The organism is Henriciella litoralis, from assembly GCF_002088935.1.
Taxonomy (GTDB): Bacteria; Pseudomonadota; Alphaproteobacteria; order Caulobacterales; family Hyphomonadaceae; genus Henriciella; species Henriciella litoralis.
On the sequence record NZ_NCSS01000006.1, the window covers coordinates 622,472 to 679,686 of the forward strand.

Here is a 57,215-nt window from a genome sequence, read left to right on the forward strand (position 1 = left end):
ACAAGATCGAGTATCAGGCCCGCCTGATCGTGAACGGACCGAAACTTCTGCATCTTGCGCGCAAACTGGCCGAGTTTGCCGCCGAGAAGCCAGAAGCCTTGCCGGAAGAGCTTCGTTCGCTCATTCCAACGACGAAGAAAATCCTGCGCCACGTCTACGACATCACGGACGCCCCTCGCCAGGCGGCAGAATAAACACAGCCACTATAGGCTCTGGCGATTGAGCCGAGCCTTGGTCCTTCCTATCTTTGCGTCAGACAAGACGAAGGACAGGACATGCTGCGCACAGATACACCGGTACTGACGAAACTCGACAATTACACGCCCTACCCGTTCGAGATCGATCAGGTTCATCTCGACTTTTCGCTCGAGCCGACCGCAACCCGTGTTCGCGCAAAAATGCAGGTCCGCCGCGTCAGTGACGGGGCGTTTGTGCTCGATGGCCAAAAACTGAAGCTGAACAGCATCAAGCTGGATGGCACGCCCCTGGCTGAGAGCGACTATGTCGTCACCGACGACACGCTGACGATCACCAAGGTGCCTTCGAAATTTGTGCTGGAAACGGATGTTACGATTGATCCGTCGAGCAACACAGCACTGTCGGGGCTTTATATCTCCGGCGGGCGCTTCTGCAGCCAGTGCGAGGCCACCGGTTTTCGCAACATCACCTACTGGCCTGACCGCCCTGATGTGATGAGCCGCTTCCATGTTCGTATGGACGCCGACAAAGCCGCCTATCCGATCCTGCTGTCCAATGGCACGCCGGGCGACACCGGAGACGCAGGCAATGGCCGCCACTTCGCCGAATGGGACGACCCGCACCCGAAACCATCCTACCTGTTTGCGCTCTGCGCTGGCGACTATGATGTCTGGCGCGACGACTTCACCACCATGAATGGCGACCATGTCGACCTCGGCGTTTATGTCGACAAAGGCCAGGCCGAGCGCGCCAAATGGGCGATGGAGAGCCTGAAAGCGTCGATGAAATGGGACGAGAAGCGGTTTGGCCGCTGCTATGACCTTGGCGTGTTCAACATCGTAGCCGTGCGCGACTTCAATTTCGGCGCGATGGAAAACAAAGGCCTCAATATCTTCAACTCCGCCTATGTGCTGGCCGATCCGGACAGTGCGACGGATGCGGACTTCGAAGCCATCGAGAGCATTGTCGGCCACGAATATTTCCACAACTGGACCGGCAACCGGATTACCTGCCGTGACTGGTTCCAACTTTGCCTGAAGGAAGGCCTCACCGTCTTCCGTGATCAGGAATTCTCTTCGGATCTTCGCTCGCGCCCGGTTCAGCGGATCAAGGATGTGATGCGGCTGCGCTCACGCCAATTTGCTGAAGATGGTGGCCCACTCGCGCACCCTGTGCGTCCGGACACCTATGGCTCGATCGACAATCTCTACACCGCCACCGTCTATGAAAAGGGCTCGGAGCTAATCCGCGCACTGACCGTGCTGATTGGTGACGAGGCCTTCAACAAGGGCATGCAGATCTATTTCGACGAGTTCGACGGCACGGCCTCAACGATCGAAGATTTCTATTCCTGTTTCGAAAAGTCATCGGGCCGCGATCTCTCGCAATATCGCCGCTGGTATTCACAGGCGGGTACGCCAGAAGTCACCGTCAAGGAAGACTGGGATGAGGCCGCGAAGACCCTGACAATTTCGCTCTCGCAGAAGACCCCGCCAACCCCGCGGCAGTCCGAAAAGAAACCCGTCCCTATTCCGCTGCGCACCGCGCTGCTGGATGGCAAAGGCGGACATGCGGACGCGGAAGGCTGGACGGACGGTGAAACCGTTCTGGTTCTCGATAGCGAGCACAAGACGTTCAAGGTGAAACTTGCTGAAGGCGCAGACCGGCCATTGCTGTCGATCAATCGCCAGTTCAGCGCCCCCGTGCGTGTTCGCCGTGATCTCTCGACTGAAGCCCTGCTTGAACTGGCGGCGGCCGAGACAGACCCTTTCAACACCTGGGACAGCTTCCAGACGCTCGCTCGCACCGAAATCTTTCGGCTTCTGGACGAACCTCAATCGCCACCGGATTCCGAACTGGTCGAGGCGCTCGCAGATGCGGTTCGCCACTATCGGTCGGACGACCCTGCCTTTGCGGCCCTACTGACAGCCCTGCCCGACATTGGCGAGCTGTTCCAGCACCGCGAACCGGTTGATCCGGCCGGTCTTGATGATGCGCGCAAGCGGCTCAGAAAAGCGCTTGCCGAAAATCTGAAAAACGACGCCGAAGCCGTGCTGTCCGAGCCATCACCCACGCCGTTCAAGCCAAGCCCGGAGCAAGCTGGCACACGCGCCCTTCGTAGCGCCATGATCGGACTGACAGGTGCGCTGGCAACGTCTGACGCCGCCGACCGGCTGAAGGCCCTCTATGAGGCAGCGCCGAACATGACCGAAAGCCTCGCCTGCTTGCGGACGCTCGTTCCACTGCCGGGCGCGCAGCGTGACGCGGTGATCAACGACTTCTACGAAAAGTGGAAGGACAATGCGCTGGTCATCGACAAGTGGTTCGCCGTTCAGGCCGGTCAGGGCACGGCGGACGATGCCAAGCGCCTTTCCGAACACCCCGACTATGATCTCTCCAACCCTAACCGCGTCCGCTCGGTCGCGGCAGCGTTTGCGATGACCAATCTCGCCGCGTTCCATGCGCGCGATGGCAAAGGCCACCGTGTGGTGGGCGAAATCATCTCGAAGATCGACAATCGGAACCCTGCCCTTGCGGCCCGTCTGCTCACCAGTTTCGAGCAATGGAGCAAGCTGGAGCCGACCGCCAAGGCAAGCGCCAAAAAAGTGCTGGAGGATCTGCGCGATCAGGACCTCTCAAAGAACGCCCAGGATATCGTCGCCCGCGCGCTCGAGTAGATGAAGTCGCACAGCTAAGTTAACGCAAGCGCAAGCCTTTTTCGGTCATTGTGCCCCCGGTTGGGTGCGTGAAAGGCTGACGCGTTGGCGAAATCAGGACGAAAGTCGAAGGACAAGGGTCCGTCGAAACCGGCACCGGGCAATGGCTCCGGTATGGTGAAGACAATTCTCGCCCTCACCTTGTTCGCTGTTGCGGTCTCCTTTGGACTGATCGCGTGGAATAGCCAGCATTCCAGCGACCTTGATGAACTGAAAATCCTTCAGCGCGATGCCATGATTTCTGGCCAGCAACTCAACGCGTCTGCCGACAAGACGATCGACAGGCTGGAACAATCGCTCAAGTCCGGCCGGAGTCTGTCACGCGTGGACACCGGGTTCGCGGGTGTCGAAAGCCTAATGTCGCTTGATGCGGCGAAAGGCTCAAAAGATACACGCAATGTCGAGATTGCCGCCCAGGCCGAAGCTATGCTCCAACTGGATCAACGGCTTCACCTGATGGAAGATGGTCGTCTGATGCTGGTGCACGTCCCGGCAAATGGACCTCCTATCATCGCAACGGTTTCGCCCGAAAAATGGCTGCCACCAGCGGTGGCAAATGAACGCCTCATCCTGTACGGCGCCACGGCAACCTCGCTTGGCGACAAAAGCGTCCTTCCTCCAGATCCATCGGTGCTGACCAAGGGCCAAGGGTTTCGATATGACGGCGTACTCGACCGCTCTGCGACCGGATGCGTGGCCATTGGACGGGCAGACTTTTCGCATTGCGTTTCACGGCCCAGCCCCCTCCTCACCACTGAGAACGGCATCCAGCTTGCGCTTTACCTGCTTTTGCTAGCCGCACCCACGCTTGCGGTGATGGGCCTATACTCAACCTGGTCAGGAAAAAACACCGGTCCAACCACGCCGTTACCAACACGCCAGTCCGCAGATGACTCCACTCATCGAACGGCCGTTGAAAACAGTTATGTGGGCGTCTGGACACTGAAGCCATCACAGGACGCCGCCTGGCTGAGCGAAGAGGCTGCGGGCCTGCTCGGTCTGCAGACCGGTGGGACGATCTCTGCGACGCAGATGCTTGAGCATATCTATGCGCCGCATCGCCAGACCCTCAAGGATGCTGTTGACCGATCACGGTCCGGCCGACCCTTCTCTGTCAGCTTCGGCACAGCAGCGACGCGCGGTGAAAGCTGGATCGAGCTTCGGGGAAGTCTCGACATTGCGTCAGGCGCCCAGACGACCAGTCTGAGCGGCGTTGTGTTCGACGTCACGGAATCGGTCCGTCAACGCGAGCGTCGCCGGAATGCTGAAGCGATGCTCCGCTCGGCGATTGAGAAATTCCCCTGCCCGTTCGCGCTATGGGACGAGAAAAAGCGCCTCACATTCTGGAACCAGTCCTTTGAAATGGTCTTTGGGCTGGACGATATTCTGAGAGCCGGCGTTGCGCATGAAACAGTCATGATTGCGCGCAGCGGCAATGTCGTCAGTGAGCGCGCCTCGGAAGAGGAATCAGGCACAACCGTGCTTGGCCTGCGAACCGGCGAATGGTTCAAGATCGTGGAACGCTCAACCCCGGCTGGCGGCCTCATCACATTCGGGCTCGACGTGACCCAGGATGTGAAAAGCGAAGAGATGCTCACCCAGCAAAAGAAAAAGCTCCGCAACGCCATTCAGGAGCTCGGCCGCTCAGAGGGGCACAATGCAGAGCTCGCTCGCAAATATAACGAGGAAAAGGCCAAGGCCGAACGCTCCGCCGATTCCAAGAGCGCTTTCCTCGCCAATATGAGCCACGAGCTGCGCACGCCGCTAAATGCGATCAACGGGTTCTCCGAAATCCTCGTCAACGAGATGTACGGACCGCTCGGGGACAAGCGATATAGCGAATATGCGCGCGACATTCTTACGTCCGGCCAGCACCTTCTGGATATGATCAACGACATTCTGGACATCGCGAAGATCGAAGCCGGCAAGATGACCATCGACCCGAAACCAATTGACCTGGTCGATCCTGTCGACGCAGCCGTTCGGATGATCCGGCGCAAGGCCGAAGACAAGGGCATTCAGCTCAGCCTTCAGGCAGACGACACGCTTCCAGAGGTCGACGCCGACCACCGTGCGGTGCGCCAGATGGTGCTGAACCTGCTGTCGAACGCCATCAAATTCACAGATGCGGGCGGGCGGATCATTGTGGCCGTGCAGAGGAAGAATGACTTCCTACGTGTCGCCGTGCGGGACTCAGGCGTTGGCATTCCCAAGGAACACCTGCCGCGTCTCGCCCAGCCGTTTGAGCAGGTCCAGGAAACACGCGAGCGCAATTATGACGGAACGGGCCTTGGCCTAGCCCTCACAAAATCATTCGCGGAAATGCATGGCGGTCGCTTCTCCATTGCCAGCGAAGTCGGCAAGGGCACGATGGTCAGCTTTTTCCTGCCAATCAGCACAGACCTTTCACGCTCTGACCGGAACGTGGCCTGACGCCTGACGCCGGTCGCTAGTCCGCATCCTCTTCCACAGGGGTCAAAACCGCGTTCTCCGCGATGACCTGAGCTGCAGACTGCACACAGTCACGCCCTGCATCCGCTAGCGCCTTTGCCCGCACCAACGGCCCTGTTCCAACAGACGGCGCGCGCGCTTCGACGCTATCCTGAAAGACTGGCTCACGGTTGCGCCCATCTACCAGGGTGAGCTGCAACTTGCAGTGGCCTTCGTCTCCCACGAGCGTGAAATTCGAAACCCGCCAGAAGAGTTCGTAGGCTGCGCTGACGCCCGTCACGTCGTCGACGGCGAGACCAGACGAATCCGTCGCAAAACTTTCGAGCATTGTCGTCTGAAACATCCGGGTTGCCCGATCAGCCCAATTCACATCAGGCACGACCTTGTAACCATCGTCAGGGCTCTGTGATGTGATGACGCGACCACCGAACAAATGCGGCGCTTCGGGCTCACGGATAACGACATTTGTTTCAAGGCGCGCCAGAGTCTCAGGTGCCGATAATGAGTAGACCGCTTCAGGTTTCGGCTGCTCAGGCAGTACCGAGACGCAACCGGATACAAAGGTCATGGCCGCAAGGCCGCCAAGCAGTTTCATTGAAAGGTGATGGGTCATTCCCGACCTCCTTCATAAGGCAATGGGGCGGCCCGGATCAGGCTCTGGGGATTTTGTTCAATTTCACGACTGAGCCGATCAAGACGGGCGATCAGAACACGCAAGTCCTGCGCGATCAGGCGGAAATCCGTCACCGCATCCGTTGCGGGGCCTTCAATCACCGTCGCAGCAGAATCAATCGCCTGCTCTGCCCGCTCAATTGCTGAATTGGCGGACGTTGCGACGCCTTGAATCTCCGTCATGATGTCAGACGCCTGACCGCTCAGTCCCGCAAGCTCACCATTCACATTGCTGCTCAGCTCGCTGAAGTCACGGGACGCCTGATCGAAGCTTTTTGCGGCCACGTCGACCGATTCCAGCGTTTCGATCACGGTGGTTGCCATCTTGCCTTGTCCGCTTGCCAGTGCGCTCAGCGACTCAAAATTCGAGATGATGTTTGAGACCCCTTCAACATTCTCCTCGCTGAGGAGGTCTTCAATCCGCTCAAGCGCCAATGTCGCCCGCCCCATCACTTCGGTGCCGCTGGAAACGAGCTCTCCGAGCGGGTTCGAAACAGACTTGATCTCCGGAATATCCTCTTTGGACACGTCGGTGAGCCGGCGCGCATTATCTGAGCCAGCATTTATCTGGACGAAAGTCACGCCGGTAATGCCCGCGAATTCAATGCTAGCGGTCGAGTCGACTTTGACCGGCGTTTCGGAGTCAACGCGGATGCGAGCACGGACCTTCGATGCATCGCTGCGGTCGATGCCGATCGATTCCACCTCGCCGACCTTGATGCCGATATACCGAACCGACGCCCCTTCCTCCAGCGAGACTGGGCCGTCAAAGACAATGTCGTAACGGTCAAAGTCCTGATTGAACTGGGCCTGCCCCAGCCACAGGACGAAGCCCAGCGCCGTGAGGGCCGCCACAATGACAAAGGCCCCGATCAAAGCGTAGTTTGCGCGTGTTTCCATTATTCTGCTCCCGCCGCTGCGGCGCGGCCACGGGGGCCGCAAAAATAGTCCTGGATCCAAGGATGATCATTCTTGCGAAGTTCATCCATCGTTCCAATTGCGATCACTCGCTTCTCGCTGAGTACGGCTATCCTGTCACAAGTGGCCGCAAGTGTGTCGAGATCATGTGTGACGAGAAAAACGGTCAGCGACAAGGCGCGCTGCAGGTCCCGGATCAGCTTGTCGAAGCCAGCCGCCGTGATCGGATCAAGCCCGGCTGTGGGTTCATCAAGAAACAGGATGGGCGGATCAAGCGCCAGGGCGCGCGCAAGCGCGACGCGTTTGCGCATGCCGCCTGACAGGTCGGACGGGTATTTCGGCCCTGCACTTGTGCTGAGGCCCGACATCCGAAGTTTCTGATCAGCCAGCTCACGCATAAGGCTTTTTGGCAGATGCGCGTGCTCTTTCATCGGCACCATGACGTTCTCGCGGACAGTCAGGTTTGAAAACAGCGCGCCGTCCTGGAACATGATGCCCCATAAATTCTGTACGTCGCGCAGGCTGTCGCCCGAGAGGTCCGTCACGTTTTTGCCGAACACCTCAACGGTCCCTTCGTCGGGACGTTTCAGCCCGACAATCGCTCTCAGTAGCACAGATTTACCTGTACCCGATGGCCCGATGACCCCAAGGATTTCCCCGTTGCGAACATCAAGGTCGAGATTCTCATGAACGACCGACGTGCCATAGGCTGTCTTCAGCCCGCGGACGGAGATGGCGATGTCCTCGCTCATATCCCCAGCTCCATGTAGAAGACGGCAAAGAGTGCATCGATGACGATGATCGAAAACAGGGCCTGGACGACAGACTTCGTTGTCGCCTGACCAAGCGACTGTACGCTACCGCCGACAAGCAGCCCCTGACGGCACCCGATCAGAGCGACGACAAGTCCAAAGACAGGCGCTTTTGACATGCCGACCCAGAAATTCTCGATCGGCACAAATTCCTGCATGCGATTGATGAAAACGGTCGGATTGATGTCCAGCGCGATCCAGCTGACGAAGGCGCCGCCGCCGATGCCGAATATCGTCGCCACCACTGTCAGGACAGGCGTCATGATCAGCATGGCGAAGACGCGGGGCACGACCAGAACATCCATCGGGTTCAGGCCGAGCGTGACCATCGCGTCGACTTCCTGGCGCATTTTCATCGCGCCGATCTGGGCAGTGAACGCAGAATTGGTTCGTCCTGCGAGGATGATCGCGGTCAGGATGACTGCGAATTCCCGCAGCACTGCAATACCAACCAGCTCCACGGTGAAGATGGTGGCGCCGAACTCACTGAGCGTGGTCGCCCCGATAAAGGCGATGACCATACCGACGAAGAACGCCAGAAAGGCGACAATCGGCACAGCATCGAGACCAGAATCCTCCATCACTGAAACCAACGCCGTCCACCGCATACGGGCCGGCTTGGTGATCACATGAAGCATCGACACGACGGTCTCACCGAGGAAAGACAGCGTTTCGACCATCTCCCGCACAAAGTGATGAGTGGTACGACCCGTCCGTTCGAGCAGGTCCACAAAGCCATAGCTGGAGCTCTGCTCAAAGGTCTCGGTTTCCTGCGACCTGACCGCACTCGCTTGCTCGAAAAGGGCGGCTATCTGGTCCGTCGCGTTGACCGGGGACGCAGATTCAGCCCCTGCATCTTCGGCCAGCCGGTCAATGATGTAAGCGCCCGCCGTATCCAGACGGCCAACATCACTACAGTCGACGTCCAGCCGGTCGACGCCCGAAACGTCGAGTTCTGCAATTTCCGACGAAACCTTGCCAATCGTATGCACCGTCCAGTCGCCCTGAAGCACAAGGCGGGCGGTTGAGCCATCTGTCTGGTAAGAGAATTCTGGTTGTGCAGGCATAATTGGCTTGAGACTTCGTTCCTGGTTACCTTAACAACCATGAGTCAGGGACGACGCATAGCACCCTGTGAATTTCAGATACGTACAGGTACGCTTTGCTATCATGACCCGGCTACAAATTGAGCATATTTCATCACCATTGGCGCGCAGCTTCTCAATCTCGAGGGGCGCGAAGACTTCGGCAGAGACCATTCTGGTAACCCTCGAAAGAGATGGCAAACGGGGACGCGGTGAATGCGTACCATATGCAAGATACGATGAAACGGTCGAATCTGTGACAGAGGCCATCGAGGGCCAGAGGCGCGCCATCGAATCTGGATTGACCCGGCAGCAATTGCAGGACGCCATGCCAGCTGGCGCCGCGCGATGCGCTATCGACTGCGCAATGTGGGATCTCGACGCGAAACTCGCTGGCAAGCCTGTCTGGAAGCTCGCAGGCCTGCCAGAGCCGGTCGCCTTGCCGACGGCCGTCACGGTCGTTCTCGACACGCCAGACGCTATGGCCAGCGCAGCAAAGGACGCACCCGGGCAGCTGCTCAAACTGAAGCTCGGCGGGCCTGATGATCTGGAACGCGTCGAAGCCGTGCATAAGGCGCGGCCAGATGCGCGCCTTATCCTTGATGCGAACGAAGCGTTTGAGGCGGATGTCTTTCCTGACGTCGCCCGACAGGCCGCACGGCTTGGCGTTGTGCTGATCGAACAGCCCTTCGCTGCCGGAAAGGACGCAGCCTTGCTACGCCGTCCTCCTGAGGTCGCCATCTGCGCTGATGAGAGCGCGCATACGAGCAAGGACATTCAGGACCTCGCCCGCGCCTATGACGTGATCAATATCAAGCTCGACAAGGCGGGCGGTCTGACAGAAGCCATTGCAATGGCACATGAAGCCAAGGCGTGCGGCCTTGGCGTGATGATTGGATGCATGGTCGCCGGCTCCATCAGCATGGCGCCGGCTTTCCTTCTGGGCGCGCTTGCCGACGCCGTCGATCTCGACGGTCCTTTGTGGCTGACCAAGGATGTTGAACACGGCCTTTCCTATTCCGACGGACAGGTGTCCCCACCGACGCCTCAACTTTGGGGCTAATGACCATGCCGTCACTATTGCGCGCGCTGGACGTCGACCGCGATACAGCCGCCCTACACCAGATCTACAGTGACGAAGAAAGCGCGAGATATCTCGCCCAGCCAGCGACCTCATCGCTGGAAGAAACGCACGCCTTGCTGTCGTCCTGGACGAAAGGCTGGGAAGCCAATAGCTGGGCAATTACGGACGGCCAGTCCAGCGATGCGCTCGGGCGCGTATCGACGTATGGCGGCGATATGAACGTCTGGGAAATCGGCGTCATTCTCCACCCGTCGGCCCGCAGGCGGGGGCTGGCGCGACAAGCGACTGCCGAAGCGCTGGATATCACGTTTGAGCGTGATGGCGCTCGCCGGATTTTCGCGGACATCGATCCGGACAACATCGCGTCCATCCGCCTGTTTGAATCTCTCGGGTTCAAACTCGAGGGCCATATGCGGGAGTCATACGAAACGCATATCGGCGTGCGAGACGCGCTCATATACGGTTTGCTCCGCACAGACCCGCTGCCATGGCGGGCCTGAGGCCTGCTGGTCTCGTCAGCCTTCAGAAAATTGCGGCGGACTTGGCATCCGGGCCATGCTCGTCGTCAGCAGATGTGCCCATATCTGGGTATTCAGATGCGCTGAATCCGCGTCATCCTGCCCTTCCAGACGTGTCTGCAGTTCGATCAGTTTTTCGGCCAGTTCGTTCCGTGTGCGCTTGAGGTCAGAAATCCGGTAGGAGCTTACTTTCTCAACGGTGTCGTCAACCTTGCCAGCCGCCAACAGGCCGCGAAGCCGGTTGATCTCTTCGACGAGGAGATCGGCTTCCTTATCCCACATCTCGCCAGCCATACCGGCCAGAATACCCGACATACTGGCATGGCCGCCCGAATAATCACCTTCAAGCTTCGGAGCGACCTCGTTTGAAAGCGTCGCGCCGATGCGCTGCAAGATCATCGCAATATCGCTCACAATTTCACTCCATGTTTCAGGGCAAGTCGGTGGGCCAGCATGGTTTCGTGCGCGCAGTGCGTGAACCAGCCAGAGAAGGCGAGGATGGGATCGTCATTCTTGCCATCCGCGAAGGCGCGAGCAGATGTGATCCATATGCCGAGCCCTTTCAGGGACGCAAAAAGGCTCCACCATTCAAAGGCTTGCGGATCGAACTTACAGCCCGATGCCGCTTCCCAGACCGCAATGGCCTCTTGCCATGGCAAGAGACCGGCCGCGCGCTCCTGATCGTTCCCGCACCAAAGAAGGTCTGTCGCCCAAGCGAGGTCTTCAAATGGATCGCCGAGATGTGCCATCTCCCAATCGAGGATGGCGTTGATGTGCCCCTGCCCGTCATGAAGGTAATTTCCGGTGCGGTAGTCCCCATGCACGAGCGCCAGTTTCTGGGCCGGCGGCGGCGGATTAGCGCGCAGATACCGTATGGTCGCCTGCGCAACCGGCTGTGGCTCTCGCGAGTTTTCGTCGATCTCGTTGGCCCAGTAGTCCAGTTCACGCTTCCAGCAGCTATCGAGCGCCGGTGGCTCCATCACTTGCAGGACAGGTTTATCATCGAGATCAATCGCCGCGATGGCGCCAAGATGCCGGAAAAAGTCCCTGCCGAGCGCATCCCTCTGCTCCCCGACCGCATCAAGCTGAAACGGGTTGAGCGGCTCGCCGCCTTCAATGCGGCCCATGACGAAGAATGGCGCGCCGAGCGGGCCTGAACTCGTCTCGAGAAACAAGGCCTCGGGCGCCGGGATGTCGCCCTGCCCGTAAGCCGTTTGAATGGCGGCGAACTCGGTCTCTCTTTCAGTGTCGATGAGGCTGTCAGCCGGGTCGCGCCGAAGGATCAGGCCTTTGACCTTCGGCCCGGTGGCATCCTCATAAGCAATATCGATCGAATAGGTCTCCCGGCTCGCGCCGCCATGGATGCGTGAGATCGAGGTGACAGAGAGGTTTCGTGCGCCGGGGATATGCGCTTCAGCATATGTCGCGAAGGCCGATGCCAGCTCAGGATAGGCGAGCGACGGTTCAGGCATCAAACATGTCTTTCCAGCCGCTTGGTTCGTGCGGACCGATGAAGAGTTGCTCCAGTGAGCCTATGCCCGTCGAGCTCTGACCATCCGGGCCTTCATGGGTGACCTTTGAGATCGCCTGGATATGCAGATTGCTTGGCTCTTTCCACGGCATGACGCCGGGTTTGAAGTCTTCGCGCTCGATGGCGTACTCGCCCTTGTAGAGGCCATGAGACCAGTCTGGGTGCGTATAGCCGAGGCCCTTCATCTGGAACGTCGACATCGGCTCATAGGTAACTTTGTGCTCGCGCCCCTGCCCGTCTGTCACCTTCAGCAATCCCTTGCGGATCCGCCGGGTGCCCTGATCGTATTCGGCTGAGAACTCCGGATTATCGAGATGTAAGAGACCGTCAGCGTCTACCCCCTCCATTGCGAGGACAGCCCGCGTATTCCAGCTCTTGCCCTTTTCATCGTCATTCACGTGGAAATAAAGTGCCAGGTTCTCGAAATTGAGCGGCGTCCAGATCCAGTAAAATTGCGGAAGCTGCTGAGGCAAGACCGGTTGAGGGTCCTGCGAGCCGATCGGGCGGACCCCCCAGCTGCGATCACGCGTGCCGTAGAAATTGTCGCTCGCCACTTCAATCCGTTCACCATCGACGGAGATCCAGCCAGACCAGCGCCCATTCTGCGTCATACGAGTGACATCCATCACCATGCGCGACCCACTACGACGCGTGAATCGGGGTTCTTCCACCGGAAAGTGGCGACCTTCAAACGTCAGCTCGCCAGAAATACCTTCAGCGTCATCGAGCGTGATTTTCACTGAATAAAGCGGCCTCAGAACGTCGATCTTCATCGGCCCAACGCGCACATCCATGCGCTCATGATGCATCACGCGAGACAGGTGAACGGAGCGCTGTACACCGTCCTTCAGAACGGAAAAGGCGCCGTCCATAATGTTCAGATGGGGGTACACACCAAAGGCGGCGGCAAAGAAGACCGCGCCGTCCTTCGAATAGCCATTGAAGAAATAACGATCGTAGAAATTACGATCAGATCCTGCGACCCAGACAGGCTCGGGTGTCTGGTGGATCGGATATTCGTCGCCCCATGTGAGCATAGTCTTGTTTCCTCTCGATGATTGACCTCTAGTCGGGTCTTTACCGGCCCAGAGTGGCTGAGCAGATCGAGCGGATCAATCACTTCCGCCGGGTAATGGAGGGATCATGTCATCAAAAGTCACCGTTGAAGACGCCAACGCTTTTCTCGAGGAAGCCTTTAGCGGCGCGCAGAACCGCTCAAAGGTCACACTGATGGAGGATGGGCGCGCTATCATGCGCATGGACGCCAGCGAACAACATCTTCGCCCGGGCGGCTACATTTCCGGCCCGACCCAGATGACGATGGCCGACAGCGTGACTTATATGGCCATCTTCACGCGTCTTGGTATCGTCCCGATGACGGTCACCAGCAATCTCAACATGAACTTCCTTCGACCCTGTATCGGATCTGCGGTAATCGCCGAAGCCAGATTGCTGAAGCTCGGTCGCACGCTTGCCGTCGCCGAGGTGGAAATTCGCGCGGAAGGCTCTGAAAAGGTCGCAAGCCACGCCATCGTGACCTACTCCATCCCGGCCGCCCGATAGGGCCAACGCGCCCGGCCCTTCCCCAACGACATCCGCAGCTCTACCTATTCAAGCGCGCCATACCACTGGTATCCTCTCCTAAAATATAAGCCATAGGAGGAATGGTAATGGACGATAAGATACTCGACGTCCTGATTGTGGGTGCGGGCATTTCAGGTGTCGGCGCAGCCTACCACCTCAAGACCCGCTACCCCGGAAAAAAGATCGCCGCCTTCGAAGCGCTCGACAGCTTCGGCGGCACCTGGAAGGTCCACACCTATCCCGGCATCCGCTCCGATAGCGACCTCTACACGTTCGGCTATCGCGACAAACCGTGGACCGGCCCTCCCATCGCGACCGCCGGAGAAATCCTCACCTATATGGGCGAGTTCATTGAGGAGAATGGCCTCGCGCCGCTCATCCATTATAATCACAAGATTACCAAGGCCGAATGGTCTTCCGCCGACAAGCTCTACACCGTCACCTATGAGACGCCCGATGGCGAGCATCAGGTGAAGGCACGCTTCCTCTGGATGTGTCAGGGTTATTACGATCTCGACAAAGGCTACACGCCGGAGTGGGACGGGATGGACAGCTTCAAGGGCGAGATCGTCCACCCGCAGAACTGGCCGGACGATATCGATCTCTCGGGCAAGAAGGTCGTGGTCATCGGCTCTGGTGCCACTGCAGCGACGCTTGTCCCAAACATTGCCAGCGATTGCGAGCACGTCACCCTGCTCCAGCGCTCGCCGACCTATTTCGTGCCGGGCCGCAACATCAACGAACTCGCCGATGAGCTGCGCCGCCTCGAAATCGATGAGGAATGGATCCACACGATCGTGCGCAAGAAAGTGCTGGTCGACCAGCGCGATTTCACCCAGCGCGCCCGCGAAGAACCGGACGCCGTGAAAGGCGAGCTTCTCGAGGCCGTTAAGGCGTTTCTCGGGGAAGACTTCGACATGAAGCATTTCACGCCGACGTATCGCCCCTGGCGCCAGCGTATCGCCTTCGTGCCCGATGGCGACATCTTCCAGGGCATCGCCAGCGGCAAGGCCAGCGTCGTCACCGATCATATCGACCGCTTCGTTCCTGAGGGCATAAAGCTGAAATCCGGAGAGATTCTCGAAGCCGACATGATCATCACGGCGACCGGCTTTCATCTCAAATTCCTTGGCAACATTCCCTTTGTTGTCGACGGCGAACCGGTGAACTTCAATGATCGCCTCACCTGGCGCGGCATGATGATCGAAGACGTCCCGAACATGCTGTTCGTCTTCGGCTATTTCCGCGCCAGCTGGACCCTCCGGGTGGACCTGCTCGGCGACTTCGTCATCCGTCTGTTCGAGCATATGGACGAGATCGGCGCCGCCGAAATCCGTCCGCATGTCCCGGCGGGTGTTCGCTCGCTGGAGCGGATGAGCTGGATGGACACAGACGACTTCAATCCGGGCTATCTACAGCGCGGTCAGCATCTCATGCCGAAACGCGTAGACCATCCGGACTGGCAACACACCCAGGACTATTGGCACGAAAAGGACGCCCTGCCCGCGCTTGAACTCGATAGCGAAGCCTTGGTCTATCAGGACGCCAAAGGTGAACGCGTTGGACACGAAGCCGCAGACGCAGCCTGACGAGTTGCCTCTTGCGGCCGTCCATGGGACAGCTTCGATATGTTGACTGTCATCGCATCTGTTCTGGGCTTTCTCGGTGTCGCGCTGGGCGCATTTGGCGCGCATGGCATGTCGGGCCGTTTCACGCCTGAAAGCCGCGGCTGGTGGGAAACCGCAACGCTGTATCTGCTCGTCCATGCTGTGGCCGTCTTCGCCGCCAGCCTTTCAGGGCGAACAGGCCTCTTCTCGACGGGTGGATGGATCATGGCGATCGGCGCGCTCATCTTTTCCGGCACGCTCTACGCGATGGCACTCGGCGCGCCACGCTGGTTTGGCGCGATTACGCCGATTGGCGGCGTTGGTCTGCTGATCGGCTGGGCCCTATTTGCCGTGGTCGCCATGAAGGGGGATTAATTCGCTCCAAGAAAGCCAAAAAAGTTGAGATTTTTCCCTCTACGGTTTATTTTTGACCACCTTGGGGAGATATTGAGATGCCAAAAATTACCGGATACCGTTTGGTCAAGGAAGAGTACGAGTACGAGCTCTCTCTTGATCTTGACGATCAGGCCATCATGGAAGACCAGCTCTCCATAGATGTCATTGCTCGTCGGCGCCATATCAAAGAGGCAGAGTGGATTGAGGTAAAGGTAACTCTCAAATTCGAATTTCCCAAACCAATCGTTCGGGTTTTCGTCGAGGATAAGCATATCGGAGATATCAATCTCGACTTTATCCGTATTGATGGCGGCGACGACCTTGGGCCAGATTGGGATCCGCTTGAATCGGCCTACGAAGGCACGCCACTCGAAAATGCGATCGAGCTAATTCCTGTTGATCCAGTTTTTGGTTGTTTGATCAAAGCAGGCATCAGCACTACTCTAGGCCAGTCTATACGATGCTATGACCGAGCAAGGGAAACTCACGAAGGCTTCAGACAACGAATTCGCGAAACATTTGTCTGTCTAGGCGATAGTAGCGTTTTGATGATAATGCGTGCCACTGCTCGAACATTTCGCTGTATGATTATGCTGGGCTTCTAGAAAACATATTTGCCTTCTTTCCATTCCATGACTTGCCAGGGATTGGCAGCGTGCACGATTTGAATATGGTGCGGCGAAAATAGTGCACATGTGAAATAAACCGGAGGAAAACATGGCCAGTCTTTTCGACATGAGCGGCAAGGTCGCCGTCATTACGGGCTCATCGCGCGGCATCGGCAAATCCATCGCCGAGGAAATGGCCGAGCAAGGCGCCAAGGTCGTCATTTCCTCGCGCAAGCCGGGCCCCTGCCAGGACGTCGCTGCCGAGATCAATGCCAAGCATGGCGATGGCACCGCGATTTCCGTCCCGGCCAATATTTCCTCCAAGGAAGAGCTTCAGACGCTGATCGATGAGACGCGCAAGGCGTTCGGCAAGATCGATGTGCTGGTCTGCAACGCCGCCTCGAACCCGTATTACGGTCCGATGGAAAAGATCGAGGATGATGCGTTCGAGAAGATCCTGCAGAACAACATCATCTCCAATCACTGGCTGATCCAGATGGTCGCCCCGGAGATGAAAGAGCGCAAGGATGGCGCGATTGTCATCATCTCCTCGATTGGTGGCCTGAAAGGCTCGCCCGTTATCGGTGCCTACAACATCTCCAAGGCGGCAGATTTTCAGCTTGCCCGCAACTACGCGATCGAGCTTGGGCCGCACAATATCCGCGTCAATTGCGTCGCGCCCGGCCTCATCAAGACCGACTTTGCCCGCGCCCTCTGGGAAGACCCGTCGGCCAAAGACCGCATCGAAAAAGGCACGCCCATGCGCCGTATCGGTGAGCCACAGGACATTGCTGGCGCAGCGATTTTCCTTGCGTCTGATGCCGGAAAATACATGGCCGGGCAGATGATCGTCGTCGATGGCGGCTCGGTTATTGTCTAGACCATGCATAAAGTAGACCTGCCCGGCAATCCGCCCGAAGCGGAGACCGATTTCGACACGTTCCGCAAGATCGACATCCGCGTCGGCACCGTGCTGGAGGCCGCGCCCCTTGAGGGCGCGCGCAAGCCTGCCATCCGGCTGCTTATCGACTTTGGCCCCGGCATCGGGAACAAGAAATCCTCCGCCCAGATCACAGAACACTATGAGGCCGATCAGCTGGTCGGCCGACAGGTGATGGCGGTGGTAAATTTCCCGCCGCGCCAGATCGGCAAATTCATGTCCGAAGTCCTCACGCTTGGCTTTCCCGATGATGCGGGCGCGATCATCCTCGGCGCCGCCGACACCCCTGTGCCCAATGGAGCGCGCCTCGTATGAGCCTTGATTACGACCCGAACGACTATGCCCCCATGTTTCAGGGCTTCCTTGCGGGCATCAGCTCAGGCGACTGGCCGTCCAAGCCGAAAGGCATCGCCAAGCTCGGCATTATGCCCGAGGACTGGCTGAAAGAGATCAGCCCCGGCCATGTCCACTATGTCTGGCCGAATGATGGCAGCCACGACATTCAACCCGGCCGTGCCTTTGGCGGATGGGTCGGCGCCCTGTCAGACCATGTCGTCTCGATCTGCATGTTTTCGGCCCTTGAGGATGGCGAAGCGTTCACCACGCAGGACCTCCAGATCAAGCTGTTCAGACCGGTCTCGCATGGCGACATCACGATCGACGCGCGCGTCGTGAACCGGTCCCGCACCACCGGCTATATCGAGGCCGAATGGAAAAATGCCGAGGGCAAACTCCTCGTCAAAGTCATCGCATGGAAAGCCATCCGCTCGGTCGAGGCCATCCACGGACAGCGTTGAGTTAAGGGCGTGGCTAGTTAAATCGCGTCTGTTATGTTTGCCGTTGGCCATGTCGGACATTCTACCAACATTTTTCAGGCTTACTCGGCGTAGATGAAGCGTTGCAGGTCCGAAAAAGCGGCTTTCACCTGTGCAAGATCGCCCAGGCTGCGCTTGGCGTCACTGGTGGATCCGTAGCGGCTGACAAGTCGGCTTCCAAGCGTATCATAGCCTAGCTCTGCAACGCCTTCGCGCTCATAAGCGTAAAGCACGTCCTTCAGGAAATCACGCATCTCAAGCTCAAAACCTTCCAGGCCATCGCGGCGGGCGGCGTCGGCGCGGTCCCGTCTCGTCTTCGGATCGAGTGAGAAGCGGACATAGGCGAGCACGTCAAACACGTCGCTATCGCGCGCATCGATGAGGGCGCCCATCTCTTCCAGACGTTCCAGATCATAGCCACGCTCTTCCAGCACTGTGAACAGTGTCGCCCGCAATTCGGGGTCGCTCCACTTTGCGCGCAACTCGTCTTCGCCGGAGAGGATGTCAGACAAATCCCCAAACAGCCGCTTCATGAAATCTTCGGCGCTGATCGGTCTTCCATCCACCCAATAGCTTGTGGAGGCCATATACTGGATGCGCCGTTCTTTTCCGTCAGCAAGCTTGATAAGGATCTTGGCCGGACGTGGCTCTCCAGGGCTGTCATCGACGTACTCCCTGTCTTCCTCCTCCATACCGCCCTTCGGCCCATCCTTGCCGCCAGTTGGAGGCTTTTCGGGCGGCTCCAGCGGCTCGCCGTCCCATTCAGGGTCGTTGAAGTGTTCATACGCCTTCACGAAGTCGTAGATCGTGAAATAGTCCTTGCCTTCAAATGTGCGCGTGCCGCGCCCGACGATCTGCTTGAACTCGATCATCGAGCGAACCGGCCGCATCAGAACGATGTTGCGGATATTGCGCGCATCAACGCCGGTTGAGAGTTTCTGAGACGTCGTCAGGATCGTCGGGATCGTCTTCTCGTTGTCCTGAAAGGTGCGAAGATGCGCTTCGCCGATCTCGCCATCTTCGGCGGTCACGCGCTCACAATAGTGAGGGTCCGGCACGACTTTCATCTCATTGATATAGTCGCGCACCCGGGCGGCATGGTCCTGCGTGGCGCAGAACACCAGCGTCTTCTGGCGCGGATCGATCTGCGTCATGAACTCGCGCACGCGGCTGCGCTCGCGTTCCTCGATCACGATCTTCGTGTTGAAGTCGCCTTCAGTATATTTACGGCCTTCTTCGATCTCGCCGTCGATCACGGTGTCGCCCGCGCCGAAGACATACTCATCGATCGTGCTCGCCATCTGGCGCACCTTGAAAGGCGTGAGGAAGCCATCCTCGATCCCTTCTTTCAGGGCGTAGGTATAAACCGGTTCCCCGAAATAGTTATAGGTATCGACATTGATCGTGCGCTTCGGCGTCGCCGTCAGGCCGAGCTGCACAGCGGGCGCGAAATGCTCCAGAATCGCGCGCCAGGTGCTTTCATCATTTGCCCCGCCCCTATGACACTCATCGATGATGATGAAATCGAAGAAGTCCGGCGGATATTGCAGATAGTTCGGCGGACCGTTGGAGATGATCTCGCCGCTCTCATCCTCGCTTTCCTCGCCAGCGCCACTCGTCATCAATGTCTGGAAGATCGAGAAGAAGACGCTCGCATTCTTCGGCATACGGCCGCGGCGCTCGCGGATTTCCTTGGGATTGATGCGCGACAATGCGCCAGCCTCAAACGCCGAGAAGGAGTTGAAGGCCTGATCGGCGAGAATGTTGCGATCGGCCAGAAACAGGATGCGCGGGCGGCGCACCGGCTCACCCGTAAGGTTCCAGCTGGCGTGAAACAGCTTCCAGGCGGTCTGGAAAGCGATGCTGGTCTTGCCCGTCCCGGTCGCGAGCGTCAGCAGGATGCGCTTGTCGCCCTTCGCCACCGCCTCAAGCACCGCATTGATGGCATTGTGCTGGTAATAGCGCGGCTCCCATTTGCCGCCGCCTGTCTCGAACGCGACAGCGCCAAAGCGGTCTCGCCACGCATTGTCCTTTGCGAAGACGCGGTCCCACAACTCATTCGGCGTCGGGAAAGGCAGGCCGATATCGCGCTCGGCGCCCGTCACCATGTCGACTTCGCGCCAGCCTATGCCATTGCTGGAAAAACCGAACCGCGTCTTCAGGCGCCCGGCATAGTCCTTGGCCTGCCCCATGCCGACCGTGTAGCCGACGCCCGCCTTCTTCGCCTCCATCACGGCGAGTTTCTGGCCGCGATACTCAAAGACGTAATCAGCTGTCTTGGACGGCCCGCGCCGCCCGCCACTCATGATACGGCCCGGACAGATGACTTCACGGCGCACGCGCGCGCCTTGCGTCGACTTCCAGCCAGCAGCCTCCAGCACCGGGTCAATCCGGTTGGCGCGTGTATCGGCTTCGGTTTCGGTATGGGCCTCGTCAGTCATCCAGTTGGCGCTCTGGCCCCTCCAGCCTCTTCCTCCCCGCGACTATCATATCAGACGTTGAAACTGTCCACCCATTCCGAAATATCCAGCCCAGGCATGCCGCCCTGGCAGTCTGGGCATTTGCGCTGGTGGAAGTCAGAGCCGTTGGCGCCGTAGCGGGCGCCGCAGATCGCGCCGGTCTCATCACGGCGGACGCAGGTGAGCACCCAGACATATTGCAGGTGATCAGTGCCCGGCAGGTCTGTGCGCGCGATCAGGATCTGGTCATTTCGGTTGATGTCGCCGGGAATGCGGGATGATTTAGCCATGGATCAGGTCAGCTCCCCTGCAAAGGCTTGTCGGAGAAGGGACTGGCGGAGGTCGTCGAGGTCCTGCAGCTTAGTCCTGTATAGCTCGGTCAAGGTGCGGCACTCGATATCCGCTTGATCGATAGCTAAGGCCATAAGTTGCTGCTTCGCCAAAGGGGGAAGCTTGAACCGATAGGCAAACAGATGATTCCGATTCACCTTAGGCATGCCCGCCCGATTCGAACCGCTAATAGCGTACTCCGTAAACTCATGGCTTAAAAGAAGATGGAATAGAAAGTCTCTAGTCAGTTTTTCGGGGCTGGGCGTGATCGGATAAACATCGGCACTACACAAGCCACTAAAGTCGGGTCGGGCGGCTTTTCTCAGGTACGGTCGGATCTTGCTGTAAAGAACTGCTTTCTGGTCAAAGAGGTATTTTCCGGACTTCAACTTCTCTTCGCGCGCGGTTTTTACCTCGACAAGTTCATCTGATCCCGACGTCATGTTTCCAGCGCCTAAGTGAAGGAAGTCTTCGTAGGCCTTCTCTCGTGGGTCGACCAATCCGGAAACGATGTCAGCAACTTCTGACAAAAGCACTTCTTCCGAATCTGAGCCTGTCTGTGCCAGCACATTAGTTTTATGGCTTTCAAACAGTTCCCGCGCGCTGGCGAGGTTGGCTTCGGTGTTTTCGCGGGCGCGGGCGAGGCCCTCAAAGGCCTCATCCAGCACCGCCACAATCCGCCTCTGCTGCTCGAGCGGGGGAAGCGGCACTGCGATTTTCCTAATGTCACTGATGTTCAAGCTTGCTCTCGTCGCACCTCCGGTCGGGAATTTTCCTTCCATGCTCAATAGAAAATAGCGAAGAAAGCTACGATCAACTCTTTCGTCGGGATCAATGAGAGCGATTGTTCTGCTGATATTGGAGCCGGCGTATTCATCGGGACAAAGTGCAACACGACCGATCGTGCCTTGAATGCTAAGCAGTATCTCACCGCCCATCAAAATGCTTCTTTTAAATTCGGCGCTAAGTTCGTCGGTTATTAAGTAAAGGTCTGACGGATCGAGATAATTCTCCCTAATGTCGGTTATCCGAATGAGTCGAACCCCCTCCGTCTGTCGTTCTCCAGGCTTCAAGACTCCGTAACATATCGGGCGATCCTTTGTGAGATCGGCGAGTGTCGTGAGCGGCCACCCCGCCTTCACAGCAGCCCCCGGATATTCTCCAGAATGTCCGCCGTCTCGCGGTCGCGCGCCAGCATATCCTCGATAATCTCTTCCGGCGCGCGAAGCGGGGCCTCTTCCGGGGTGTTCGGGTTCTTCACGGAGAGGTCGTAGGTCGCCTCATCCAGATCGGCGGCTTTTACCGTCCAGCTCTTCTCGCTTTCCGCGCGCGTCTTCTGGAGTTTGACGAACTCCGCCATGTCTTGATCGTTCAGCGGATTGGTCTTGCCCAGATTGCGGCCGGGATCGAGCGCATAATACCAGGTCTCGCGTGTCGGTTTGCCCTTCTCGAAGAAGAGCACGACGGTCTTCACGCCCGCGCCCTGAAACGTGCCGCCTGGACAGTCGAGCACCGTGTGCAAGTCGCAGGTCTCCAGCAGCTCCTTGCGCAGTGCCACGCTCGCATTGTCAGTATTGCTGAGGAAGGTGTTCTTGATAACGATGCCGGCACGGCCGCCCGCCTTCAGCTTGCGCATGAAATGCTGCAGGAAGAGATAGGCCGTCTCGCCGGAGCGGATCGGGAAATTGTGCTGCACCTCGGTGCGCTCCCCGCCGCCAAAGGGCGGGTTGGCGAGCACCACATCGTGACGGTCCTTTTCCTGAATATCCATCACATTCTCGTTGAGGGAGTTTGTGTGCAGGATGTTCGGCGTCTCGATGCCGTGCAGGATCATGTTCATGATGCCGATCACATAGGCGAGCGACTTCTTCTCCTGCCCAAAGAAGGTGCGCTTCTGCAGCGCCGCAAATTGCGCCGAGCTGATATTGGGCTTGTGCATGTAGGCATAGGCTTCGCAGAGAAAGCCTGCCGAGCCGACCGCGCCGTCATAGATGGTCTCTCCGATCTTCGGGTCGATCACCTCGATCATGGCGCGGATCAGCGGGCGCGGTGTATAATACTCCCCGCCATTGCGGCCCGCATTGCCCATCCGCTTGATGCGCGCTTCGTAGAGGTCCGACAGCTCATGCTTTTCGGCCTGGCTGTTGAAGCGCAGCTCATCGGCAATCTCCAGAACGTCGCGAAGCACATAGCCCGAACGGAAGCGGTTGATGATCTCGTTGAAGATCTCGCCGATCTTGTATTCGATTGTGTCGGGAGAGACGGCGCTTTCACGGAAGCTGCCGAGATAGGGGAAGAGCTGGTCATTGACGAACTTGATCAGATCATCGCCCGTCAGCGCGGCGTTATGGTCGAATTTGCCGTCCTTGTCCTTGGGCGCGGCCCATGTCTGCCAGCGATATTCGGGGGAGAGGATCGGCTGATAGGCCTTGCCTTCAAGCTCCGCCATGTCGGCGCGTTCGCTCTCCATGTCGTCGAGATATTTGAGGAACATGATCCAGCTGGTCTGTTCGGCATAGTCCAGCTCTGAGGCAACGCCCTGCTCCGTGCGCAGCGCCTTGTCGATATTGTTGAAGGCGTTTTCGAACATGCGAGGCTCCTGATTCTTGCAAGCCCTATCGGAAGGCAGGACACGCACCGGCACAAGATCAAAACAACTGATGGATAGCGACACTCATGCATGCGTGGAAAATCAGTTTCGCATGGTATTAGAAAAATGGCGCAGCAGCGGGCTTGAACCTCCACGTTATGAGACGCGCGGACCGGAACCGCACGTCGCCAAGTGGTTGTTGCACCCTGCTCCATCTTCATCACGCCCAAAAAAATGCGGCCGCCGGTCCTCTCCTTTCTGGAGACTGAACCGGCGGCCGCGCCCGATTTTGGTTTGACTGCCTGAGCCTTACGGATCGGGAACCGCGAACGGGTCGGTTGTGAAGCTCACCGCTGTGATCGTGATCGTGTCAGGATCGAGCGGTGTGCCGAACCGGCCTGTGTTGAATGCCGTTCCGAAGCCGGCACCAAAGCTGGTGTCCGGGTCCACCACGCCGTCCCCCGGTGGAGGGGGTGGCGGCGGCGGAGGTGGAGGCGGCGGAGGCGGAGGTGGCGGTGGAGGCGGGGGCGCAACTGGGCTTCCCCCTCCACTATTACTGCCACCACATGCCGTGATGCCCATTGCGGCCACACCGGCCAGCAAAGCGAGCTTCAGGTATGAGTGCTTGCGATCATGCATGTTTCAATACCCCCTAATTGTTTGGTGAGCCCGGGATCGGGCTGTTGAGGTATGGGAAGGTGTTCTGCAGCTCGAGCGCCGAGATCGGGGCACCATCGGTGAACGGCACATTGCCAACCGGGGCGTCCGATGGGTCACAGAAGCCGAGATCGGTCGGTGTCCCGTTGATCGGCACAGGGTAGCAAAGCGCCCCCATGGCGACCCGCAGGGCGATATCGACGGTATCATCGCCTGGCCGGCGACCATTCGGGAACCCGGCAAGATCATCCCCCGCTACGCCGAGCGTGCTCTGTGAATTCCTTGGCGTGGCTGGAATGCCCATATTGAGGCGCATCATTTCAGACGCGACGACGCCGTCTGGCTGATTGAGGCCATCAATGCCGGTCAGGAAGGCTGCGACAAGGTCTGTGCGCGGCAGGTTGGATGGCGCGAGATTGTCGATGCTGGTGCCCAGCGTTGTGTTGACCGCATCCCGGAACAGGATGTCGACCAGCACTGGCAGGGTCGGGTTGGTGACATAGTCGGCCAGAGCCGAATCCTGCGTCGGTTCTGCAGCGTTGAACAAATCCTTGTCCGGCAGACCGATCACGACTTCGTTGACCAGAGGCGCTGACAGACGCGACTGCTGAACGAAGGCGCCGCCATAGAGCGAGGTTTGCTCATAGGTCGGGGATGGGTCTTCGATCTCGGCCTGCGGCAGGCTCGCCGTCGTCCATGCACCGATGATGCCGTCGCCGTCATTATCGAGACAGCTGATCGGAACTTCGAGAGCGAGCGATGTCACATTGGCCTTGCCGACGAGATCGTCATTGGCACGGTCCTGTGTGATGCCACCCGGGAAGGTGTCGCCGTTTTCGTTGAGCGGAACGTCGCCATCAATTGGAACGAGGTTCACAAGGTCAAAGATCTCGCCGAGATTGACGGCAAAGGCTTCGGCCCGTTGACCAACGAAGACGCGGCCTGTGCCACAGCCGGGAATAGAGACATCCGAGATGTAGCTATTGGCGTAGGCGTCATAATCGGGAAGGGTCTTGTTGCCGATATTGTCGACCGGCTTGGTGAACGTGCCGAGCGAGCTGCGGGCACCTGTGCGACGATCGCCGGTGACCATGGACAGCTCGTAGGTTTCGGTCTCGCCGAGGGCGCCCTGATTGCCTGCCGTGATCTGGCCGGCCTGACGCAGTGCGATTGGCAGATTCTTGTCACCCACTGGCACCGTAATGCCCGTGCCGTTGACCAGATTGTTGTCGAAGTCGAACTGGAAGGTGATGTCCTCATTGGCATCGCCATCGACATCCACATGGATTTCGTACAGCGCGTCCGGGTCCATGGTGAAGTAATTCGGGCCGCCATATGGGGCCTGAAGCGGTTGGTAGTTGGCGATGAACGTTACATAGTCCGACCGGCCGTTTTCATAGCTGCGGAACATGTAGAAGTCGGTGCCATCGACTTTTGGCTGCTCGGTGATGCCTGGCGCTTCGCGGTGGCTGGACGCCAGGGCTGGCGTGATAACAGCACCCGCGGCGGCAATGCTCAGCGCGACAAGTGATACGTAAGACAGTTTCATTTTTACGACGGTCCCTTCCAGAAAAAATTATGGCGCTCCGGTTGTGGAACGTGCACCAGTTACGTCGGCGAGTTGGGATCGGGTGCGGCATTCTTTCAGTTTCGCAATATTGCCCGACTGAGTTGGCAAGTTCATGTGCGAAGCGACTCTAGAAGGGGTGAGACTGCACCCGGCAGGCAGGCGCTCGCGTACTGTTTCAAGACCCGAACAAACCAGGAGACCTTCGCCTCATGCCACTCAGATTTGCATCCACCTTCGCAATCGCCGCCCTGCTCGGTGGTCAGGCTTTTGCTCATGACTTCTGGATTGAACCGGAGACCTACAATCCGCAGGCGCCGGGCGCGGTCGCGCTCGACGTGCTTGTTGGCCATGGCGAGGACATGTCTGACTGGCCTGTTTCGCCGTCTCGGATCATCGGCTTGCGCAGCATCGGCCCGGACGGTTTGGAGAACCATGCGAATGGACCGGAGACGCTGAGAAGCGACATCAGCCTGGAGCTGGCCAGCGAAGGACAGCATCTGGTTTTCATCGAGACAACGAACAGCTTCAGCAGCCTGCCCGCGCAGAAATTCAACAGCTACCTCAAGGAAGAAGGCATTGTGCCGATCGAGGTCCACCGGGCCACAAACAGACTGCTGCGCGATGAGGGGCTCGAGCTTTATTCGCGCCGCGGCAAGGCACTGATTCAGGTTGGTTGCCCGGCGGAAACGTCCGACGTGTGGAAGACAAATCTCGGGCTGACACTGGAAATCATTCCGCTCGTCGATCCCTTTCAGTGGAACGAGGGTGACAGCTTTCCTGTCGAGCTTCGCTTCCATGGCGCGCTCGTGCCGAATGCGACGCTCAAAATGACAAATCTTGACGATGACTCGCTACAGTTCCGGGTGACCACGAATGCCGAAGGCCAGGCGGATATTTCAGGTGAGCTCTCTGAAGGCCGCTGGCTCGTCCACAATGTCTGGGCGGAACCTGTTGCCGGGCTCCTCGAAGATGCGGACTACCAGACGGTATTCTCGAGCCTCACCTTCCAGACCGAAACCGATTGTTCGGGCGAATAAACGCCCGAACCACTACTTCGCTTTCACGGCACTATCGGATTCGTCGGCTGCATCTATCTGTTTCTGGATCTTGTTCTCGTCACGCATGCCGAGGAACAGACTGATGCAGCAGACGAGCAGGATTACCGTGAATGGCAAGGCTGCAGTGATCGTGCCCGCCTGTAATGAAGACAGGGTTTCACGACCGCCACCATAAAGAAGCATGGACGCGGTCACACCGAGCATACAGGCCCAGAAGACGCGCTGAGGCACAGGCGAATCCGTCTTGCCGCCGGAGGTAATGGCGTCGATCACCAGAGCGCCGGAGTCTGCAGACGTTACGATGAACACGACCAGCAGGAAAATCGCTGTGATCGAGGTGATGAGAGGGAATGGCAGACCCGCAAGCATCTGGAACAGCGTGAGCGCGGCGGTCGACATGCCGTCAGCAAAATCGCCCGTACCCGCTTCATATTGCTGAATGGCGGTCTCACCGAAAGTGGTGAACCAGATCACGCAGATCGTAAATGGCGCGAGGATCACGACGCTGAGATATTCGCGGACCGTGCGGCCTTTCGAAATACGGGCAATGAACATGCCCACGAAAGGCGACCAGGAAATCCACCAGGCCCAGTAGAAGATGGTCCAGTCATGGAACCACGCCTCATCCTCCCGCGAGATGAAGTTCGTCAATGCAGGTGTGTCGGTGAGATAAGCGAGGAAGTTCTCGCCAAAGCCGCTGATAATCGCCAACGTTGGCCCGGCAATGAATACGAAAAGCATTAGGATAAATGCGATCGTCATGTTCATGTCCGACAGAAATTTGACACCGCCATCCATGCCGCGCAGAACCGAGATCACGGCAAGGCCGGTGATCGCTGCAATCAGACCGATCTGAAGGCCCATCGTGACCGGTGTTCCAGTGAGATAACCAATGCCGTTGCTCGCCTGTGAGGCGCCGATACCAATCGTTGTGGCCAGGCCGAACACCGTCGAAATGACGGCAAACGTGTCAATGAAATGGCCCCAGAAGCCCCACACTCGCTCGCCCAGAATGGGATAGAACGCGGAGCGGATGGTGAGCGGAAGTCCTTTGTTGTAGGCAAAGAAACCAAGCGCCAGCCCGACAATCGCATAGATAGCCCAGGGCGCGATGCCCCAATGGAACAGGGTCGCACTGAACGCCAGGCGCCGCGCTTCAGGTGACGCGGCTTCGACATTGAACGGTGTTCCGAACCAGTCGGTGTAATAGGCGAGCGGCTCCGCAGACCCGTAGAACATGAAGCCGATACCGACACCGGCCGCAAATAGCATCGCGATCCAGGAATGGATGCGGAATTCCGGTTTTGCCGTTGGCCCACCAAGCCGGATTTTGCCAAGCGGCGAAACAGCAAGCCCGACGCAGAACAGCAAGAGCAGAACAGGCGTGAGCGCAAACAACCAGTCAAATGTCTGAAGTGTCCACTCGCGCGCAGCTTCTAGAGCGGCCCCGCTTTGTCCAGGAAAGATCAGCGAAGCGCCAGCAAAAAGGAGAACCAGACCGGCGCTTAGAAAAAAGACCGGGTTGTGAATATCAAGACCGAAAAATTCGATATTGTCCTGACCGACCTCATAGTCCGTTTCATAGTCCGATTGCTGGTCAGGTTCGCTCATATTCAATACCCCGTCTTTCCCATACTCACTGCTCCAATATTTCGTTCATTGAAACAACTAGTCACGCATTCGATGCAGTTATCTTCGATTGTTCGACTGTGCAAAACAAAATTGTTAGCCTGTTGCAACTTTGCAACTGCACCTTACTGCCCTGTTTTTGTTTTTCTTTTCCAGATTAAAACTGAACGTTCGAACGCTTCGGCTGCCAATGTTTGCCTAATTTATTTTACGAATCGAAATATCTGTTTATTGCATCAAATCGATCTTGCGCGCCCTTTTTAGTGGGCTCCTGCGCGAGACGTTGGCCGGCTTCCGAGGGGGCATGGCCTCGTTCTGAAAAGATGAGGATACAAATGAAACGACTTTTAGGTGGAGCATCCATGCTCGCCCTTGGCGCACTCGTGTCGGCCAGCCCGGCTTTTGCGCAATCAACCGAACCAGCCGCTCAAAACAATCGCCGACTGAATACGGTGACCGTGACAGCGACCAAGCGGTCCGAGAGCGCTCAGGACATTCCGGTGACCGTCAGCGCGATTGGTGAACAGGAACTGAAACAGCTCGGCGTCAAGAACTTCAACGACTATCTCGTTCAGCTTCCGGGTGTGACGGCAGGCGGTTCAGGCCCCGGCCAGAACACGATCTATATTCGCGGCCTTGCATCGACGACGCCAAACCTGACCGTGGCCGGGGTGGCCGGTCTTGCGCCGAACGTCGCCTTCTATCTTGACGAACAGCCGCTGTCCCAGCCGGGCCGCAACCTGGACGTCTATGCCGCCGACCTTGAGCGCATCGAGGTTCTCTCTGGTCCGCAGGGGACATTGTTTGGGGCAAGCTCTCAGGCGGGCACAGTGCGTCTGATCACCAACAAGCCATCGCTTTCCGGGTTTGACGCCAACTTCAAGGCATCCACCTCGTTCACCGATGGCGGCGAAATGTCGAACAGCGTCGAAGCGATGATCAATGTGCCGGTGACGGACAAGTTCGCGCTGCGCGGCGTGGTCTATAATGACAGTCAGGGCGGCTATATCGACAATGTCGCTGGCACGCTGACGGCACGCGACTCAGCTCGCTTCCGCCCAGCCGGGACGGTTCGTGACAACGGCACCGTCGTCGCACCAGCACGGGCCGGCAAGCAGGCAGATGGCGACAATTCCAATGCCGTCGATATCGTCGATTTCTCGGGCATCAACTTTATCGAGGCCAACAATGGCGCGATCGTTGAGGACGATATCAACGATACGAATTATCAGGGCTTCCGCCTGAGCGGTTATTATGAGTTTAACGCCGACTGGGATCTGCTGATCCAGCACTCCCAACAATCCATCGAAGCTGATGGCGTTTTCTTCTCTGATCCGGAGCTGGACGATTACGAGGTTGTCCGTTTCACGCCAGAAGAGATTGAGGATGACTTCCACTCCACCTCATGGACGCTGGAAGGCCGCCTCGGCATGCTCGAAGCGCTTTACACTGGCGCCTATACCGAACGGACCACCGACCAGGTTGTCGACTATTCCGACTACCTCTTCGTTGGTCAGTACCTGCCATATTACATCTGTGATGGTTCGGTGTCCTATCCGGGCACGGGTGCGCCGACCGGCACATGTTATGCGCCGAACCTCTATGTGAAGTCGTCATCCGAGACCAAGGTCCAGACGCATGAACTGCGCTTCAACACGCCGAGCGAAAATCGCTGGCGCGCAACATTTGGCGCCTTCTATTCCGACCTTGAGCTCGCTGAGCTGAATGACTTTGTCTATCCAGGCTCCACCCAGGTGCTCGGCTTTAACGGCCAGACCGGGTTCGCCCCCAACTATCCGCTGACCAACACCGATGTCACCGGCGAGGTCGGCTTGGCGTCGCCTGGCTATTACAGCGAAGCCGGACCGTTCCCCGCAGGCGTCATCTTCCGCAACGATATTCTCCGGACTGACAAGCAATTCGGCATCTTCGGTGAAACGACGTTTGACCTGACCGACCAGTTCGCGCTGACGGTCGGTGCCCGCTGGTACGATGTCGAAGTTGACCTGGAAGGCAGCGCAAACTCGTCCTTCGGTAATCTGGGCGCCGACACCGACGCTCAGGTCTTCGGCACCAACATCTCGGCTCAATATGCGCCGGGCAATGCTGCTGGTAATCCGGACAAGGCCGCGACAGATGGCGTGATCGTCAAAGCGACCGGTGAATGGACGCCGACAGATAACATGCTGTTCTACGCGACCTATTCGGAAGGCTTCCGCCCAGGCCTGCTGAACCGTCCGGGCGGCGCATCTGGCCCAGGCTCATATACTGTGCCGTTTGCCGTCGATACGGATGAAGTGACGAACTATGAGCTGGGTTGGAAAACCGAGCTGTTCGACAACACGCTCCGCTTCAACGGTGCCGCCTTCTTCGTCGATATTGAAGGGCTGCAGACGACGATTTTCGATCCGAACATCGTGAACCTGTTCTTCTCAGACAATGCTGCGAATGCAGAGCTTAAAGGCATTGAGGGTGACTTCACCTGGGCCCCGGATTTTGCGCAGGGCCTGACGGTTGCGGGCGCCTTCTCACTGCTCGACTCCGAGATCACAGAAGTCCTGACTCCAACGGACGATGTTCTCGTCGGATCTGACCTTGCATTTGCACCGTCCTATCAGGGCAATCTGCGCGTACGTTATGAGTGGGATCTTGAGCAGGAAATCGCCGGATCTCGCGTCACGGCGCACGTCATGCCTCAGATCGTGTTCTCGGATGGTTCGTACAGCGACATCATCGAGATCAACAAGATTGAGCTCGATAGCTATGCTACGCTGGGCATGACCGCAGGCATCACGACCGACAAGTGGTCTGCCGAGCTGTTCGCGACCAATCTGACAAATGAGTATGCCGAAATGTCGAACGATTTCGTGTTCGACCGCGAGCGTGTCACGCCAATGCGTCCACGCACGATCGGCCTGCGCTTGAGCTACGACTACTAGTCGAGGCTCAACGTTTTGAACTACTGGCAGCGCCCTGCTATGCGGGGCGCTGCTTTTCTTTTCAGCGACTGGCTTTTTCGATGATAGACTCTCAGCAGCAGCTTGCATCCCGGATACGTGAACTGCAGGCGCAAATTCAGGCCGGCGCTTTCGAGACGGCGGCGGATCAAATTGCGCCCTTGCTGGAGCAACATCCGCAATCGCAGGACCTTCTCTACATGGCGGCCGTCTGCGCGCGATACCTGCAGCGCACCGAAGCGGCTTTTGACTATCTCGCCCGGCTAAAGAAAGCCGTGCCCGATTTTGGCCGGGCCTTTCAGGAGGAAGGGCATCTGCGGCGGGCAACTGGCGATCTTACCGGCGCTCTGTCAGCCTTCCAGCTGGCCACGAGATATAACCCTGCCCTCCTCGCCAGTTGGCGCGCGCAGGCAGAACTGTTCGATCAGGGCGGCAATCCGACGGCGGCAACCGAAGCCCGCGCCCAGGCAGACCGCCTCTCGCGCCTGCCGAAGGAGCTGTTTGCGGTGACAAATTACCTGCATGAGGGCCGCGTCCTTCACGCGGAAAAAATCGCCCGCGCCTTTCTGCATAAAAATCCGGCCCATGTTGAAGGCATGCGCCTGCTGGCAGACATCGGCACACGCCTTGGCGTTCACGAGGATGCCGACTTCCTGCTGGAAACGGCCATCGAGCTTGAACCGGAGAACCTGCAGCTCCGCATCGACCATGTGCAGGTCCTGCGCAAACGCCAGAAATACGAGGCCGCATTGAAACAGGCAAAAGCCCTGCTGGAGCGCGCGCCTGACAACCCGACCTTCCGATCAATCTATGCCATCGAGAGCATGCAGGCTGGTAATTATGTCGAAGCGCTGGAAATCTTCGACAGCGTGCTCGCCGACCTGCCGGAAGATCTCGCAACGCTGACCTCCCGCGGGCACGCGCTGAAGACGGCAGGCCAGACAGATGAGGCCATCGCCTCGTATCGCCAGGCCGTCACCGTCTATCCGCTGCACGGAGATGCTTGGTACGCGCTTGCAAACCTCAAGACATACAAATTCTCCGATGAAGAGATCGCCGCGATGCAGGCGGCCTTCCGTGATCCGAACCTCTCGCATATGGGCCGCGTCCACATCGCCTTTGCGCTCGGCAAAGCGCTGGAAGACCGCGCCAACTATGAAGGCGCCTTCCAGAACTATGCCGAAGGCAACCGGCTGAAGAAGCTGCAGGTACGCTATACGACCGAGCAGATGCGTGAGGAGTTTGCCTCCCAGAAAACCCATTGTACGCGCGAGCTTTTCGAGCGGCGGTCCGGCGTCGGCCATGACGACCCTGCCCCGATCTTTATCGTCGGGCTACCGCGCGCTGGATCGACGCTGATCGAGCAGATTCTCGCCTCCCACAGCATGGTGGACGGCACGCTTGAGCTTCCCAATATTCTGTCGCTGGCCCACCAGCTGCGCGGCCGAAAGCAGATTTCCGAGCGCGACAGGTATCCGCGCGTCCTGCACGATCTACCGGATGCTGAGCTGGAGGCGCTGGGCCGGAAGTATATCGACGATACCGCCATCCATCGGCGGGGCGCGCCCTATTTCACCGACAAGATGCCGAACAATTTCCGGCATATCGGGCTGATCAAACTCATCCTGCCAAATGCGAAGATCATCGATGCGCGGCGCGCACCGATGTCCTGTTGTTTTTCCGGCTACAAGCAACTCTTCGCCGAAGGCCAGGAGTTCAGCTACAGCCTCGAAGACATTGGCAATTACTATTGCAGCTATGTCGACCTGATGGACCACTGGGACAACGTCCTGCCCGGCGCCGTCCTTCGTGTGCAGCATGAGCACGTTGTCGATGACCTTGAGGGCCAGGTCCGCCGCATCCTCGACTATTGCGAGCTGCCGTTCGAGCAGGCCTGTATCGACTTTCACAAGACCGAACGCGCTGTGCGGACCGCCAGTTCAGAACAGGTGCGTCAGCCAATCAGCCGGTCAGGTCTCGCTCAATGGAAGCACTTTGAGCCATGGCTCGACCCGCTTAAAGAGGCGCTAGAACCGGTCCTCCAGGCGGGCGTTACTCACGCGAAGTGAAGGCGCCGATACTTTCCCTTGAAATAGAGAAGCGGGTCGCGGCGAGGCTCGTATTTCGCCCGCTCGACCTGGCCGACAAGGATCACATGATCGCCGCCATCGTGAAGCGCAAAACGCTCGCACTCAAAATTGGCGAGCGCGCCTGAGAGCAAGGGGGCGTCCCGCAAACCGCGCTGCCACGGCGTATCGGCAAACCGGTCCTCGCCTGAGCGCGCAAACGCGTTGGAAACAGGCTGTTGGCCGATATGCAAGACGTTCACCGCAAAATGCTTGGCCTGTTCCAGCACTTTCAGGCTGGTCGACGTCTTGGCGATGCAGACCAGAAGCAGAGGCGGGTCTAGCGATACGGACGTGAAGGAATTGGCGGTCAGACCAACCGGCTCATTTTCCTCGCTCATCGTTGTGACAACCGTGACGCCCGTCGCAAAGCAGCCGAGCGCATCGCGCAATGTGCGCGCGTCCGAGCCCTGTTTGTAGTCCGGCAGGAAACGCGGCACGCGCCGTTCCAGAAAGTCCAGCACGACGGCGCTGAACATATCCGCCCGATCGAAAGCGACATGGTGGCCGGCATCCTCGATCTCTGCGAACTCGGCCGTTTCCACCTGCTCGACATAACGCCCGGCGAGCTCTGAGTCGGCAAGATCACTCATCGCCCCGCGAACAAAGAGGACGGGCAGCTTCAAAAGGTGCGCGGCTTCGGTAATCCGGCCGGTCGCATGCTCCAGATCCATACTCCTCAGGAAAGCGGGGTCGAATTGTGCCTGGACATCGGTTCGCTCAATTTGAAGCCGCAGCTGATCGGAGACTTTCAGGGCTGTCTGCGCATCTATCTCAGGCGGGGCATCAGCCAGCACCAGTCCGGAGGCCAGATGTCCGCCATCCTCGCCGAGGGCCGCGGCCGCGATCCATCCGCCAAGTGCTGCGCCAATGATGACGGGACGTGAGGCCAGTTGCGCCAGCACAGCGCGTATGTCTTCGACAAACGCTTCAAAGTCATAGCGCCCATCGCTGGCCCAATCACTTGCGCCATGTCCCCTCAAATCGAGATTGATGACATGCCGCCCGGCCTTCACGAGCGCCTCGGCGGCAGGCTGCCAGACGTCTCGGCTTTGCCCCCCGCCATGCAGCAGCAGAACGGATGGATCATCGCTCATGCCGTGAACGTCGGCGCGAAGGGTTATCCCGCCAAAGCCTTTGAATTCCCGTTCGTTCATTGAGTACCCTTGTGAGAATTCGCCGCGTGCTGGCAGAGCCGACCATCTATGCAATTCACTATGGGGTGATTGGGTCGCGGTTCAAGACGGCGAGGCCTGTCCTGTTCGACACCAGTGGCGCGTGAGGATGCACCCGAAAACGCTTGGAATCGACGGATTTGCCTGGATGGCTTACGCTATCGCGACGGATATGCTGTTATCCTCAGGAATTGAAGACAAGAAGGTGAACCCGACCGGCGCGATTTGATGAAGATCAAACCATAGCCCTCCCGGAAAGGTCAGCCTGGCTCCCGACCCTTATTTGACGGGGACTTGAAGGGTATAGGACATAGAGAAATGAATGAGACACATCCAGGCGTCCCGGGGACGCGTCGCCGAAAGAAAGAACAAATGGGACTGCTGAGAAGAATAGAAACAGTGACGCCGCTCCTGATCATTCCAGTGATCATATACGGCGTGATGAGCCTTCTGGCCGGCAGCGATCATGGCCCCGACGGGCCTGCCATACTGGGCATGCTCAACAGCACGCTGATCAGCATGCCAATGATCTCGGGCGTTCGCTGGATCTTGACGGCAGGTGACGCGCTTCTCGTTCTCTCGCTTATCGTCCTGTCGATCGAGATCATGAAATCGACCAGCACGCGTTCATCAGCGATGATCAATCACGTCGCGTCGATGTTCGTGCTTCTGTTCTGCATTGTCATGTTTTTGCTCGTCGGCAATTTCGCGACCGGCGTCTTCTTTCTTCTGACACTGATTACACTGATGGATGTGCTGGTCGGCGTCATCGTTAGCATCGTCTCCGCCCGCCGCGACTTCGGCGTTGGTGATGGCTTTGCCGGCTAGGCCGTCGAGGCTTCATTACAATCGCATCAGACGCCGTCCGGTGCGATTGTAACTGCCCGCCCGTAGAGTTAGCTCTTCACGCACAATCATGTTGAGCGCCGGACACGCGTCCCGCTGCGCGCTGGGTCAAAACTTATCCCAAAAATTCAACATCGAGCTTGTTGACGTTGGTCTCTCACGTTCCTAACTGAACGCCGTTAGCAGTCGCCTCGCGTGAGTGCTAACACCGAAACATATTGCCCGATCCCCGGGTGAACTCAAAGGTAAGAGAGAGCACATGAAATTCCGTCCTCTGCACGACCGCGTTCTCGTGAAACGCGTTGAAGAAGAAGCCAAAACCAAAGGCGGCATCATCATTCCAGACACCGCCAAGGAAAAGCCACAGGAAGGCGAAGTCGTCGCTGTTGGTTCCGGCGCACGTGGCGACGACAATGAGATCGTCCCAATGGAAGTCAAAGCCGGTGACAAGATCCTCTTCGGCAAGTGGTCCGGCACGGAAGTCAAAATTGACGGCCAGGACCTGCTGATCATGAAGGAAAGCGACATTCTCGGCATCGTCGAGTAAGCGCCCTCCCCCCTCTCAAATTTCAAAGATTCAACTGAATTTCAGGAAGGATAACAGCCATGGCTGCTAAACACGTAAAATTTGGTGCTGACGCGCGCGAGAAAATGCTGCGCGGCGTCGACACACTCGCAAACGCTGTAAAAGTCACGCTCGGCCCTAAAGGCCGTAACGTCGTGATCGAAAAGTCGTTCGGTGCCCCACGCACCACCAAGGACGGCGTCACAGTCGCTAAAGAGATCGAGCTCGAAGACAAGTTCGAGAATATGGGCGCACAAATGCTGCGCGAAGTTGCTTCCAAAGCAAACGACGTTGCCGGTGACGGCACGACGACGGCGACCGTTCTCGCCCAGTCGATCGTTCGCGAAGGCATGAAGCGCGTTGCCGCTGGCATGAACCCAATGGACCTGAAGCGCGGCATCGACAAAGCCGTCCTCGAAGTGACCTCTGACCTCGCGCATCACTCGCGCAAAGTGAAAGAGAACTCCGAGATTGCTCAAGTCGGTTCGATTTCCGCCAATGGCGATAAGGAAATCGGCGACATGATTGCCAAGGCCATGGAAAAGGTCGGCAATGAAGGCGTCATCACGGTCGAGGAAGCCAAATCCCTCGAAACCGAACTCGACGTCGTCGAAGGCATGCAGTTCGACCGTGGCTACCTCTCCCCATACTTCGTCACCAACCCTGACAAGATGGCTGTTGAGCTGGAAGACCCATTCATCCTGCTTCACGAGAAGAAGCTTTCTTCGCTTCAGCCAATGCTCCCAATCCTTGAGCAGGTCGTTCAGTCCCAGCGTCCACTGCTGATCATCGCAGAAGACGTCGATGGCGAAGCTCTTGCGACGCTCGTCGTGAACAAGCTGCGCGGCGGCCTCAAGGTTGCAGCGGTCAAGGCACCAGGCTTCGGCGATCGCCGCAAAGCCATGCTGCAGGACATCGCTGTCCTGACCGGTGGCCAGGTCATCTCTGAAGACCTCGGCATCAAGCTGGAAAACATCTCGCTCGACATGCTCGGCACCGCCAAGAAAGTCGAGATCGACAAGGACAACACCACGATCGTCGATGGTGCCGGTTCCAAGGAAGAGATCGAAGCCCGCGTCAGCCAGATCAAGAAGCAGATCGAAGACACCTCGTCCGACTATGACAAGGAGAAGCTCCAGGAGCGTCTTGCCAAGCTCGCTGGCGGTGTTGCCGTGATCAAGGTCGGCGGCGCAACCGAAGTCGAAGTGAAAGAACGCAAGGACCGCGTTGACGATGCGCTGAACGCAACCCGCGCAGCCGTCGAAGAAGGCGTGATCCCTGGCGGTGGTGTTGCCCTGCTCCGTGCAGCGCAGAACATCGACGTCAAAGGTGCAAACACCGACGAGCAAGCCGGTATCGACATCGTTCGCAAGGCGCTCGAAGCGCCTATCCGTCAGATCGTCAACAATGCTGGCCTCGAAGGCTCGGTCGTTGTTGCCACGGTCCTGAAGGAAAGCGATCGCGGTTACGGCTTCAACGCCCAGACCGAAGAGTATGGCGACATGTACAAGATGGGTATCATCGACCCAGCCAAAGTCGTGCGCTCTGCCCTTCAGAACGCTGCATCTGTCGCAGCCCTTCTCATCACGACGGAAGCCGGCATTGCCGAAGCTCCGAAGAAAGAAGGCGAAGGCGGCGGCGGCATGCCGGACATGGGCGGCATGGGTGGAATGGGCGGCATGGGCTTCTAGGCCTTACCCCCGTCTCATCAGACGTAATAAAGGAAAGCCCGGCGCCAACGCGCCGGGCTTTTTCTATGTGCACCCAAAATCCACCCGTGGCGAAATTTACAAAGCTGCTAATGCAGGTTATCGCGAACATGGCGCATCTGGATTAGATGCCTGAAAATAATTGCCTTATCTGCGCAGGTACCGACCAGGTCAGATAAGGAGCTGGGGGGCAAAATGTCTGATATTATCTTTTACGCACTCGCGGCGGTCGTTGCCGTCGCCTTGATCTACGGTCTCAGATGGGTGGCGTCGCGACACGCCGAGGGGGTCAAATCTGAAGCCAGCGAGAAAATAGGCGAGGCGCTCGGCAAAACACCGGACTTTATCCACGCTTATGGAGCGACTGGATTCGGTCTCGATTACCGGGCCAACACGCTGATCGTATATGATCGCAAGTCCGAACTTGAGACCTTCGGGTTCGACAAGATCGGCACCTGGTTCGTCGGCATGGTTTCAACAGAAATCATGTCTCCGCAAATGGCGCACGCTCTCTCAGACCCTTCGAGCGACACAAGCGTATCTGCCCGCACGACCCACACCAAATACGCCATCATTTGCGATACCAACCAGCAGCGGATTTGCCAGGTCGGCATCGTCGGAGATCGTGACGAGTCAGCGGTCAGCGATGCACTCAAGCGGGCCATGCCGGACAAGCAGACCTTCGAGCCGATTGGCGCGAAAGCCATGTCAGACCTTTTGCGAGGTCAGCGCTGATATTTGGCCGTATCGGACGAAACTTTACATCGCCTGATGGAGAATGGTCCGTCGCCATCGTGTCAACGCGACGCTCCCGCGGCTGCAAAAACCTGTCCAATGTGAAGTATCGCCAGGAAATCTGGGTTGGCCCGGCAGAAGTGGTCGCGGCCCTGGACGGCGTTCCGTACGATTAGGGAGAGCCAGCCGCTCAGCCGACAGAGCCTGAAGCGCCGAGATCAACTGCCCTCAGTTCGATATAGCGAATTTCTAAGACTCCCGTATAGTGACGCCTCATTGACAGGGGACGGTCATGCTCAGGGTTTCAATTCTGGTTTCTATTCTGCTCGCTATATCAAGCTGGGCGATCTGCCCTGCCGCATTGGCGGATCAGCTGTATGGTATGCGTAGTTTCGACGCCGAAAACGAAAAGGCGAAAGCTTATGTCAATTCAGGCGCGCCTGAACTGGCACTGCCGATCTTCGAACGGGGCGCAGAACTTGGCGATATCCGGGCAATCAACAATCTCGCAGGCCTTTACCGAAACGGGCAGAGCGTCCCCAAGGATACAGCCAACGCCATCAGCCTGTACGAAAAGGCATCTGAAGGCGGCCTGCCGCATGCAGACTACAATCTTGGCTGGATCTATTTCGGTACCGATGCCGCCTATCTCGATCTGCCCAAAAGCCGGGCTTACTGGCAGAAAGCCGTCGATGCAGATTACGGCCCCGCGTTCAGTCTTCTTGCCCAGCATTATGATGGCCGGTCAGAACTGCCGCGCGACCCGGAAAGGGTCAAAGATCTGCTCGAACGCGGATCAGCGCTTGGAGACAAGGAAAGCACCTATGCACTTGCCCACTTCCTGCTGAACGAACCCGCGCCCCTCGGCGACCCTCAGAGAGCCAGAATGCTGCTGCCTCCGCTATCCCGGAACGGATATGTTCCAGCCATGCTGTTGCGCGGCGACATTGCGCGCCTCGGTCTCGCGGGCAACAAGATCTCTTATGTGACTGCGCTCGGAGACTATCAGCAGGCCGAGGAGGCCGGCTCAACCATCGCGACCGCAAAGATCGAGACGATGGCGCCGCTTTGGTACCGCCGCAATGTTGATCTGCTGAGAACCGGTATTCGGGCAAATGAGATCGAGGCGATGGCCGGGCTCACGGTGCAATGCGATTACACCGACTATCTGCCAGCCTGCCACAAGGTCGCCTATGTCGATTACACAGGACAGACCCAACGTGGCCGTGACCTTTCAAATGCGGTCAAATATTTGCGCAAAACCTGTGACCTTGGCGAAATGTCGGCGTGCATCCCATATGCCGACGCTGTCGTTGCCTGGGGGCCAAGCTCAGACCGGGCCGACATCACGCGCGCCGCACAGATGCTGAGTGATGTCTGCAACGAAACGCCGCCAAACTATTCCGCCTGTTACAATCTTGCCTACATGGAATACTACACCGCCTTCGGCGTCGGCTCTTACGACTCGATGAAACGACATGTTACCGAGGCCTGCTTCAATGGTGGCTATAAGCCCGCCTGCCCCATGGCGTATGAAGTATTTAATTCAGAAGCAAGATCACGCCGGGCATCTGCCCCAAAACCAAGAGGCGCCATCGACGGTCTTCTGACGATGTTCGTGGACAATTTCATAGATACAGATCGCGCCGCTGGGCAAGCCGGTCAGCAGGCGATCTATAACAAATATAGCAGCCCGTCTGCCTCCCGCTCATCGACGCCGTCCTATTCCTCGAGCACGAGCGCCCAGGACAGTCGCGACTTCGACAACTTCATCAATTCGGTCAACGCGATCGGCACCGGCTACAACTCCTCCTGCCCGAGCAGCAATCCGTATTGTTAAACTGCGACCTTTGAGCGAAACTGTTCACCCCGCATGAGAGTATCTGTCACTTGCGTGCGTTGCGGCGGATGCTTTATCACCAACCCATGAGCAAGATTTACAAGACAGCCGAAGATGCCCTCGATGGGGTGCTATTTGACGGCATGAAAATCGCCGCTGGCGGCTTTGGCCTCTGCGGTATTCCCGAGCTTTCCATCGCGGCCATTGCGAAGGCCGGGACGAAAGACCTGACGGTCTATTCCAACAATGCTGGCGTCGACGGGTTCGGCCTTGGCGTGCTGCTGGAAAGCAAGCAGGTCAAGAAGATGGGATCGTCCTATGTCGGCGAGAACAAGGAATTCATGCGCCAGTATCTCGGCGGCGAGCTTGAGCTGGAATTCAACCCGCAGGGCACACTGGCTGAGCGCATGCGCGCGGGCGGCGCCGGCATTGCCGGCTTCTATACCAAGACCGGCTACGGCACCGTTATCGCTGAAGGCAAGGAAGTGAAGGAATTCCACGGCGAGAAGTACATTCTCGAAGAAGGCATCTTCGCAGACCTCGCCATCGTGAAAGCCTGGAAGGCCGACACGACTGGCAACGCCATCTTCCGCAAGACAGCTCGCAACTTCAATGAGCCTGCCGCGATGTGCGGCAAGATCTGCGTCATGGAAGTCGAGGAAATCGTCGAACCTGGCGAGCTTGACTCGAACCACATTCACCTGCCCGGCGTGTTCGTGCACCGGCTGGTACAGGGCACATTCGAAAAGCGTATTGAGCAACGCACGACCCGGAAGAAGGAGACTGCCTGATGCCCTGGACACGAGATCAGATGGCCGAACGCGCCGCGCAGGAGCTGGAAGACGGGATGTACGTCAATCTCGGCATCGGTATTCCGACGCTGGTGGCGAACCACATCCCGGACGGAGTCGAGGTAACGCTTCAATCGGAGAACGGCATGCTGGGCATGGGGCCTTTCCCTTATGAGGGCGAGGAAGATGCTGACCTCATCAATGCCGGCAAGCAGACCATCACTGAACTGCCTCACACCGCCTTTTTCGACAGCTCGATGAGCTTTGCGATGATCCGCGGCGGCAAGATCAACATGGCCATCCTTGGCGCCATGGAAGTCGCTGAGAATGGCGACATCGCCAACTGGATGATCCCCGGCAAGCTGGTCAAAGGCATGGGCGGCGCGATGGACCTCGTCGCTGGTGTAAAGCGCATTGTCGTCATCACTGACCACACGTCCAAATCCGGTGAGCCGAAGCTAATCAAGGAATGCACCCTGCCATTGACCGGCAAGGGCGTCGTCAACCGTATCATCACCGATCTCGGCGTGTTTGATGTGGTGGAAGGCGGACTGAAAGTCGTTGAGATGGCCCCTGGCGTCGAGATGGATGAGATCCGGGAAAAGACAAGCGCGGCGCTGGTCGAATGAGCGAACTTCCCCCCTGCCCGCTTTGTAATTCAGCCTTTACGTATGAGGACGGCGCGCTGCTCGTGTGCCCGGAATGCGCGCATGAATGGCCTGCGGACCCTTCGCTGGACCCTGACGTAAAAGTCTGGCGGGATGCCAACGGCACCGTCCTCGAGGATGGCGACACGGTCACCGTCATCAAGGACCTTAAGGTCAAAGGTTCATCCAGCGTTGTGAAAGTCGGCACGCGCGTGAAGAATATCCGGCTCGTCGACGGCGATCATGACATCGATTGCAAGATCGACGGCATCGGACAGATGGGCCTCAAAACCGAGTTTGTGAAAAAGGCCTGAGGCGCGGACTTCGACAGCCTCAGTGCCCGATTGGTCACTCGCCCGGCTCGGCAGCCTCCAGAACGGCAAAGAGCCTGCGTTCATCCTTGCGCAGTCTGACAGGCCCTGCCTCTGCATCTGGCGTCTCGCCATCGCGGGCCATCTCGATTACGCGCGGGTGGATGTAGGAATTGCGAGCAATCGTCGGCGTGTTACCTAGATGATCAGCGGCGGCTTCTGACACAGCCTTGATGCTGTCGGCGCCCTTCCGGAGCGCCTTGATCGCGGCGACCGAGCCGCCCCAGGTCCTGAAGTCCTTGGCTGTAAAACCGCCATCAGCGACGCGCTGGATGAAGCGGTTGACCTGAGTCGAGCCGACATGGCCATCCGGTGTATTGAAAAGCGACTGGCCTTTCAGGCACTGGAGCTCGCTGACCGCCGCGACCAGCGAGGCATCACAGATCGAGATTTCCTGTTGCTTGCCACCCTTGCCTTTGAACTTCAGGCGCACCGTATCGTCGCCCGTCTGACGGACGTGTCGCTTGTAGAGCGTGGACGCCCCAAACGCTCCGGTTTCGGCGTACCGCTCAGACCCGATGCGCAACGCGCCCTTGTCGAGGATCCGGACGATGGCCGCCGTCGCGAGCTCTGCATGATCTTGCGGATTATCCAGCACCTCGCGCACGTGCTTGCGCAAACGCGGTAGCGCCTCGCCAAAGGACTTCATGTCCGAGAATTTGACCTGCTCGCAATGTAGCCGCCAGTCGGGGTGATAGCGGTATTGCGTGCGCCCGGCTTCATCGACGCCTGTCGCCTGCAAATGGCCATCCGGCTTTTCGCATATCCAGACATCGGTCCAGGCTGGCGGCAGAACCAGCGCTTCAGCACGTTCGCGCGCCTCGCCGGTCAGCGTGTTGCCGTCTGCATCCTGATAGGTGAAGCCGTTGCCATAAGGCTTGCGGGTCCATCCTCGCCCCGAACATTCAACATAGATAAGGCCGGCATCGGCGGGCTTCATGTCATCGCGGGCGAGTGAGAAAGGCATATGATCACAACCTTGCAACGCGCTCTGTAGTTCCCGCCACAGGTGGCGCGGCGTCAGCACTTGCACGAAACATCAGCGTAGCCGACTGTATCGGCAACAAATTCAGGGAGATTTCACGGATGGCTAAGGGTTCAATGCCGGTACTAGTGGGCGTCGGTCAGTTCATGAGCGAATGGGATGGCAGTGAGGGCGCGGAGGGTGCCCCGTCGCCGCTGAGTCTTGCGGTGGAAGCATCGAAAGCAGCGCTCGCAGATGCTGGCATATCCGGCAGCGACATCGACACGGTGACCTTTGTCCGCATCTTTGAGGACTCGGTCCGCAATGCGCCTCACCCCCACGGCCACAACACTAATCTGCCCGGCACGTTGGCCCGCGACATTGGCGCGACGCCTGAGCGTCTGATCTATTCCGATGTCGGCGGTCAAAGCCCGCAAGCGCTCGCCAATGAGATGGCGGCCCGCATCCATGCTGGCGAGGTCGAGATTGCGCTTGTGGCCGGGTCCGAGGCCAATCGCGCGTCCAAGGGCGCGCGCAAGAACAAGGTTGAGATCAAATGGGCTGATAGCTCAGATGCCGACTATGAAGATCGCGGCCTTGGCGGCCAGATGATCTCCCGCGAAGAGATCAAGCACGGCCTGGTGGCCCCTGCCTATTTCTATGCGCTGTTTGAAAATGCGATTGCTGCCCGTGAAGGTCGTGGCCGCTCTGGCCAGCGCGCAGCGATGGCAGCGCTCTTCCAACCTTTCACCGAAGTCGCAGCAAACAACCCGTATGCGCAGTTTCCCGAAGCGCGCACGGAAGAGTTTCTCGCGACACCGTCTCCGAAAAATTACGAGTTCGCAGATCCCTTCCTGAAATGGCATATCGCGCAGGATGCGGTGAACCAGGGCGCAGCTTTCATCATCATGTCCGAGGACAAGGCCGATGAGCTTGGCGTCGATGCAGACAAGCGCGTCTATCTGCATGGCGCGGGCGAGGCGGGCGACGATCTTATCTCGCTACGCCCGAAACTTGATGGCTCCTGGGCCATGGAACAGGCGATCCATCGCGCCCTGAAACAAGCTGACAAGACGCCCGGCGGTATCTCGCATTTTGATCTTTATTCGTGCTTTCCATGCGCGGTGTTCTCATCTGCAGCCGTGCTCGGCATCGATCCGGAAACCGATGATCGCCCACTTACGCTGACGGGCGGCCTGCCCTTCTTTGGGGGGCCGGGCAACAATTACTCCATGCACGGCATCGCCGAGATGGCGGCAAAGCTTCGCGAGGAAGCCGGCTCATTTGGTCTCGTGCTCGCCAATGGCGGCTGGATGACAAAGGAGGCCGTCGGTGTCTGGTCAACGACGCGGCCTGATGTGTTCAAACCGGTCGAGAAAGCTGCCAAGCCTACGGAGCAGGTTGAACTTGATCCGGCCCCAGAAGGCGGAACGGTTGAGACCTACACCGTCGTGCATGGCCGCGAAGGCCCGGCGCATGGTGTCATCTTCGGACGTACAGATGCTGGAAAGCGTTTCATCGCCGTGGCCGAGCCAGCCGCGCTCAAGCAACTGCGCGAGGACGCATCGCCGGTCGGCGCGCGCGTGACGACAACAACCGAAGGAGAAGTGACAAGCTTCCGGTTTGCCTGATAGCTTCGCTCTGATTGTCCTGATCAGAATCGGAGGCCCGCAATGGCGTTGAAGACTTCCCTGGCCGCTGGCCTGATCGCCTTAACGGCGACGACGCTATCGGCCTGCGTGACGCAGCCGCAACCCTGCACGCAGGAATGGATCGAATGGAAGACTGATCGCGTCCTGACACGGTTTGCCCGCGACAATTCCGATACGGTACGGGCGCTACGCCGGGTGTCAGGCGAGGTAGAGTCGCCGTCCGCGCTCATGGCGATCCAGCTGATAACGCTGGCGGACGACTTTACTGAGCTTGCCAGAAGTTTCGATCGCATCGTTCTGCCGGAGCTGAACGCCGCCGTCGCGCAATGCGGCGAGCCTCGCAACTTCATGCCCGCTTTCACCCAATTCCTGCGCCGTGAGGACGTCGGCGAAGATGTCATCGAGTGGATCGAGGCACTAGGATACATCGCTCTGGATCAACGGCGCCCATGACAAGTACGCAAGATACCCCTCTGATTTTCGGCTTTGAGTTTGACGAAGATGGCGGCGCCAGGAAACTATCCTGGGAGGAATTAGCAAGTGGACCGGCCGCCCGGCCCGGCGTTCGGCGCTGGCTTCACCTTGATCGTCTGTCACCTGCCGCACAGACTTGGCTCAATACGGTGAGCGGGATCGACGCCGTCATCGACAGGGCTTTGCTGCAGGAGGACACCCGCCCCCGCTGCGCGCGTCATGGCGACGGCCTTCTGATCAATTTGCGCGGGGTGAACCTCAATGAAGGGGCCGCCCCCGAAGACATGATCGCCATCCGGATATGGATGACGGAAGAGGTGGTCGTCTCGCTGCGCGCCTATCACATTATGGCGGTCCAGGATCTTCACGACCAGATCATGGCAGGAGACATCCCGAACTCGAGCGGCGCAATCGTTTCAACGATCGCGACGCGGCTGACCCACCGTATTGAGCCGGTTGTTGCTGATCTTGATGACGAGGCAGACCAGTTTGAAGACTCGCTTCTGGAGGATGGCGCCACATTGCCAAAAACGGCATTGGCGAGCTTTCGCCGCAAGGTCCTCACCATCCGCCGCTACATCATTCCGCAACGCGAAGCGCTCGCGCACATTATTCGTGAGGGCGAGGATATGTTCAGTACCGGCGATATCCTCCATCTGAGAGAAATCGCCGACCGTGTGATCCGCATTGGGGAAGAGCTGGATTCCATCCGTGAGCGGAGCCTGGTCCTGCAGGAACAGGTGATGGAAGAGCGTAGCGAACGGATGAACGAGCGGCTTTTTGTCCTCTCCATCATCTCGGCAATCTTCCTGCCGCTTGGTTTTGTCACCGGGCTTTTTGGCGTCAACCTTGGGGGTATGCCGGGCTTGAACGATGCGGCTGCCTTCACCCTGCTGTGTATTGGACTGGTGGGGCTGACCGTTGCGCTCTTGTTGATGCTGCGAAGGATGCGCTGGCTCTAAACGCCGCAATCACTGCCCTTCAACTTTTGTGTCGACCCTTGTCGTTGCACGCCTGCTGTGCGCCAAATGGGGAAAACAAAAGACCGGAGGAAACGACACATGGCCTATATCGAAGGACGCCTTGTCCATGACGCTGATAGCCACCTGATGGAGCTATATGACTGTCTGGATTCATATCTGACTGCCGATGAGCTGAAACGATATCGCGCCCTGCCCGGCTATAACGCGAAACTCAGCCGCGCGGAGTGGATGGACCGGGCTCGCAAAGACCACCGCGATGACGGTTTTCGCGCAGAGGCAGATGACAACATCATGCTGCGCAAGAACTACGATGCGAAAGGCGCTTTCATTCCGGAAGACCGGCCGCGCGTTGTCGATCTGCTCGGCGTGGCGAGCCAGCTCATCTTCACCACTCACAACCTCGGCAATCTCGGTCTCGACCAGAGCGGAGACCTCGACCTTTGCTATTCGGTGGCCCGCGCCCACAACCAGATGATGACCGAGTTTTGCGCCGTGGACCGGCGATTGCTGGCGACGGCCTATATTCCGCTGGAAGACATTGACCGCACGATCGATACCGCCCGCCAAGCTCTGGACCTCGGCGCCAAAGGGCTGCTGATCCCATCATGGTGCCCGCAAGATCACAGCCCGAGCCATGTCGGGCTCGACCCGCTTTGGGCGATGGCTGAAGAGGCGGGCGTGCCGATCCTTTTCCATGTTGGGTTCGAAGAGAAAATGAACCCCGTCTATAAGGAAAACGGCCTGCCGCCGGTGCCTGATTTCCATGGGGGCGACGATAATTTCACCTCGATCAGCTACATGCCGATCCCAAACTCGGCGATGCAGACGCTTTCGACGCTGATCTTCGATGGCGTCTTTGACCGTTTTTCGAACCTTAAATTCGGCGCGATCGAACTTGGCGCCTCATGGGTGCCGGGATGGATGCGCAGTCTCGATTCTGCAGCCCACGCTTTCATGCGCAATGAGGAACGGCTGCAAAACCTGTCGGCCAAGCCCTCCGAAATCGTCCAGCGCCAGCTTCGCGTGACGCCCTATCCGCATGAAGATGCAGGCTGGGTCATCCGGAATGCCGGTGAGCAAATCTGCATGTTCTCATCGGACTACCCCCACATCGAAGGCGGGCGAAACCCCATCAAGCGTTTCGATTCCGTGCTCGAAGGTCTGCCTCAAAGCGCGATCGACGCCTTCTATGCCGATAATTTCATCGACATGATGGGCAAGGCGCTGCCCGCTGACCTGAAGAGGCCAGCCCATCTCGTGGCGGCTGAATAGTCAAAACCACACACACTAAGCGTCTAAAGGCCCGATCAATTGGTTGGGCCTTTTTTATTGAAAGAACTAATGAGCAAGCGCTCACTTTGCCGTATTGCCGCCACATTACGTAAGCAAACACTCACATGTGAACACATGCTCACTACCGGGCAGCCATCATGGAGGTTCACATGTTTATTTCGGCTATCACGACTGTCGCCGCCACAAGTGCAAAGATCCTCGGCGGCGTCTATCTGGCAGACCTTGTTTCCGGCGCCTTTCACTGGATGGAAGACCGCTATGGCGATCCCAAGTGGCCAATTCTCGGACATACGATCCGGGAGAACCAGCAACACCACCACACGCCACGCAGCTTCCTCAAAGGCAATCTATGGACCCGCAACCGCGAGGTCTGGGCGATTGGCGCCGCGTTCCTCGCCGTCTTTGCGCTGGTTGGCTGGCTCAATCTCTTCACCGGCACAGCCGTTCTCTTCGGCATGTTCGCAAACGAAATTCATGCCTGCGCGCACCGCAGCCCCAAGGAAAACGGCAGACTGATCACGGCGCTCCAGAAGACGGGCTTCCTGCAATCGCATGCCCATCACACCGCCCATCACCGCAAAGGCAAGGACAGCCATTTCTGCGTGATGACCAACCACGTGAACCCGGTGCTGGAAAAGCTCCAGGTCTTCCAGCGGCTCGAAACGCTCATCAAATGGGTGTCAGGCATCCTCCCGCGCCTCGATGACAGCGTGAACCCCCGCTATCGCCGGGCCGTCTAGGCCGCGCGATAGAGATTGCGGCCCGGCCTGGGTGGGACGGGTTGCAATCTACTTTTTTATTTTCTCGAAGATCACGCTGAGATTGTTCGCCGGCATTTCGATAACATCGAACAAGCACAATGACGCGGCCTCAGCGATTGGCACGATGTCGAGATCAAGGTCACGCACGCCCCAGTCTGGATCGCGCCGCTGGAGGTCTTCGCTGAACCGCGCATTCGATGGCGCTATCTGTCCCTCGCGCGCAAATGGGCCGTAGAGCATCAGGCGGCCCCCTGTGCGGAGCAGTCGCCCTGCCCCGGTCAGCAAGCCGCGCGCAGCCGCGAAAGGCGCAATGTGGATCATATTCGCGCAGAACAGGCCGTCATAAGTGGAGGGATTTTCCGCTTCGCCCCAATGATCTTGAGATGCATCAACCTTCAGCGGCCCATGCAGCCGCTCCGCCCCCTCAGCGAGCCTTGCCCAGGCCCGCTGGCTCGCGAGCGACATCTCGTCGAGATCGGTATAGCTCCACTGCAGCGAAGGAAAACGGCTGACGAAATGCGCGCCATGTTCGCCCGTGCCGGAGGCGATTTCGAGGATATGGCCTGCAACCGGCATATTGGCCGCGATCACATCTGCGAGGACATCCTTGTTTCGCGCGGCCGATGGCGAATAGCGTCGCCCATCCTCGGCCGTCTCGCGCGCCTCAAGCGCGACGGACTTACCGCTGCTGCCGATATCGTCCTGAGCCTTATCCGTCATTGCGATGACCGGGTCTCGAACTCGAACTGCTCGGTGTCGACGGTCGCCTGTATCTGTTCATTATAGCGAGGCCCAACAGCGCTTTCAGGCGTGAAATGGGCATCCAGGCGCGCGACCATGTCATCATCCAGCGTGACATCGGCAGCGGCCACATTGTCCTTCAGATGGTCTGAGCTTGTTGTGCCGGGAATTGGAAGGACATGATCGCCCTTTGCCAGCAGCCACGCCAGAGCAAGCTGTGCAACGGTGCAGCCAACTTCTGCCGCGCAGGCGCGCGCTTCATCGAGCAGGTCCAGATTGCCCGGATAATTCTCATCCGAGAAGCGCGGAAAGAAACGCCGCATATCCTTCTCGTGCATATTTGCCGGGTCAAAAGGTGGATCCGCGAGGAAGCCCCGACCGACCGGTGAAAACGCCACAAGCGCAATATCCAGATCCCGGCACGTTTCCATCACCGCAATCTCAGGATTGCGAACCCAGAGCGAATATTCAGACTGAACAGCGGTGATGGGATGCACAGCGTGGGCGCGTTCGATCAGGCGCTGGCCCATTTCGCTGAGACCAACGAACCGGATTTTTCCAGCCTCGACCAGTTCAGACAGAGCGCCAACCGAATCCTCGATCGGCACGTTCGGATCTGGCCGGTGCATATAATAGAGATCGATAACATCTGTGTTCAGCCGCTTCAGGCTGGCATCGCACGCAGCCTTGATGGCGCCTGGCCGGCCATCCAGCACGCGCTTGCCATCTCTGACGTCCAGCACGCATTTGCTCGCCAGAAAGATGTCCTTGCGCCGCTCGCCGACCGACGCGGCGACGAGTTTCTCGTTCTCGCCCGCGCCATAGATCGTCGCCGTGTCGAAGAAGTTGCACCCAAGATCCAGCGCTTCATTGAGCAGCCTCGACGCCGCCGCCGGTTCAGTCGGCGCGCCGTAGGCGTGGCTCAAATTCATGCATCCAAGACCAATGGGATAAACATCACTATCGCCGATGCGTCTGGTGGCGGTCATGCTGTTTCCTCCCGATCAGGCGCGCGCCTTGAACCGCTCTCGAAGCTGAGGCTTCAGAATCTTGCCATTGGCGTTGCGCGGCAAAGGCTCTTCCTGGAACTGTATCTCGACGGGCACCTTGAACGCCGCAATCTGGCTTGCGACGTGCGCGCGTAGCTCGTCTTGCGAGACCGTCTTACCCGGCTTCAACTGGACCACAGCACCGACTTCTTCACCAAGGATCTTGTGCGGGATGCCGACGACAGAGGCGTCCATCACAGCAGGATGGTCATAGAGTGCGTTCTCCACCTCGATGCAGTAGATGTTTTCGCCGCCGCGGATCAGCATGTCCTTGGCCCGGTCAACGAGGAAGAGGAAGCCCTCCTCATCGATGCGCGCGAGATCACCCGTCACGACCCAGCCATCACGGAACGTCTCCGCGGTGGCGTCCGGCCGGTTCCAGTAGCGCTTGCAATTAGATGGGCTCTTGCACCAAAGCTCACCGACTTCTCCGGCTGGCAGTTCATTGCCATCCGGGCCGATAATCTTGAGCTGCACAGCATGCGGCGGCGCCCCAGCACTCGTCGGACGGTTCACATAGTCCTCACCGATATTCAGCGTGGCTGTCGCCGATGTTTCGGTCATGCCCCAGCCATTGCCGGGCTGGGCTTCAGGAAACCGCTTCTTGATCGTGGCAACCAGCTCAGGCGCGGAAGGTGCCCCGCCATATGACACAGCAAGAATTGACGACAGATCATATTTGTCGCGGTCCGGGTGTTCGAGCACCTGCCAGGCAATAGCCGGCACACCGCCAATCGTGGAGATCTTCTCCTCTTCGATGATCGGAAGCGCCTTGCCTGCATCCCATTTGTACATCGAGACGATCTTGTCGCCCTTCAGCAGTGTCGGAATGAGGACAGCAAACGAGCCCGTCGCGTGAAAGAACGGGATCGCAAGCAGCGTGGCGCGGATTTCCGTAGGATCAGGCTCTGGTGGCTGTTCACCGCGCCGCAAGAACATGCGGGCCTGACACGTCATGGAGTTCAGGAAGTTGGAGATCACCGCACGATGGGTCGCGAGCGCGCCTTTGGGACGCCCCGTGGTGCCGGAGGTGTACATCAATGTGGCGTCGTCATCCGGTTTGATCTCAACATCCGGCAGCCCGATAGGTTCAAGAGTTGCCCAGGTATTCGCCTCGCCCACAATGTCCTCGAAATTGTGGACCATGGGATTGTTGCGCTCTTCTTCGGTTTCGCGCGCGATGATGATGGCTTCCAGCTCAGGAAGTTCACCGATGTGGTCGCGCATACGCTCATAGATTTGAGGGTCGACGATCGCGACTTTCACGCCCGCATTCTGAAGCCCGTATTCCAGCTCTTCACCCGTCCACCACGAGTTCATCGGAGTCGCAATCGCGCCAATAGACAGCGCCGCGAAGAAGGCCACTGGCCATTGCGGGTAATTGCGCATCACGATGGCAACCCGGTCGCCTGGCTCAACGCCAAACTTTTCCTTCAGGGTTTTCGCCAGATGGCTGACAGCGCGCAGATGCGCGTCATAAGTGACGCGCTCGTCCTCATAGACGATGAAGGTGCGGTCAGCATGGGCCGCAGAGGCTTCGACAAGAAATCTGAGGGTCGGCGGCGCTTCGGGATAATACCGCATTTCGACGCCATCAATGACGCCTTCTGCCACCGCAAGCGGTGTCCCCGGCGCGGCAAGCATCAAGTTTGCCTGCTCAATGGAAAGTGCGGGCCAGCCTGCACCAGAATCTGCAGCCATTTCATTCCTCCGGATCGATTTTCTGTAGTTCGGCGCACTCAATCATGTGCGCCGCAACATGAAAAGGGCGAAGAAGAACACCCATTGTCGCAGCGGCAGTTGCAGCGTCCGGAAAAGCCTGCCGTTTTATGCGGGTTAAGCCGTCTCAGGCGGATGGCGAGCTACTTATAGAGGTCGCAGAATTGCAAGGCGCGCTCGTCGTCTGTGCCCTCAGCGATCAGATAGACAGGGCCCGCAAGCTCATCTCCATCGCAGAGGTAGCCGATCTGATACATGTCCCGAATATACTTCATGTCGGGCTTCAGAGAACCGGCCAGCATGATGTCTGCGGCGTCCTGATGCCGCCCCAGACGGAAGAGTATCTCGAACCGTTCCATCGGGCTAATGGCATCGCCGTCGAGCATGCCGGTCAGCATGTCGCGCTCCTGGCTGGCCTCGGCGAGAAGTGCTGATGCATCATCCGCATTTGGCGTGCCGGGATAATCAGACAGGATCTCTTTCAGATCGGTGATGGCCCCCTCGACATCATTGCCTTCGCCAAGACGTAGCTCAGCGCGCCTGTAGAGCACTTCGGCCATTTCCATGTCAGACATGCCCGGATCACCAAGGAGCAGTGTCAGCCGATCAATAGCGACATGCTCATTCCCGGCCCGCTCAAGCGCGTTCACCGTGCCGATGGCCAGGCTGTAGCGGGTGGAGTCGGCCGTCTCAGTCACCGGCGCGTCTTCGGGCGACGAGTCTGACGAGGCGCACGCGCCTATCATGATCGCCAGACAAGTACCCATCAGGACAGTTCTAAACATCCGGCAGCTCCATTATCGCTGGATCAATTCAGACCGATAATAAGCTACTCGAGAACGGCGAGATTGTGTCTGAGATCAGGAGTTTTCTGGCTGTGTGCACCAATCGATATTTTTCAGGTGGTCGATGTTTTCACCGAGCGTGAAGTCATCGCTCTTGCCGAGGATCCGTTGTCGGCACAAATAACCGGCCGCTTCGAGCGTCGCGGCATCATAGGGATCGGGGGCGAGGCCTGATTGGCGATAGCGCTCAGCGGCCTCGTCGAGCTTGCCGACGGCGACCATATCGTCAAACCAGTCCGGCAAGGTCTGCAGGCCGTTTAGCCGGCTCTGGGCCTGGCTAAGCTCGGACTGGGCTGTAGACATGACCGTCTGGAAGTTGGAGCTAAAAAGCGTCGTCGTTGTCAGGGATCGCGACTCGTTCAGCTTGTTCACCGCCTCCGGCAGATTGATCCGCGCATCCGTCTGAATGACTGCGCGCTCATACAGAATGCGCGAGGTCTGTGCGGGTGACAGCACGTTGTTCGCAATGATCGCGTCCATGGCGTTCATTTTGTTGTAAGGGTGCCAAGGCGTTTTTGCATTAGCGATGGCGGCCTGAAACGCGGCATCCTCCATCACGACGGGGACAGGCGTTGTTTCGCAGGCTGACAGGCAAATGGCGGCAATTGCGCCAAGAAGAAGACGTCTCATATCATACCTTTGCGACACGTTATTTTAGGAGATTAGTCGAGCGGAACTCTGAGCGAAACTGCCTAACAGAATCGTAAGTGAAAATCTCAGGATCAGGCCCGTGCGAGACGGTCGATTTCCTGAACATCTCCCCGCCCAAGCGCGTCAATCGCCCTTGCCGCAATATTGCGCGCATCAAGACCGGCCTCGGCATACATGATATCGGGCTTGTCCTGATCCTGGAAAACATCCGGCAGGTGCAATGTACGGACTTTCAAGCCCGTATCGAGCGCCCCGACGTCTGCCAGATGGTGCAGAACGAATGCGCCAAATCCGCCCCGCGCGCCCTCTTCCACCGTCAGGAGCACCTCATGTTCGCGGGCCAGTCGGTTGACCAGCTCCTCATCCAGCGGCTTGGCAAAGCGGGCATCTGCAACTGTGCAGGACAGGCCCTGCGCGGCCAGCATATCAGCGGCCTTCAGAGCTTCCTGGAGGCGCGCGCCATAGGACAGAATCGCAATGCTCGTGCCCTCGCGGACAATCCGGCCTTTCCCAATCTCAAGCGCTTGCGGCGTGGTTGGCAGCGCAATACCGGTCCCGTTGCCGCGCGGATAGCGGAAGGCGCTTGGTCGGTCATCAATCTCGACAGCGGTGCGCACCATATTGACCAGCTCTGCCTCATCGGATGCAGCCATACAGACAATGCCCGGCAGCGCGCCGAGATATCCAATATCAAAGCTGCCCGCATGCGTCGGCCCGTCGGCGCCGACGAGACCTGCCCGGTCGATAGCAAACCGTACCGGCAAGCTCTGGATCGCCACATCGTGGACGACTTGATCATAGCCGCGCTGAAGGAAGGTCGAATAGATCGCTGCGAATGGCTTCATACCGTCCGCCGCAAGACCTGCGGCAAAGGTGACGGCGTGTTGCTCGGCGATGCCGACATCAAAAGTGCGGTCCGGGAATTCCTTTTCGAACAGGTCTAGCCCAGTGCCGCCCGGCATGGCCGCCGTAATACCGACGATCTTGTCATCCTTGCGCGCTTCCTCAATGAGGCTGTGAGCAAACACCTTGGTATAGCTCGGCGGACCTTCGCTCGATTTCTGTTGTTCGCCAGTGACGACATTGAACTTGGCAACGCCATGATACTTGTCAGCCGAATTCTCAGCCGGCTCATAGCCTTTGCCCTTCTGCGTAACGACGTGCAGGAGGACCGGCCCGGTTTCCATGGCCTTGCAGTTCTCAAGAACCGGCAACAGGACGTCCATATCGTGCCCATCGATCGGGCCGATATAATAAAAGCCGAGTTCCTCAAAGAGCGTGCCGCCCATCGCAAAACCGCGCAGATATTCCTCTGCCTTGCGGGCGGGATTTTCCAGACCAATCGGCTTGGCAATCTGCTTGGCGAATTTGCGAAGGCCGCGATATGAGCGCGACGACACGAGCTTTGAGAGATAGTGGCTCATCGCGCCCACAGGCGGCGCAATCGACATGTCATTATCGTTCAGGATGACCAGCATGTTGCTGCCATCAGACCCGGCATTGTTCATCGCCTCATAGGCCATACCGGCCGACATCGAGCCGTCGCCGATGACGCAGATCACTTTATTGTCACGGCCCTGCAGATCTCGTGATTTGGCAAAGCCATGCCCTGCGGAAATCGACGTCGAGGCGTGCGCCGCACCGAACGGGTCATACTCACTCTCGGCGCGCTTGGTGAAACCGGAGAGGCCTCCGCCCTGGCGCAGCGTTCGGATCCGGTCCTTGCGGTCGGTGAGGATCTTGTGGGGATAACACTGGTGGCCAACATCGAAGATCAGCTTGTCGTCAGGCGTATTGAACACCGAATGGACCGCGACTGTCAGCTCCACAACGCCCAGACCTGCCCCAAGATGCCCGCCGGTCACCGAAACGGCATCGATCATCTCGGCGCGCACTTCGTCTGCAATCTGGCGAAGTTCGTCGCGCGAACGGCCTTTCAGATCAGCAGGCGTATGGATGGCATCGAGAAGAGGGGTCTTGGCTGAAGCGGTCATTACGGGCGGTCCTTTCAGGGGACTCGGTTATTGTCTGGATGAACTCTATCGTGTCCGGTCCAGAACATAATCAACTGATTGCAGCAAGATATTGGCCCGATTGCGGAAAAAAGCGAGGTGTTCGCGTGCTTGGGCTGCAAGCAGTCGCACACGCTCACGCGCGCCTTCGATTCCAAGTATCGTGACGAAATTCGCCTTGCCGGCCTGTTCATCGGATCGGAGCGTCTTGCCGACAACCTCCTGATCACCGGTCGCATCGAGAAGATCGTCGGCGATCTGGTAGGCCAGACCAAGGTCCTGCGCAAAGCCGGCGAGCGCATGCCGGGCCGCGTCGCTGGCCCCGCCAATGATCGCGGCGGCTTCAACGGAATAGGAAATCAGCGCGCCGGTCTTCATGCGTTGCATACGCGTGATCGTATTGAGGTCGCGCGGGCTCGCCTCTTGCAGCATGTCGATCATCTGACCGCCAACCATGCCCCGGGCGCCCGATGCATCGGCGAGACGCTCGATCAGGCGCAGCCTGATCGCAGGATCGGCATGCGTCTCGTCACTGGCGATAATCTTGAAAGCCAGCGTCAAAAGCGCGTCGCCAGCGAGAACAGCCGTCGCCTCATCGAAAGCCTTGTGAACGGTAGGCTGACCGCGGCGAAGATCATCGTCGTCCATGCACGGAAGATCATCATGGACCAGCGAATAAGTGTGCACGCACTCCAGCGCGGCGGCTGTGCGTAACAGCGCCTTTTCGTCCGCGTTGAACAAAGCGCCCGTCTCGATGACGTAGAAAGGCCGCATCCGCTTGCCGTCTGCGAGCGCCGCATGGCGCATGGCTCGCATCAGATCGGCTTCAGGCCCCTGCGCAGGCGGAATCAGCTGATCAAGCGCGACCGTAACCTTGTCGGCAATCTCGGTCAGGCGCTGCTGAAAATCCATAGACGACCGTCCTTATTCGAAAGTGGCGCTCTCGGTCGCAGGTTTGCCGTCCGGCCCCTGGACGATCTGCTCGATTTTCAGCTCAGCGGCCTTCAGACGCGCCTCACAATGCGCTTTCAGTTTCGATCCGCGTTCGTAAATTTCAATCGACTTTTCAAGCTCGACATCGCCGCCTTCGAGGCGCCGAACGATGTCTTCCAGCTCCTTCAGGGCTTCCTCGAAGCTCATTTTGTCGATTGCCTGGGCTGCCTGATCGGCCATACCGCTGCTCCGGGTCATAGGAATGAGTTGGGGGGCACCCTACGCAGGCGCCGCGTTCATCACAATGGCCGGATTCAGGATTTTCCGCGATATTCGTAGATGCGGTAACTCCAGTATTTGTCGCCGCCGTCACGCACGCAGACCCAGCCGATTTTCGTCATGGCCGGACGCAGCATGCGGTTGAACCAGCCATGCGCTGCCAGATACACCTTACCCTCGGCTGCAGCCTCGTGCAGGCGCAACGCCGCCTGCCCTGCTCTCGCCCGTGCGGCGCGATTGCTTTCGCCGTCGAGACTGTGGCCATACAGCCAGGCCGTCCGGGCCAGCACATTCCAGGTCTTCGGCAAATATTTCTTTTTCTTGAAACGTGGCGGCGGCAACGGCGCTTCGACAAATAGCGGATCGGTCTCAGGCTCGCGCCCGCTTGCCAGACGCGCGGTCTCGATAGCGCGCGGCGCGATTGAGCTCAGAACCACGTCCGCATCTGCGACAGCTTCCTTCAGATTGTCCGGCGCCATCTGGCCATCTGCCAGGCTGCCAATCTCATACCGGCTCCACCAGTCACGGTATTCTTCCCAGTTCAGGCGCGGGCCTGCTGTTCGGTCGAGCGCAGGCTTGCCATGACGCGAAACGATTATGGGTCCGCGAACGGACTTCAGAGTGTCGGTTTTCCCGGCATTCATATAAATTTGCTCTCGCCCGTATTTGCTGCGCAGGCCGTTTAGCGACTCGCTGCGCACCCTCATCCGTCTTAGCGATTACCGGGCCTAGTCACTCTCGGCAAGTTCAAGTGCCGCTACAGTGCGTCGCGCAGCCTGGCGCAACCCTTTCAGACGGTTGATCGGGTCAAGTTCGGAGAGACAAATCTGGTCGAGCCGACGCCGCGATTGCGTCATCACGTTCGACA

General features: G+C 58.4%; 54 protein-coding genes (2 of these 54 running past the window's edge). 28 read left to right on the plus strand and 26 right to left on the minus strand.

Features of this window, described 5'->3' with window-relative positions; all coding sequences use genetic code 11:
- The 3 genes from B8783_RS06645 to B8783_RS06655 form a co-directional block, all read left to right on the plus strand.
- Positions 1-194, plus strand: the final stretch of a protein-coding gene (locus B8783_RS06645) for a hypothetical protein (protein ID WP_084419296.1). It extends 379 nt beyond the left edge of the window; the window shows 194 of its 573 coding nt (coding positions 380-573); its start codon lies off the left edge, out of view; its stop codon occupies positions 192-194.
- A gap of 84 nt (positions 195-278) precedes the next feature.
- On the plus strand, positions 279-2,876 hold the full coding sequence (pepN, locus tag B8783_RS06650) for an aminopeptidase N (RefSeq protein WP_407646332.1): 2,598 nt from the start codon (positions 279-281) through the stop codon (positions 2,874-2,876).
- A 153-nt stretch (positions 2,877-3,029) separates the two neighbouring features.
- Positions 3,030-5,348, plus strand: coding sequence for a PAS domain-containing sensor histidine kinase (locus B8783_RS06655; protein ID WP_233355697.1), 2,319 nt, complete (start codon positions 3,030-3,032; stop codon positions 5,346-5,348).
- A 16-nt stretch (positions 5,349-5,364) separates the two neighbouring features.
- Here the strand turns inward: B8783_RS06655 and B8783_RS06660 are convergent, their stop codons facing one another.
- From B8783_RS06660 to B8783_RS06675, 4 genes are read right to left on the minus strand one after another with little or no spacing between them, the layout of a single operon-like run.
- The gene (locus B8783_RS06660) at positions 5,365-5,979 is read right to left on the minus strand and encodes an ABC-type transport auxiliary lipoprotein family protein (protein WP_084419302.1); all 615 of its coding nucleotides are present in this window, start codon (positions 5,977-5,979) and stop codon (positions 5,365-5,367) included.
- Positions 5,976-6,938, minus strand: coding sequence for an MlaD family protein (locus B8783_RS06665; protein ID WP_084419304.1), 963 nt, complete (start codon positions 6,936-6,938; stop codon positions 5,976-5,978). Before B8783_RS06665 ends, B8783_RS06660 begins: the two co-directional genes overlap by 4 nt.
- Positions 6,938-7,708 carry an ABC transporter ATP-binding protein gene (locus tag B8783_RS06670; protein ID WP_084419306.1) on the minus strand — a complete coding sequence of 257 codons (771 nt, stop codon included), beginning with the start codon at positions 7,706-7,708 and terminating at the stop codon, positions 6,938-6,940. Before B8783_RS06670 ends, B8783_RS06665 begins: the two co-directional genes overlap by 1 nt.
- Positions 7,705-8,835, minus strand: coding sequence for an ABC transporter permease (locus B8783_RS06675; RefSeq protein WP_084419308.1), 1,131 nt, complete (start codon positions 8,833-8,835; stop codon positions 7,705-7,707). Before B8783_RS06675 ends, B8783_RS06670 begins: the two co-directional genes overlap by 4 nt.
- A 103-nt stretch (positions 8,836-8,938) precedes the next feature.
- Between B8783_RS06675 and dgcA the strand changes: the two genes are divergently transcribed.
- Positions 8,939-9,916 carry an N-acetyl-D-Glu racemase DgcA gene (gene dgcA / locus B8783_RS06680; protein WP_084419310.1) on the plus strand — a complete coding sequence of 326 codons (978 nt, stop codon included), beginning with the start codon at positions 8,939-8,941 and terminating at the stop codon, positions 9,914-9,916.
- Positions 9,917-9,921: 5 nt separating this feature from the next.
- Complete coding sequence (locus B8783_RS06685) at positions 9,922-10,437, plus strand: GNAT family N-acetyltransferase (protein WP_233355698.1); 516 nt, start codon at positions 9,922-9,924, stop codon at positions 10,435-10,437.
- A 15-nt stretch (positions 10,438-10,452) separates the two neighbouring features.
- Here B8783_RS06685 and B8783_RS06690 read toward each other — a convergent pair whose 3' ends face one another.
- From B8783_RS06690 to B8783_RS06700, 3 genes are read right to left on the minus strand one after another with little or no spacing between them, the layout of a single operon-like run.
- On the minus strand, positions 10,453-10,869 hold the full coding sequence (locus B8783_RS06690) for a hypothetical protein (protein WP_084419314.1): 417 nt from the start codon (positions 10,867-10,869) through the stop codon (positions 10,453-10,455).
- Entirely contained in the window at positions 10,866-11,927 is a 1,062-nt protein-coding gene (locus B8783_RS06695; protein ID WP_233355699.1) for a phosphotransferase family protein, read from the minus strand. Before B8783_RS06695 ends, B8783_RS06690 begins: the two co-directional genes overlap by 4 nt.
- Positions 11,920-13,023: a hypothetical protein gene (locus tag B8783_RS06700; RefSeq protein ID WP_084419316.1), complete on the minus strand. Its 1,104-nt coding sequence runs from the start codon at positions 13,021-13,023 to the stop codon at positions 11,920-11,922. Before B8783_RS06700 ends, B8783_RS06695 begins: the two co-directional genes overlap by 8 nt.
- A gap of 106 nt (positions 13,024-13,129) precedes the next feature.
- Between B8783_RS06700 and B8783_RS06705 the strand changes: the two genes are divergently transcribed.
- The 7 genes from B8783_RS06705 (at position 13,130) to B8783_RS06735 (ending at position 17,918) form a co-directional block, all read left to right on the plus strand.
- A complete protein-coding gene (locus B8783_RS06705) occupies positions 13,130-13,549 on the plus strand; it encodes a PaaI family thioesterase (protein WP_084419317.1) in 420 nt (139 codons plus the stop codon).
- 107 nt (positions 13,550-13,656) lie between these two features.
- Positions 13,657-15,159 (plus strand): flavin-containing monooxygenase, encoded by a 1,503-nt coding sequence (locus tag B8783_RS06710; RefSeq protein WP_084419319.1) that lies wholly within the window; start codon positions 13,657-13,659, stop codon positions 15,157-15,159.
- 39 nt (positions 15,160-15,198) lie between these two features.
- Complete coding sequence (locus tag B8783_RS06715) at positions 15,199-15,552, plus strand: DUF423 domain-containing protein (RefSeq protein WP_084419321.1); 354 nt, start codon at positions 15,199-15,201, stop codon at positions 15,550-15,552.
- 77 nt (positions 15,553-15,629) lie between these two features.
- Positions 15,630-16,178, plus strand: a complete 549-nt coding sequence (locus B8783_RS06720; protein WP_084419323.1) for a hypothetical protein — start codon at positions 15,630-15,632, stop codon at positions 16,176-16,178.
- 112 nt (positions 16,179-16,290) lie between these two features.
- Positions 16,291-17,061: an SDR family NAD(P)-dependent oxidoreductase gene (locus tag B8783_RS06725; protein ID WP_084419325.1), complete on the plus strand. Its 771-nt coding sequence runs from the start codon at positions 16,291-16,293 to the stop codon at positions 17,059-17,061.
- Positions 17,062-17,064: 3 nt separating this feature from the next.
- Complete coding sequence (locus B8783_RS06730; protein WP_084419327.1) at positions 17,065-17,436, plus strand: tRNA-binding protein; 372 nt, start codon at positions 17,065-17,067, stop codon at positions 17,434-17,436.
- Positions 17,433-17,918 carry a PaaI family thioesterase gene (locus tag B8783_RS06735; protein WP_084419329.1) on the plus strand — a complete coding sequence of 162 codons (486 nt, stop codon included), beginning with the start codon at positions 17,433-17,435 and terminating at the stop codon, positions 17,916-17,918. The genes B8783_RS06730 and B8783_RS06735 overlap by 4 nt, the downstream gene beginning before the upstream one ends.
- 80 nt (positions 17,919-17,998) lie before the next feature.
- Here the strand turns inward: B8783_RS06735 and hsdR are convergent, their stop codons facing one another.
- From hsdR to B8783_RS06765, 6 genes are all read right to left on the minus strand, one after another.
- Positions 17,999-20,377 (minus strand): EcoAI/FtnUII family type I restriction enzme subunit R, encoded by a 2,379-nt coding sequence (gene hsdR, locus B8783_RS06740; protein ID WP_084419331.1) that lies wholly within the window; start codon positions 20,375-20,377, stop codon positions 17,999-18,001.
- Positions 20,378-20,427: 50 nt separating this feature from the next.
- Positions 20,428-20,685 (minus strand): hypothetical protein, encoded by a 258-nt coding sequence (locus B8783_RS06745; protein ID WP_084419333.1) that lies wholly within the window; start codon positions 20,683-20,685, stop codon positions 20,428-20,430.
- Positions 20,686-20,688: 3 nt separating this feature from the next.
- Positions 20,689-21,867, minus strand: a complete 1,179-nt coding sequence (locus B8783_RS06750; RefSeq protein ID WP_084419335.1) for a restriction endonuclease subunit S — start codon at positions 21,865-21,867, stop codon at positions 20,689-20,691.
- Positions 21,864-23,315 (minus strand): class I SAM-dependent DNA methyltransferase, encoded by a 1,452-nt coding sequence (locus tag B8783_RS06755; RefSeq protein WP_084419337.1) that lies wholly within the window; start codon positions 23,313-23,315, stop codon positions 21,864-21,866. Before B8783_RS06755 ends, B8783_RS06750 begins: the two co-directional genes overlap by 4 nt.
- A 309-nt stretch (positions 23,316-23,624) precedes the next feature.
- Entirely contained in the window at positions 23,625-23,765 is a 141-nt protein-coding gene (locus B8783_RS18470; protein WP_169711692.1) for a hypothetical protein, read from the minus strand.
- A 202-nt stretch (positions 23,766-23,967) separates the two neighbouring features.
- Complete coding sequence (locus B8783_RS06765) at positions 23,968-25,521, minus strand: DUF4331 domain-containing protein (protein WP_084419341.1); 1,554 nt, start codon at positions 25,519-25,521, stop codon at positions 23,968-23,970.
- Between the two features lie 230 nt (positions 25,522-25,751).
- Between B8783_RS06765 and B8783_RS06770 the strand changes: the two genes are divergently transcribed.
- Positions 25,752-26,579: a DUF4198 domain-containing protein gene (locus tag B8783_RS06770; RefSeq protein ID WP_084419343.1), complete on the plus strand. Its 828-nt coding sequence runs from the start codon at positions 25,752-25,754 to the stop codon at positions 26,577-26,579.
- Positions 26,580-26,591: 12 nt separating this feature from the next.
- Here the strand turns inward: B8783_RS06770 and B8783_RS06775 are convergent, their stop codons facing one another.
- Positions 26,592-28,211, minus strand: a complete 1,620-nt coding sequence (locus B8783_RS06775; protein ID WP_084419346.1) for a BCCT family transporter — start codon at positions 28,209-28,211, stop codon at positions 26,592-26,594.
- Positions 28,212-28,564: 353 nt separating this feature from the next.
- On the opposite strand from B8783_RS06775, the gene B8783_RS06780 reads away from it, so the two are divergent.
- The gene (locus B8783_RS06780; RefSeq protein WP_084419347.1) at positions 28,565-31,168 is read left to right on the plus strand and encodes a TonB-dependent receptor; all 2,604 of its coding nucleotides are present in this window, start codon (positions 28,565-28,567) and stop codon (positions 31,166-31,168) included.
- An 80-nt stretch (positions 31,169-31,248) separates the two neighbouring features.
- The gene (locus B8783_RS06785) at positions 31,249-33,255 is read left to right on the plus strand and encodes a tetratricopeptide repeat-containing sulfotransferase family protein (RefSeq protein ID WP_084419349.1); all 2,007 of its coding nucleotides are present in this window, start codon (positions 31,249-31,251) and stop codon (positions 33,253-33,255) included.
- Here the strand turns inward: B8783_RS06785 and B8783_RS06790 are convergent.
- On the minus strand, positions 33,243-34,469 hold the full coding sequence (locus tag B8783_RS06790) for an alpha/beta fold hydrolase (RefSeq protein WP_084419351.1): 1,227 nt from the start codon (positions 34,467-34,469) through the stop codon (positions 33,243-33,245). The genes B8783_RS06785 and B8783_RS06790 overlap by 13 nt on opposite strands.
- Before the next feature lie 390 nt (positions 34,470-34,859).
- Between B8783_RS06790 and B8783_RS06795 the strand changes: the two genes are divergently transcribed.
- The 8 genes from B8783_RS06795 (at position 34,860) to B8783_RS06830 (ending at position 41,934) form a co-directional block, all read left to right on the plus strand.
- Positions 34,860-35,315, plus strand: a complete 456-nt coding sequence (locus B8783_RS06795; RefSeq protein ID WP_233355700.1) for a hypothetical protein — start codon at positions 34,860-34,862, stop codon at positions 35,313-35,315.
- Between the two features lie 277 nt (positions 35,316-35,592).
- Entirely contained in the window at positions 35,593-35,880 is a 288-nt protein-coding gene (gene groES, locus B8783_RS06800) for a co-chaperone GroES (RefSeq protein WP_084419353.1), read from the plus strand.
- Positions 35,881-35,939: 59 nt separating this feature from the next.
- Complete coding sequence (gene groL / locus B8783_RS06805) at positions 35,940-37,589, plus strand: chaperonin GroEL (RefSeq protein ID WP_084419355.1); 1,650 nt, start codon at positions 35,940-35,942, stop codon at positions 37,587-37,589.
- A gap of 213 nt (positions 37,590-37,802) precedes the next feature.
- Complete coding sequence (locus tag B8783_RS06810) at positions 37,803-38,342, plus strand: hypothetical protein (RefSeq protein WP_084419357.1); 540 nt, start codon at positions 37,803-37,805, stop codon at positions 38,340-38,342.
- Between the two features lie 292 nt (positions 38,343-38,634).
- Entirely contained in the window at positions 38,635-40,182 is a 1,548-nt protein-coding gene (locus tag B8783_RS06815) for a tetratricopeptide repeat protein (RefSeq protein ID WP_084419359.1), read from the plus strand.
- Between the two features lie 86 nt (positions 40,183-40,268).
- Positions 40,269-40,973 carry a CoA transferase subunit A gene (locus tag B8783_RS06820; protein WP_084421954.1) on the plus strand — a complete coding sequence of 235 codons (705 nt, stop codon included), beginning with the start codon at positions 40,269-40,271 and terminating at the stop codon, positions 40,971-40,973.
- The gene (locus tag B8783_RS06825) at positions 40,973-41,602 is read left to right on the plus strand and encodes a CoA transferase subunit B (protein WP_084419361.1); all 630 of its coding nucleotides are present in this window, start codon (positions 40,973-40,975) and stop codon (positions 41,600-41,602) included. Before B8783_RS06820 ends, B8783_RS06825 begins: the two co-directional genes overlap by 1 nt.
- Positions 41,599-41,934 (plus strand): zinc ribbon domain-containing protein YjdM, encoded by a 336-nt coding sequence (locus B8783_RS06830; RefSeq protein ID WP_084419363.1) that lies wholly within the window; start codon positions 41,599-41,601, stop codon positions 41,932-41,934. Before B8783_RS06825 ends, B8783_RS06830 begins: the two co-directional genes overlap by 4 nt.
- A gap of 34 nt (positions 41,935-41,968) precedes the next feature.
- Here B8783_RS06830 and B8783_RS06835 read toward each other — a convergent pair whose 3' ends face one another.
- Positions 41,969-42,958 carry a DNA topoisomerase IB gene (locus tag B8783_RS06835; protein ID WP_084419365.1) on the minus strand — a complete coding sequence of 330 codons (990 nt, stop codon included), beginning with the start codon at positions 42,956-42,958 and terminating at the stop codon, positions 41,969-41,971.
- 119 nt (positions 42,959-43,077) lie between these two features.
- Between B8783_RS06835 and B8783_RS06840 the strand changes: the two genes are divergently transcribed.
- The 5 genes from B8783_RS06840 to B8783_RS06860 all read left to right on the plus strand — a co-directional run bounded on the left by B8783_RS06840 (position 43,078) and on the right by B8783_RS06860 (position 48,097).
- Positions 43,078-44,586, plus strand: a complete 1,509-nt coding sequence (locus B8783_RS06840) for an acetyl-CoA acetyltransferase (RefSeq protein WP_233355701.1) — start codon at positions 43,078-43,080, stop codon at positions 44,584-44,586.
- Positions 44,587-44,628: 42 nt separating this feature from the next.
- Positions 44,629-45,060, plus strand: coding sequence for a hypothetical protein (locus B8783_RS06845; protein WP_084419369.1), 432 nt, complete (start codon positions 44,629-44,631; stop codon positions 45,058-45,060).
- Positions 45,057-46,043, plus strand: coding sequence for a zinc transporter ZntB (locus B8783_RS06850; RefSeq protein WP_084419371.1), 987 nt, complete (start codon positions 45,057-45,059; stop codon positions 46,041-46,043). Before B8783_RS06845 ends, B8783_RS06850 begins: the two co-directional genes overlap by 4 nt.
- A gap of 99 nt (positions 46,044-46,142) precedes the next feature.
- Entirely contained in the window at positions 46,143-47,336 is a 1,194-nt protein-coding gene (locus B8783_RS06855; protein ID WP_084419373.1) for an amidohydrolase family protein, read from the plus strand.
- 170 nt (positions 47,337-47,506) lie between these two features.
- Positions 47,507-48,097 (plus strand): fatty acid desaturase CarF family protein, encoded by a 591-nt coding sequence (locus tag B8783_RS06860; protein WP_169711724.1) that lies wholly within the window; start codon positions 47,507-47,509, stop codon positions 48,095-48,097.
- 48 nt (positions 48,098-48,145) lie between these two features.
- Here B8783_RS06860 and B8783_RS06865 read toward each other — a convergent pair whose 3' ends face one another.
- The 10 genes from B8783_RS06865 to B8783_RS06910 form a co-directional block, all read right to left on the minus strand.
- Positions 48,146-48,838, minus strand: coding sequence for a DUF938 domain-containing protein (locus tag B8783_RS06865; protein WP_084419377.1), 693 nt, complete (start codon positions 48,836-48,838; stop codon positions 48,146-48,148).
- Positions 48,835-49,848 (minus strand): aldo/keto reductase, encoded by a 1,014-nt coding sequence (locus B8783_RS06870; RefSeq protein WP_084419379.1) that lies wholly within the window; start codon positions 49,846-49,848, stop codon positions 48,835-48,837. The genes B8783_RS06865 and B8783_RS06870 overlap by 4 nt, the downstream gene beginning before the upstream one ends.
- 15 nt (positions 49,849-49,863) lie before the next feature.
- Positions 49,864-51,609 carry a class I adenylate-forming enzyme family protein gene (locus B8783_RS06875; RefSeq protein WP_084419381.1) on the minus strand — a complete coding sequence of 582 codons (1,746 nt, stop codon included), beginning with the start codon at positions 51,607-51,609 and terminating at the stop codon, positions 49,864-49,866.
- 161 nt (positions 51,610-51,770) lie between these two features.
- Positions 51,771-52,412: a tetratricopeptide repeat protein gene (locus B8783_RS06880; RefSeq protein ID WP_139792274.1), complete on the minus strand. Its 642-nt coding sequence runs from the start codon at positions 52,410-52,412 to the stop codon at positions 51,771-51,773.
- 75 nt (positions 52,413-52,487) lie between these two features.
- Positions 52,488-53,102: a hypothetical protein gene (locus B8783_RS06885; protein ID WP_084419385.1), complete on the minus strand. Its 615-nt coding sequence runs from the start codon at positions 53,100-53,102 to the stop codon at positions 52,488-52,490.
- Positions 53,103-53,194: 92 nt separating this feature from the next.
- A complete protein-coding gene (dxs, locus tag B8783_RS06890; protein ID WP_084419387.1) occupies positions 53,195-55,117 on the minus strand; it encodes a 1-deoxy-D-xylulose-5-phosphate synthase in 1,923 nt (640 codons plus the stop codon).
- A 45-nt stretch (positions 55,118-55,162) separates the two neighbouring features.
- Positions 55,163-56,047, minus strand: a complete 885-nt coding sequence (locus tag B8783_RS06895; protein ID WP_084419389.1) for a polyprenyl synthetase family protein — start codon at positions 56,045-56,047, stop codon at positions 55,163-55,165.
- A gap of 12 nt (positions 56,048-56,059) precedes the next feature.
- Complete coding sequence (locus tag B8783_RS06900) at positions 56,060-56,308, minus strand: exodeoxyribonuclease VII small subunit (protein ID WP_084419391.1); 249 nt, start codon at positions 56,306-56,308, stop codon at positions 56,060-56,062.
- A gap of 74 nt (positions 56,309-56,382) precedes the next feature.
- Positions 56,383-56,991 carry a histidine phosphatase family protein gene (locus B8783_RS06905; protein ID WP_084419393.1) on the minus strand — a complete coding sequence of 203 codons (609 nt, stop codon included), beginning with the start codon at positions 56,989-56,991 and terminating at the stop codon, positions 56,383-56,385.
- Between the two features lie 84 nt (positions 56,992-57,075).
- Positions 57,076-57,215: the final stretch of a GNAT family N-acetyltransferase gene (locus tag B8783_RS06910; protein ID WP_169711725.1), read on the minus strand. Its footprint extends 1,015 nt past the window's final position; only the last 140 of its 1,155 coding nucleotides appear in the window; the start codon falls outside the window, past its right edge; its stop codon occupies positions 57,076-57,078.

What these genes read in the sequence shown, in the direction of transcription:
- B8783_RS06655 (WP_233355697.1), top strand. Translation starts at nt 3,030, where the DNA reads ATGGTGAAGACAATTCTCGCCCTCACCTTGTTCGCTGTTGCGGTCTCC.
- B8783_RS06660 (WP_084419302.1), bottom strand. Translation starts at nt 5,979, where the DNA reads ATGACCCATCACCTTTCAATGAAACTGCTTGGCGGCCTTGCGGCCATG.
- B8783_RS06665 (WP_084419304.1), bottom strand. Translation starts at nt 6,938, where the DNA reads ATGGAAACACGCGCAAACTACGCTTTGATCGGGGCCTTTGTCATTGTG.
- B8783_RS06670 (WP_084419306.1), bottom strand. Translation starts at nt 7,708, where the DNA reads ATGAGCGAGGACATCGCCATCTCCGTCCGCGGGCTGAAGACAGCCTAT.
- B8783_RS06675 (WP_084419308.1), bottom strand. Translation starts at nt 8,835, where the DNA reads ATGCCTGCACAACCAGAATTCTCTTACCAGACAGATGGCTCAACCGCC.
- dgcA (WP_084419310.1), top strand. Translation starts at nt 8,939, where the DNA reads ATGACCCGGCTACAAATTGAGCATATTTCATCACCATTGGCGCGCAGC.
- B8783_RS06685 (WP_233355698.1), top strand. Translation starts at nt 9,922, where the DNA reads ATGCCGTCACTATTGCGCGCGCTGGACGTCGACCGCGATACAGCCGCC.
- B8783_RS06695 (WP_233355699.1), bottom strand. Translation starts at nt 11,927, where the DNA reads ATGCCTGAACCGTCGCTCGCCTATCCTGAGCTGGCATCGGCCTTCGCG.
- B8783_RS06700 (WP_084419316.1), bottom strand. Translation starts at nt 13,023, where the DNA reads ATGCTCACATGGGGCGACGAATATCCGATCCACCAGACACCCGAGCCT.
- B8783_RS06705 (WP_084419317.1), top strand. Translation starts at nt 13,130, where the DNA reads ATGTCATCAAAAGTCACCGTTGAAGACGCCAACGCTTTTCTCGAGGAA.
- B8783_RS06710 (WP_084419319.1), top strand. Translation starts at nt 13,657, where the DNA reads ATGGACGATAAGATACTCGACGTCCTGATTGTGGGTGCGGGCATTTCA.
- B8783_RS06715 (WP_084419321.1), top strand. Translation starts at nt 15,199, where the DNA reads ATGTTGACTGTCATCGCATCTGTTCTGGGCTTTCTCGGTGTCGCGCTG.
- B8783_RS06720 (WP_084419323.1), top strand. Translation starts at nt 15,630, where the DNA reads ATGCCAAAAATTACCGGATACCGTTTGGTCAAGGAAGAGTACGAGTAC.
- B8783_RS06725 (WP_084419325.1), top strand. Translation starts at nt 16,291, where the DNA reads ATGGCCAGTCTTTTCGACATGAGCGGCAAGGTCGCCGTCATTACGGGC.
- B8783_RS06730 (WP_084419327.1), top strand. Translation starts at nt 17,065, where the DNA reads ATGCATAAAGTAGACCTGCCCGGCAATCCGCCCGAAGCGGAGACCGAT.
- B8783_RS06735 (WP_084419329.1), top strand. Translation starts at nt 17,433, where the DNA reads ATGAGCCTTGATTACGACCCGAACGACTATGCCCCCATGTTTCAGGGC.
- hsdR (WP_084419331.1), bottom strand. Translation starts at nt 20,377, where the DNA reads ATGACTGACGAGGCCCATACCGAAACCGAAGCCGATACACGCGCCAAC.
- B8783_RS06745 (WP_084419333.1), bottom strand. Translation starts at nt 20,685, where the DNA reads ATGGCTAAATCATCCCGCATTCCCGGCGACATCAACCGAAATGACCAG.
- B8783_RS06755 (WP_084419337.1), bottom strand. Translation starts at nt 23,315, where the DNA reads ATGTTCGAAAACGCCTTCAACAATATCGACAAGGCGCTGCGCACGGAG.
- B8783_RS06765 (WP_084419341.1), bottom strand. Translation starts at nt 25,521, where the DNA reads ATGAAACTGTCTTACGTATCACTTGTCGCGCTGAGCATTGCCGCCGCG.
- B8783_RS06770 (WP_084419343.1), top strand. Translation starts at nt 25,752, where the DNA reads ATGCCACTCAGATTTGCATCCACCTTCGCAATCGCCGCCCTGCTCGGT.
- B8783_RS06775 (WP_084419346.1), bottom strand. Translation starts at nt 28,211, where the DNA reads ATGAGCGAACCTGACCAGCAATCGGACTATGAAACGGACTATGAGGTC.
- B8783_RS06780 (WP_084419347.1), top strand. Translation starts at nt 28,565, where the DNA reads ATGAAACGACTTTTAGGTGGAGCATCCATGCTCGCCCTTGGCGCACTC.
- B8783_RS06785 (WP_084419349.1), top strand. Translation starts at nt 31,249, where the DNA reads ATGATAGACTCTCAGCAGCAGCTTGCATCCCGGATACGTGAACTGCAG.
- B8783_RS06790 (WP_084419351.1), bottom strand. Translation starts at nt 34,469, where the DNA reads ATGAACGAACGGGAATTCAAAGGCTTTGGCGGGATAACCCTTCGCGCC.
- B8783_RS06795 (WP_233355700.1), top strand. Translation starts at nt 34,860, where the DNA reads ATGGGACTGCTGAGAAGAATAGAAACAGTGACGCCGCTCCTGATCATT.
- groES (WP_084419353.1), top strand. Translation starts at nt 35,593, where the DNA reads ATGAAATTCCGTCCTCTGCACGACCGCGTTCTCGTGAAACGCGTTGAA.
- groL (WP_084419355.1), top strand. Translation starts at nt 35,940, where the DNA reads ATGGCTGCTAAACACGTAAAATTTGGTGCTGACGCGCGCGAGAAAATG.
- B8783_RS06810 (WP_084419357.1), top strand. Translation starts at nt 37,803, where the DNA reads ATGTCTGATATTATCTTTTACGCACTCGCGGCGGTCGTTGCCGTCGCC.
- B8783_RS06815 (WP_084419359.1), top strand. Translation starts at nt 38,635, where the DNA reads ATGCTCAGGGTTTCAATTCTGGTTTCTATTCTGCTCGCTATATCAAGC.
- B8783_RS06820 (WP_084421954.1), top strand. Translation starts at nt 40,269, where the DNA reads ATGAGCAAGATTTACAAGACAGCCGAAGATGCCCTCGATGGGGTGCTA.
- B8783_RS06825 (WP_084419361.1), top strand. Translation starts at nt 40,973, where the DNA reads ATGCCCTGGACACGAGATCAGATGGCCGAACGCGCCGCGCAGGAGCTG.
- B8783_RS06830 (WP_084419363.1), top strand. Translation starts at nt 41,599, where the DNA reads ATGAGCGAACTTCCCCCCTGCCCGCTTTGTAATTCAGCCTTTACGTAT.
- B8783_RS06835 (WP_084419365.1), bottom strand. Translation starts at nt 42,958, where the DNA reads ATGCCTTTCTCACTCGCCCGCGATGACATGAAGCCCGCCGATGCCGGC.
- B8783_RS06840 (WP_233355701.1), top strand. Translation starts at nt 43,078, where the DNA reads ATGGCTAAGGGTTCAATGCCGGTACTAGTGGGCGTCGGTCAGTTCATG.
- B8783_RS06845 (WP_084419369.1), top strand. Translation starts at nt 44,629, where the DNA reads ATGGCGTTGAAGACTTCCCTGGCCGCTGGCCTGATCGCCTTAACGGCG.
- B8783_RS06850 (WP_084419371.1), top strand. Translation starts at nt 45,057, where the DNA reads ATGACAAGTACGCAAGATACCCCTCTGATTTTCGGCTTTGAGTTTGAC.
- B8783_RS06855 (WP_084419373.1), top strand. Translation starts at nt 46,143, where the DNA reads ATGGCCTATATCGAAGGACGCCTTGTCCATGACGCTGATAGCCACCTG.
- B8783_RS06860 (WP_169711724.1), top strand. Translation starts at nt 47,507, where the DNA reads ATGTTTATTTCGGCTATCACGACTGTCGCCGCCACAAGTGCAAAGATC.
- B8783_RS06865 (WP_084419377.1), bottom strand. Translation starts at nt 48,838, where the DNA reads ATGACGGATAAGGCTCAGGACGATATCGGCAGCAGCGGTAAGTCCGTC.
- B8783_RS06870 (WP_084419379.1), bottom strand. Translation starts at nt 49,848, where the DNA reads ATGACCGCCACCAGACGCATCGGCGATAGTGATGTTTATCCCATTGGT.
- B8783_RS06875 (WP_084419381.1), bottom strand. Translation starts at nt 51,609, where the DNA reads ATGGCTGCAGATTCTGGTGCAGGCTGGCCCGCACTTTCCATTGAGCAG.
- B8783_RS06880 (WP_139792274.1), bottom strand. Translation starts at nt 52,412, where the DNA reads ATGTTTAGAACTGTCCTGATGGGTACTTGTCTGGCGATCATGATAGGC.
- B8783_RS06885 (WP_084419385.1), bottom strand. Translation starts at nt 53,102, where the DNA reads ATGAGACGTCTTCTTCTTGGCGCAATTGCCGCCATTTGCCTGTCAGCC.
- dxs (WP_084419387.1), bottom strand. Translation starts at nt 55,117, where the DNA reads ATGACCGCTTCAGCCAAGACCCCTCTTCTCGATGCCATCCATACGCCT.
- B8783_RS06895 (WP_084419389.1), bottom strand. Translation starts at nt 56,047, where the DNA reads ATGGATTTTCAGCAGCGCCTGACCGAGATTGCCGACAAGGTTACGGTC.
- B8783_RS06900 (WP_084419391.1), bottom strand. Translation starts at nt 56,308, where the DNA reads ATGGCCGATCAGGCAGCCCAGGCAATCGACAAAATGAGCTTCGAGGAA.
- B8783_RS06905 (WP_084419393.1), bottom strand. Translation starts at nt 56,991, where the DNA reads ATGAATGCCGGGAAAACCGACACTCTGAAGTCCGTTCGCGGACCCATA.